The sequence below is a fragment of the Cryobacterium sp. TMT2-15-1 genome (assembly GCF_004402345.1).
In the GTDB taxonomy this organism is placed as follows: Bacteria; Actinomycetota; Actinomycetes; order Actinomycetales; family Microbacteriaceae; genus Cryobacterium; species Cryobacterium sandaracinum.
Map to the genome: position 1 here is coordinate 1 of NZ_SOGD01000012.1, position 56,788 is coordinate 56,788.

General features: G+C 69.0%; 53 protein-coding genes and 1 pseudogene (1 of these 54 cut by a window edge). 28 read left to right on the plus strand and 26 right to left on the minus strand.

The features are described 5' to 3' along the window. The coding region (locus E3O62_RS02830; protein WP_134397481.1) for a DEAD/DEAH box helicase at positions 1-1,347 on the minus strand (1,347 nt) is incomplete at its 3' end. A 286-nt stretch (positions 1,348-1,633) separates the two neighbouring features. Here E3O62_RS02830 and E3O62_RS02835 point away from each other — a divergent pair. After that, positions 1,634-2,263: a ferritin-like fold-containing protein gene (locus E3O62_RS02835; RefSeq protein ID WP_174720100.1), complete on the plus strand. Its 630-nt coding sequence runs from the start codon at positions 1,634-1,636 to the stop codon at positions 2,261-2,263. Positions 2,264-2,293: 30 nt separating this feature from the next. Here the strand turns inward: E3O62_RS02835 and E3O62_RS02840 are convergent, their stop codons facing one another. Then, positions 2,294-2,602, minus strand: coding sequence for a hypothetical protein (locus E3O62_RS02840; protein ID WP_134394772.1), 309 nt, complete (start codon positions 2,600-2,602; stop codon positions 2,294-2,296). 6 nt (positions 2,603-2,608) lie between these two features. Continuing rightward, a complete protein-coding gene (locus E3O62_RS02845; RefSeq protein WP_104101050.1) occupies positions 2,609-2,833 on the minus strand; it encodes a DUF3107 domain-containing protein in 225 nt (74 codons plus the stop codon). Positions 2,834-2,931: 98 nt separating this feature from the next. Between E3O62_RS02845 and E3O62_RS02850 the strand changes: the two genes are divergently transcribed. Further along, positions 2,932-6,246, plus strand: a complete 3,315-nt coding sequence (locus E3O62_RS02850) for an ATP-dependent DNA helicase (protein ID WP_134397482.1) — start codon at positions 2,932-2,934, stop codon at positions 6,244-6,246. Continuing rightward, a complete protein-coding gene (locus E3O62_RS02855) occupies positions 6,243-9,713 on the plus strand; it encodes an ATP-dependent DNA helicase (RefSeq protein WP_134397483.1) in 3,471 nt (1,156 codons plus the stop codon). The genes E3O62_RS02850 and E3O62_RS02855 overlap by 4 nt, the downstream gene beginning before the upstream one ends. A 290-nt stretch (positions 9,714-10,003) precedes the next feature. On the opposite strand, the pseudogene E3O62_RS16980 reads toward E3O62_RS02855, so the two are convergent. Beyond that, positions 10,004-10,759 (minus strand): annotated as a pseudogene (locus E3O62_RS16980) (phosphotransferase); the annotation flags it as partial. Between the two features lie 90 nt (positions 10,760-10,849). Between E3O62_RS16980 and nudC the strand changes: the two are divergent. The 3 genes from nudC to E3O62_RS02875 are packed head-to-tail and all read left to right on the plus strand — an operon-like array spanning position 10,850 to position 14,290. Continuing rightward, positions 10,850-11,818: an NAD(+) diphosphatase gene (gene nudC / locus E3O62_RS02865; RefSeq protein ID WP_134397485.1), complete on the plus strand. Its 969-nt coding sequence runs from the start codon at positions 10,850-10,852 to the stop codon at positions 11,816-11,818. Next, complete coding sequence (locus E3O62_RS02870; protein ID WP_134394767.1) at positions 11,809-13,524, plus strand: ATP-dependent helicase; 1,716 nt, start codon at positions 11,809-11,811, stop codon at positions 13,522-13,524. The genes nudC and E3O62_RS02870 overlap by 10 nt, the downstream gene beginning before the upstream one ends. Before the next feature lie 25 nt (positions 13,525-13,549). Next, positions 13,550-14,290 carry an SGNH/GDSL hydrolase family protein gene (locus E3O62_RS02875; protein ID WP_134397486.1) on the plus strand — a complete coding sequence of 247 codons (741 nt, stop codon included), beginning with the start codon at positions 13,550-13,552 and terminating at the stop codon, positions 14,288-14,290. 139 nt (positions 14,291-14,429) lie between these two features. Here E3O62_RS02875 and E3O62_RS02880 read toward each other — a convergent pair whose 3' ends face one another. Beyond that, the gene (locus E3O62_RS02880) at positions 14,430-15,290 is read right to left on the minus strand and encodes a hypothetical protein (RefSeq protein WP_134394765.1); all 861 of its coding nucleotides are present in this window, start codon (positions 15,288-15,290) and stop codon (positions 14,430-14,432) included. A gap of 134 nt (positions 15,291-15,424) precedes the next feature. On the opposite strand from E3O62_RS02880, the gene E3O62_RS02885 reads away from it, so the two are divergent. Then, positions 15,425-16,987: an SDR family oxidoreductase gene (locus tag E3O62_RS02885; RefSeq protein WP_134394764.1), complete on the plus strand. Its 1,563-nt coding sequence runs from the start codon at positions 15,425-15,427 to the stop codon at positions 16,985-16,987. Between the two features lie 624 nt (positions 16,988-17,611). On the opposite strand, the gene E3O62_RS16490 is transcribed toward E3O62_RS02885, so the two are convergent. Next, entirely contained in the window at positions 17,612-17,779 is a 168-nt protein-coding gene (locus tag E3O62_RS16490; protein WP_166784659.1) for a hypothetical protein, read from the minus strand. Between the two features lie 108 nt (positions 17,780-17,887). After that, positions 17,888-18,166, minus strand: coding sequence for a metal-sensitive transcriptional regulator (locus E3O62_RS02890; RefSeq protein ID WP_134394763.1), 279 nt, complete (start codon positions 18,164-18,166; stop codon positions 17,888-17,890). A 228-nt stretch (positions 18,167-18,394) separates the two neighbouring features. Here E3O62_RS02890 and E3O62_RS02895 point away from each other — a divergent pair, with 228 nt between their 5' ends. The 4 genes from E3O62_RS02895 (at position 18,395) to E3O62_RS02910 (ending at position 23,578) form a co-directional block, all read left to right on the plus strand. After that, positions 18,395-19,717 (plus strand): DUF2207 domain-containing protein, encoded by a 1,323-nt coding sequence (locus E3O62_RS02895; protein ID WP_166786401.1) that lies wholly within the window; start codon positions 18,395-18,397, stop codon positions 19,715-19,717. Continuing rightward, positions 19,717-20,052: a DUF6804 family protein gene (locus E3O62_RS02900; RefSeq protein ID WP_134394761.1), complete on the plus strand. Its 336-nt coding sequence runs from the start codon at positions 19,717-19,719 to the stop codon at positions 20,050-20,052. The genes E3O62_RS02895 and E3O62_RS02900 overlap by 1 nt, the downstream gene beginning before the upstream one ends. 204 nt (positions 20,053-20,256) lie before the next feature. Further along, positions 20,257-22,437, plus strand: coding sequence for a DEAD/DEAH box helicase (locus E3O62_RS02905; protein WP_134394760.1), 2,181 nt, complete (start codon positions 20,257-20,259; stop codon positions 22,435-22,437). 112 nt (positions 22,438-22,549) lie between these two features. After that, entirely contained in the window at positions 22,550-23,578 is a 1,029-nt protein-coding gene (locus E3O62_RS02910) for a 6-phosphofructokinase (RefSeq protein ID WP_134397488.1), read from the plus strand. A gap of 89 nt (positions 23,579-23,667) precedes the next feature. Here E3O62_RS02910 and E3O62_RS02915 read toward each other — a convergent pair whose 3' ends face one another. After that, the gene (locus E3O62_RS02915; RefSeq protein ID WP_104101065.1) at positions 23,668-23,922 is read right to left on the minus strand and encodes a mycoredoxin; all 255 of its coding nucleotides are present in this window, start codon (positions 23,920-23,922) and stop codon (positions 23,668-23,670) included. Between the two features lie 61 nt (positions 23,923-23,983). On the opposite strand from E3O62_RS02915, the gene E3O62_RS02920 reads away from it, so the two are divergent. From E3O62_RS02920 to E3O62_RS02930, 3 genes are all read left to right on the plus strand, one after another. After that, complete coding sequence (locus E3O62_RS02920) at positions 23,984-24,457, plus strand: 8-oxo-dGTP diphosphatase (RefSeq protein ID WP_134397489.1); 474 nt, start codon at positions 23,984-23,986, stop codon at positions 24,455-24,457. Positions 24,458-24,546: 89 nt separating this feature from the next. Then, positions 24,547-25,749 (plus strand): inorganic phosphate transporter, encoded by a 1,203-nt coding sequence (locus E3O62_RS02925; RefSeq protein WP_134394758.1) that lies wholly within the window; start codon positions 24,547-24,549, stop codon positions 25,747-25,749. Then, positions 25,746-26,075, plus strand: coding sequence for a peptidase (locus E3O62_RS02930; RefSeq protein WP_134394757.1), 330 nt, complete (start codon positions 25,746-25,748; stop codon positions 26,073-26,075). The genes E3O62_RS02925 and E3O62_RS02930 overlap by 4 nt, the downstream gene beginning before the upstream one ends. Positions 26,076-26,321: 246 nt before the next feature. On the opposite strand, the gene E3O62_RS02935 is transcribed toward E3O62_RS02930, so the two are convergent. Next, positions 26,322-27,602 (minus strand): uracil-xanthine permease family protein, encoded by a 1,281-nt coding sequence (locus E3O62_RS02935; RefSeq protein WP_134394756.1) that lies wholly within the window; start codon positions 27,600-27,602, stop codon positions 26,322-26,324. A 60-nt stretch (positions 27,603-27,662) separates the two neighbouring features. On the opposite strand from E3O62_RS02935, the gene E3O62_RS02940 reads away from it, so the two are divergent. The 3 genes from E3O62_RS02940 (at position 27,663) to E3O62_RS02950 (ending at position 31,302) form a co-directional block, all read left to right on the plus strand. Next, positions 27,663-29,234 (plus strand): carboxylesterase/lipase family protein, encoded by a 1,572-nt coding sequence (locus E3O62_RS02940; protein WP_134394755.1) that lies wholly within the window; start codon positions 27,663-27,665, stop codon positions 29,232-29,234. A gap of 138 nt (positions 29,235-29,372) precedes the next feature. Next, a complete protein-coding gene (locus E3O62_RS02945) occupies positions 29,373-30,878 on the plus strand; it encodes an NCS2 family permease (RefSeq protein ID WP_134397490.1) in 1,506 nt (501 codons plus the stop codon). 118 nt (positions 30,879-30,996) lie between these two features. Further along, positions 30,997-31,302 (plus strand): hypothetical protein, encoded by a 306-nt coding sequence (locus E3O62_RS02950; RefSeq protein ID WP_233194207.1) that lies wholly within the window; start codon positions 30,997-30,999, stop codon positions 31,300-31,302. A gap of 28 nt (positions 31,303-31,330) precedes the next feature. On the opposite strand, the gene E3O62_RS02955 is transcribed toward E3O62_RS02950, so the two are convergent. The 5 genes from E3O62_RS02955 to E3O62_RS02975 form a co-directional block, all read right to left on the minus strand. Further along, the gene (locus E3O62_RS02955; RefSeq protein WP_134397525.1) at positions 31,331-32,077 is read right to left on the minus strand and encodes a FadR/GntR family transcriptional regulator; all 747 of its coding nucleotides are present in this window, start codon (positions 32,075-32,077) and stop codon (positions 31,331-31,333) included. A gap of 67 nt (positions 32,078-32,144) precedes the next feature. Next, complete coding sequence (locus E3O62_RS02960) at positions 32,145-32,936, minus strand: 3-oxoacyl-ACP reductase (RefSeq protein WP_166784656.1); 792 nt, start codon at positions 32,934-32,936, stop codon at positions 32,145-32,147. Positions 32,937-32,971: 35 nt separating this feature from the next. Next, positions 32,972-34,333, minus strand: coding sequence for an aldehyde dehydrogenase (locus E3O62_RS02965; RefSeq protein WP_134397491.1), 1,362 nt, complete (start codon positions 34,331-34,333; stop codon positions 32,972-32,974). After that, positions 34,330-35,133 (minus strand): gamma-glutamyl-gamma-aminobutyrate hydrolase family protein, encoded by an 804-nt coding sequence (locus E3O62_RS02970; protein WP_241973276.1) that lies wholly within the window; start codon positions 35,131-35,133, stop codon positions 34,330-34,332. The genes E3O62_RS02965 and E3O62_RS02970 overlap by 4 nt, the downstream gene beginning before the upstream one ends. Then, a complete protein-coding gene (locus E3O62_RS02975; RefSeq protein WP_134394752.1) occupies positions 35,120-36,487 on the minus strand; it encodes a glutamine synthetase family protein in 1,368 nt (455 codons plus the stop codon). The genes E3O62_RS02970 and E3O62_RS02975 overlap by 14 nt, the downstream gene beginning before the upstream one ends. Before the next feature lie 219 nt (positions 36,488-36,706). Between E3O62_RS02975 and E3O62_RS02980 the strand changes: the two genes are divergently transcribed. From E3O62_RS02980 to E3O62_RS02985, 3 genes are all read left to right on the plus strand, one after another. Next, positions 36,707-38,254 (plus strand): amino acid permease, encoded by a 1,548-nt coding sequence (locus E3O62_RS02980; RefSeq protein ID WP_104101074.1) that lies wholly within the window; start codon positions 36,707-36,709, stop codon positions 38,252-38,254. Positions 38,255-38,475: 221 nt separating this feature from the next. Beyond that, positions 38,476-38,844 (plus strand): hypothetical protein, encoded by a 369-nt coding sequence (locus E3O62_RS16985; protein ID WP_241973277.1) that lies wholly within the window; start codon positions 38,476-38,478, stop codon positions 38,842-38,844. Positions 38,845-38,853: 9 nt separating this feature from the next. Beyond that, a complete protein-coding gene (locus tag E3O62_RS02985; RefSeq protein ID WP_241973278.1) occupies positions 38,854-39,414 on the plus strand; it encodes an alpha/beta fold hydrolase in 561 nt (186 codons plus the stop codon). 42 nt (positions 39,415-39,456) lie between these two features. Here E3O62_RS02985 and E3O62_RS02990 read toward each other — a convergent pair whose 3' ends face one another. The 3 genes from E3O62_RS02990 to E3O62_RS03000 form a co-directional block, all read right to left on the minus strand. Then, the gene (locus tag E3O62_RS02990) at positions 39,457-40,218 is read right to left on the minus strand and encodes a glycosyltransferase family A protein (protein ID WP_166786403.1); all 762 of its coding nucleotides are present in this window, start codon (positions 40,216-40,218) and stop codon (positions 39,457-39,459) included. A gap of 61 nt (positions 40,219-40,279) precedes the next feature. Then, positions 40,280-41,155, minus strand: coding sequence for a fumarylacetoacetate hydrolase family protein (locus E3O62_RS02995; protein ID WP_241973279.1), 876 nt, complete (start codon positions 41,153-41,155; stop codon positions 40,280-40,282). Then, a complete protein-coding gene (locus tag E3O62_RS03000; RefSeq protein WP_134397527.1) occupies positions 41,152-42,753 on the minus strand; it encodes a DNA-3-methyladenine glycosylase 2 family protein in 1,602 nt (533 codons plus the stop codon). Before E3O62_RS03000 ends, E3O62_RS02995 begins: the two co-directional genes overlap by 4 nt. Positions 42,754-42,942: 189 nt before the next feature. Between E3O62_RS03000 and E3O62_RS03005 the strand changes: the two genes are divergently transcribed. The 3 genes from E3O62_RS03005 (at position 42,943) to E3O62_RS03015 (ending at position 46,123) form a co-directional block, all read left to right on the plus strand. Continuing rightward, positions 42,943-44,334 carry an FAD-binding oxidoreductase gene (locus E3O62_RS03005; protein ID WP_134397493.1) on the plus strand — a complete coding sequence of 464 codons (1,392 nt, stop codon included), beginning with the start codon at positions 42,943-42,945 and terminating at the stop codon, positions 44,332-44,334. 22 nt (positions 44,335-44,356) lie between these two features. Beyond that, on the plus strand, positions 44,357-45,592 hold the full coding sequence (locus E3O62_RS03010) for a PrsW family intramembrane metalloprotease (RefSeq protein ID WP_134397494.1): 1,236 nt from the start codon (positions 44,357-44,359) through the stop codon (positions 45,590-45,592). 159 nt (positions 45,593-45,751) lie between these two features. Beyond that, positions 45,752-46,123: an FKBP-type peptidyl-prolyl cis-trans isomerase gene (locus E3O62_RS03015; RefSeq protein ID WP_134397495.1), complete on the plus strand. Its 372-nt coding sequence runs from the start codon at positions 45,752-45,754 to the stop codon at positions 46,121-46,123. Between the two features lie 39 nt (positions 46,124-46,162). Here the strand turns inward: E3O62_RS03015 and E3O62_RS03020 are convergent, their stop codons facing one another. Next, the gene (locus E3O62_RS03020) at positions 46,163-46,447 is read right to left on the minus strand and encodes a DUF167 domain-containing protein (protein ID WP_241973280.1); all 285 of its coding nucleotides are present in this window, start codon (positions 46,445-46,447) and stop codon (positions 46,163-46,165) included. Between the two features lie 56 nt (positions 46,448-46,503). Here E3O62_RS03020 and E3O62_RS03025 point away from each other — a divergent pair, with 56 nt between their 5' ends. Further along, positions 46,504-46,923 (plus strand): hypothetical protein, encoded by a 420-nt coding sequence (locus tag E3O62_RS03025; protein WP_134397496.1) that lies wholly within the window; start codon positions 46,504-46,506, stop codon positions 46,921-46,923. Positions 46,924-47,099: 176 nt separating this feature from the next. Here the strand turns inward: E3O62_RS03025 and E3O62_RS03030 are convergent, their stop codons facing one another. The 5 genes from E3O62_RS03030 to E3O62_RS16495 form a co-directional block, all read right to left on the minus strand. After that, positions 47,100-47,660, minus strand: coding sequence for an integrase core domain-containing protein (locus E3O62_RS03030; RefSeq protein WP_166786404.1), 561 nt, complete (start codon positions 47,658-47,660; stop codon positions 47,100-47,102). A gap of 8 nt (positions 47,661-47,668) precedes the next feature. Continuing rightward, a complete protein-coding gene (locus tag E3O62_RS03035) occupies positions 47,669-47,980 on the minus strand; it encodes a transposase (protein ID WP_134397498.1) in 312 nt (103 codons plus the stop codon). 1,062 nt (positions 47,981-49,042) lie between these two features. Continuing rightward, positions 49,043-49,861, minus strand: a complete 819-nt coding sequence (locus tag E3O62_RS03045) for an SDR family NAD(P)-dependent oxidoreductase (RefSeq protein ID WP_241973281.1) — start codon at positions 49,859-49,861, stop codon at positions 49,043-49,045. 34 nt (positions 49,862-49,895) lie between these two features. Further along, positions 49,896-50,321 (minus strand): pyridoxamine 5'-phosphate oxidase family protein, encoded by a 426-nt coding sequence (locus tag E3O62_RS03050; protein WP_134397500.1) that lies wholly within the window; start codon positions 50,319-50,321, stop codon positions 49,896-49,898. A 112-nt stretch (positions 50,322-50,433) separates the two neighbouring features. Then, positions 50,434-50,775, minus strand: a complete 342-nt coding sequence (locus tag E3O62_RS16495) for an LPXTG cell wall anchor domain-containing protein (protein ID WP_166786405.1) — start codon at positions 50,773-50,775, stop codon at positions 50,434-50,436. Here E3O62_RS16495 and E3O62_RS03060 point away from each other — a divergent pair. Further along, on the plus strand, positions 50,762-51,154 hold the full coding sequence (locus E3O62_RS03060; RefSeq protein WP_134397502.1) for a hypothetical protein: 393 nt from the start codon (positions 50,762-50,764) through the stop codon (positions 51,152-51,154). The two genes, E3O62_RS16495 and E3O62_RS03060, sit on opposite strands and share 14 nt — an antisense overlap. 293 nt (positions 51,155-51,447) lie before the next feature. Here the strand turns inward: E3O62_RS03060 and E3O62_RS03065 are convergent, their stop codons facing one another. Then, positions 51,448-51,717 carry a protealysin inhibitor emfourin gene (locus tag E3O62_RS03065; RefSeq protein WP_134394726.1) on the minus strand — a complete coding sequence of 90 codons (270 nt, stop codon included), beginning with the start codon at positions 51,715-51,717 and terminating at the stop codon, positions 51,448-51,450. A 10-nt stretch (positions 51,718-51,727) separates the two neighbouring features. Continuing rightward, positions 51,728-52,909: a M4 family metallopeptidase gene (locus E3O62_RS03070; RefSeq protein WP_134397503.1), complete on the minus strand. Its 1,182-nt coding sequence runs from the start codon at positions 52,907-52,909 to the stop codon at positions 51,728-51,730. Positions 52,910-53,162: 253 nt separating this feature from the next. Here E3O62_RS03070 and E3O62_RS03075 point away from each other — a divergent pair, with 253 nt between their 5' ends. Beyond that, positions 53,163-54,053, plus strand: a complete 891-nt coding sequence (locus E3O62_RS03075; RefSeq protein ID WP_134397504.1) for an LLM class flavin-dependent oxidoreductase — start codon at positions 53,163-53,165, stop codon at positions 54,051-54,053. Between the two features lie 209 nt (positions 54,054-54,262). Further along, positions 54,263-56,143 carry a BCCT family transporter gene (locus E3O62_RS03080; protein WP_134397505.1) on the plus strand — a complete coding sequence of 627 codons (1,881 nt, stop codon included), beginning with the start codon at positions 54,263-54,265 and terminating at the stop codon, positions 56,141-56,143. Between the two features lie 68 nt (positions 56,144-56,211). On the opposite strand, the gene E3O62_RS17480 is transcribed toward E3O62_RS03080, so the two are convergent. Continuing rightward, entirely contained in the window at positions 56,212-56,352 is a 141-nt protein-coding gene (locus E3O62_RS17480) for a hypothetical protein (protein WP_174720101.1), read from the minus strand. 149 nt (positions 56,353-56,501) lie between these two features. Between E3O62_RS17480 and E3O62_RS03090 the strand changes: the two genes are divergently transcribed. Further along, positions 56,502-56,788, plus strand: the beginning of a protein-coding gene (locus E3O62_RS03090) for an AI-2E family transporter (RefSeq protein WP_134397506.1). 841 nt of this gene lie beyond the right edge of the window; 287 of the gene's 1,128 nt are visible here — the first part of the coding sequence; the start codon lies at positions 56,502-56,504; the stop codon falls past the right edge of the window.

Sequence of the window (56,788 nt, forward strand, 5' to 3'; positions counted from 1 at the left end):
ACCGGCGCCGGAGCGACCGGCGCCCGAGCGACCGGAGTCGCCACCGGCGCGGCCCCCGCCGGAACGGCCGGAGTCAGAGCGGCCCGAGTCGGAGCGGCCGGCGCCGCCGGTGCGGCCTGCGCCACCCGTGCGTGCAGCCGAGGCGGCGGTCTCTCGGATGGGGGAGGCGCGGAGGCGCCCCTTCGACCCGACCGGGATGTTCAGGTCGGCGTAGAGGTGCGGCGACGACGAGTAGGTCTCCATCGGAACCGGCGTGCCGAAGTCGAGCGCGGTGTTGATCAGCGTCCACTTGTGCATGTCGTCCCAGTCGACGAACGTGACCGCAATGCCGGTCTTGCCCGCACGGCCGGTGCGTCCCACGCGGTGCAGGTAGGCCTTCTCGTCCTCGGGGATGGTGTGGTTGATCACGTGGGTGACGTCGTCTACGTCGATGCCGCGCGCGGCGACATCCGTGGCGATCAGGATGTCCTTCTTGCCGGCCTTGAAGGAGGCCATGGCGCGTTCACGCTGTTCCTGGTTGAGGTCACCGTGCACGGCCGTGGCGTTGAAGCCGCGATCGCCGAGCTCCTCGACCAGCTTGGCGGCGGCGCGCTTGGTGCGGGTGAAGATCACGGTCTTGCCGCGCCCTTCGGCCATCAGGATGCGGCCGATCACCTCGTCCTTGTCCATGTTGTGCGCGCGGTAGACAAGGTGCTCGATGCTGGCCTGCATCAGGCCCTCGTCGGGGTCGGACGCACGGATGTGGATCGGGCGGTTCATGAACCGGCGCGCGAGGGCCACGATCGGGCCCGGCATCGTGGCCGAGAACAGCATCGTGTGGCGGGTGGACGGCGTCTGCGAGAACAGCTTCTCGATGTCGGCGAGGAAGCCGAGGTCGAGCATCTTGTCGGCCTCGTCGAGCACCATCTCGCTCACGTTGGCGAGGCTGAGCAGGCGCTGGCTGGCGAGATCGAGGAGTCGGCCGGGGGTGCCGACGACGATCTGCGCGCCAGCCTTGAGAGCCTCGATCTGACCTTCGTACGCCTTGCCGCCGTAGATGGAGACAACCTTGGTGTTGCGGTTGCTGGATGCCATCTCGAGGTCTTCGGAGACCTGCACGCACAGCTCGCGGGTCGGGACGACGACGAGTACCTGCACGCCGGGGGCGGGGTCGAGCCCGAGTCGCTGGATGATCGGAAGGCCGAAGCCGAGGGTCTTGCCGGTGCCGGTCTTGGCCTGACCGATGATGTCCTGGCCGCTCAGGGCGAGGGGGATGGTCTGCACCTGGATGGGGAAGGGCTCGGTGATGCCTTTATCAGCGAGAGCCTGAACCATGTCCTGGTCGATGTTGAGTTCGGAGAAAGTCACGAAATATTGCCTTGTCATTAGCTGGAAGCGGGATGCGCCCGTCTTTTGCTTCGGGCACCTGGCCATCGATCCATGCCGATGGCGTGGTCCTAGCCTATCGGGCGGCCCTGTGAAGTCTCTTATACCGGACCCGGACGCGCCGATTCGCCCAGCGTGGGCCGGAACCCGCGGTGCCGGCGCGACACTGTCCTAAGCTGGGCCTGTGATCATGTGGACTGGTCGACGCGGGAAGCGCGTGGAGGCACCCCGGCAACCGGCGCGGCGGGCACGCCAGTCGACCACGAAAATGGACATCGCCGGTTTCACGCCGGAGTTGCTGCCCTACCTCGGCCAGGCGGCGTACTTCCAACTCGGCATGTTCGAGAACCTCGCCCTGGCCATCGCGATCGCTCCGGACCTCACCGCGAAGGAGGCGCTGAGCGTCGCCGCCGGCCGGGCCCTCGCCAAGCACCAGGGGCTCGTGGCCGAGATCCGTCGCCGCGGCGGTGAGCCGTCCGAGGTGATGGCCCCGTTCGCGCCCCACCTCGACGCGTTCCGCGGGCAGACGGCCGGCGCCGACTGGAACGAGCTGCTGCTCAGCTGCTATCTCGCCGGGGGACTGCTCGACGACTTCTTCATCCGGCTGTCCGACGGGCTGCCCGGCGACGTGGGCCCGCGGGTGGCGCACCTGCTCGGCCAGGATGCCGGCACGGAGGTTCTCGTCACCCATCTGAAGGCCGCCATCGGGGCCGCCCCGGCGCTTGGGTCGCACCTGGCCCTGTGGGGACGACGCTTGGTCGGGGACACCCTGCTGGTCGCACGCTCGGCTCTGCCGATGGAGGGCATCACCGCCGCCGAGTCCCGGATCGAACCCGTGTTCACCGAGCTCATCGCCGCGCACACGCGGCGAATGGACGGGCTCGGCCTGACCGCCTGACCGCCGGCCCCCGCCGCCCGGGAGTCGTCGTCACGCGCCGGCCGGGTGCCCGTCGCGCATCAGGGTGTGCAGCATCCGCTCATCCCCGGCGGTGCGCGTGCGCACCAGGGCCAGGTCGGCTGCGACGGATGCCAGTGCGGTCACCCCGAGGGTGACCCACCAGATCCAGCCACCGTCCCAGGGCACGCCGAGCCAGGTCAGCGCCACCCAGACGACGGACGCGACCATGGTGCCGATCGCCGGGACGAGGACAGCGCCGTGTGCGCGGCGCCCCGGAATGGCATACCGTGCGGCAATCCCCAGAACCGCACCGCCGAGGGCGATGAAGAGCAGTTCCACGGTTGGTCAGGCGACGAAGCCGACGCGGCGGGACTCCTCGGAGCCCAGCTCCACGTACGCGAGCCCGACGGTCGGAACGATGTAGACCTTGCCCTTGCTGTCGGAGAGCTTCAGGTACCCGGTCTGTCCGGCGAGGGCGGCAGCGACCGTTTCCTCGACCTCGTTCGCGGGCTGTGAGGTCTCGAAGCCAATCTCACGGGGAGAATTGAAGATGCCAATGCGGATATCCACCAGATGCGCCTTTCGTTGCCTAAGCGCCCAGATTACGACAGAACCGCGTACCGGGCCGACATCGTTCACTGTCGGCGCAACCCGTTACGTTTGAAAACGTGACAACCCTGGGATTCCCGCTTCGTACCGAGCAAGAACCGGTCGTTCTCGACGACTCGCAACGCGCCGTTCTGGCGCTGGTAGCGCAGCCTGCCCTGCCCGGTGGGCGACGCCACATCCCGGGAGTCGGCGCCGCCGTGATCGGCGCACCCGGCACCGGCAAGACCACCACGCTGGTCGAACTCGTCGCCGAGTGCGTGCGCGACCACGGGTATTCGCCCAGCGAGGTGCTTGTGCTGGTGCCCACTCGCACGGGGGCGACGGCCCTGCGCGACCGGCTCGCGCTGCGCCTCGGCGTGCCCACCAACGGCCCGCTGGCCCGCACCGCGAACTCGGTCGCGTTCCAGATCGTGCGGGATGCCGTGGCCCGGGCGGGAGGCGCGGCTCCCACCCTGCTCACCGGCGGCGAACAAGACCAGATCATCGCCGAGCTGCTCGAGGGGCACCGACAGGACCACGCCGAAGCGCAGCAGGCCGAAGCGCAGGGCGAGTCGCAGCACATCGAGTCGCACCCTGAGTCGCGGCACGCCGCACCGGACTGGCCCGACACCCTCGGCGCCGAGGTGCGCAGCCTGCGCGGGTTCCGCACGCAGCTGCGCGACCTGATGATGCGCGCCGTCGAATACGGCGTCACCCCGGAGGCGCTCGCGGCTCTCGGCCGCAGCGAGCAACGCCCGGAGTGGGTGGCCGCGGCCGAGTTCATCCGCGGCTACGACGACGTGAAAGACCAGTCCCGCCCCGGCCAGTACGACTCCACCGAACTGGCCCAGTTCGCCGCGGCCATCGTGGCCCGGGCCCCGGCCGGTTCCGCGGCGCTCGGCTCGCTCGGCGGCCTGCGCCTGATCCTGCTCGACGATGCGCAGGAACTTACCCAGGCCAACCTGACCCTGCTCGCGCAGTTCGCGGCGCGCGGCGTGGGCGTCATTGCGTTCGGCGACCCCGATATCAGCACCGGTTCCTTCCACGGCGCCCACCCGGATGCCCTCGGCCGGCTGGGCGCGTACCTGTCCGGCGCCGTACTGCCGACCCTGGTTCTCAGCACGGTGTACCGGCACGACGCGGCCATCCGCGGGGTGGTGCGGGAGATCACGCACCGCATCGGCGCGGCCTCGGCCGGCACTCAACGGTTCGCCGTCGGCGTGGCCGACCCGGCCGCGCAGGCAGTCCAGCCTGGAGGACAGGCGGACCAGGCCGAGCCTGCCGGGGAGCCGAACCCCGTGCAGACCATGCTCGCGGACAGCCCCGCCGACCAGCTCGCCGTGATCGCCCGCCGGCTGCGGGAGCGGCACGTGCTCGGCGGCATTCCGTGGGGTCAGATGGCGGTCGTCGTGCGCAGCGGCTCGCTCGTGCCCGCCCTGTCCAAGGGGCTCGCCGCGCTCGAGGTGCCCACCCAGGTGTCGTCGGCGCAGACCGCGCTCCGCGACGATTACGCCGTGCGGGCCTTCATCCTCGCGCTCGAACTGACCCTGGGCCGCACACCCCTGGGGCCCGAGGAGGCGACCCTGCTGCTCCGCGGCCCGCTCGGCGGCCTCGACCCGATCACCCTGCGGCGCCTGCGTGCCGCGCTGCGCCAACAGGAACTCAGCAGTGACCGGAATCGCTCCGCCGACGAGCTCCTGGTGGAGGCCCTCGGCGACCCCGGCCTGTTCGCCGCCATCGACAACCGCACGGCCCGCCGGGCGGCCAGCTGCGGGGAGAGCCTCCGGGCGGCCGCCGTGGAATACGCTGCCGGCGCCACGATCGAGGAACTGCTCTGGGGTCTTTGGCAACGAAGCGGCCTCGCCCGGGAGTGGAAGGACCAGTCCACCGGCACGGGCATTGTCGCCGACGAGGCCAACCACAACCTCGACGCCGTGGTGGAGCTCTTCTCCGCCGCGCAGCGCTACGTGGAGCGCACCCCGACCGCCCCGCCGGTTTTGTTCCTCGAACACCTTGTCGACACCGACGTGCCCGAAGACACCCTCGCCCCGCGCGCGCTGGGCGACGCGGTCGTGGTGTCGACCCCGAGCGGCCTGATCGGCCGTGAATTCGACGTCGTCGTCATCGCCGGGGTGCAGGAGAACGTCTGGCCCGACCTGCGCATCCGTGGTTCGCTGCTCGGAGCCGGCGACCTGGCCGCGCTCGCCGCCGGCCGGCGCCCGGAGGAGGCCGGCGCCCGCACCACCGTGCTGCACGACGAGCTGCGCATGTTCGCCCAGGCGGCCAGCCGCGCCCGCAGCGAACTGCTGGTGACTGCCATCGACAACGAGGAGAACCAGCCGTCGGTCTTTTTGCGGCTGCTGCCGAAGCCCGCACCGCACACGGCTCCGGAGCCCGGCGACATCAGCCGCTACCCGCTCTCCCTGCGCGGCCTGGTGGGCCGGCTCCGCCGGGATTTGACCCGGGGCACCGCGGCCCACGGCGACGAGGCCGCGAGCCGGGCCACGGATGCCGCAGCGACCCTGGCCCGGCTGGCCCGGGAGAACGTGGTCGGTGCCGCCCCCGACCAGTGGTACGGCCTGAACGAGCCCAGCACCGTGCGCCCGCTCAACGACCCGGAGGTCGGCGACGCCCCGGTGCGCGTCTCGCCGTCGCGGATGGCGGCCTTCGAGACCTGCCCGCTGCACTGGGTGATCGGGCAGGTCGGCGGCGGCACGTCCAACACCGCCGCGAACCTCGGCACGATCATCCACAAGGTGTTGGAGGACTCCACCACTCATAGCCCCGACGCGCTCTGGAAGGGCGTCGAGGCGCGCTGGGGTGAGCTTCAGTTCGACGCCGACTGGCAGTCCCGGGTGCAGAAGGTCGAGGCGCGCGCGTTGACCGACCGGCTGGCCTCCTACCTGCTCGACTTCGAACGCGGCGGTGGCAGCCTGCTCAGCGCGGAGGGCACCTTCCAGCTCGACGTCGACGGCGCCGTGCTGTCCGGCACGGTCGACCGGGTCGAGCGGCTCGGCGACGGGCGGGCGGTCATCGTCGACCTGAAGACGGGCCGCGGCGACCCGATCAGCGACGCCGGGGTGGCCCTGCATCCGCAGCTCGGCGCCTACCAGCTCGCGTTCAGCGAGGGTGCCATCGAGGGCATCCCCGCCGGAATGCCGCTCGCCGGCGCTCGCCTCCTGATCGTGTCCAGCGGCACGGTCAAGCAGAATTACCGAAATCCCACCCAGCCCACCTTCAGCCCTGAGGAGCTTGCGGCCTTCCGCAGCCGGGTCGGTTGGGACGCCGCCGGCATGGGCGCCGCCACCTTCCTCGCCGAAATCAGTTCCCACTGCCTCGACCCGCGCTCGCACGGGTCCTGCCGAATCCACGTCATCAAGCAGGTCAGCTCATGAACCAGTCCGTCACCCCGCCGCCCATCTCGGCCCGCCAGATCGCCGCGACGCTGGGCATGTTCCCCCCCACGGACGAACAGCAGGCCGTGATCGAGGCGCCGTTGGCGCCCACCCTCGTGGTGGCCGGGGCCGGCAGCGGCAAGACCGAGACCATGGCCAACCGGGTGCTCTGGCTGCTCGCCAACGGGCACGCCCGGCCCGACCAGATCCTCGGCCTCACCTTCACCCGCAAGGCCGCCGGCGAACTGTCCGAGCGCATCCGCGACCGCATCGACCAGCTCGACGCGCAGGGGCTGCTGCCCAAGCCGCCGGCGCCCGCGGCGGGGGCGGTCACGATCGATTCCTCCGACCTGTTCAACATGCCCACGGTGTCGACGTACAACTCGTTCGCCAGCCGCCTGTTCACCGACAACGCCCTGCTCCTCGGGCGTGAACCCGAGTCGGTGCTGCTCAGCGAGACCAGCGCCTGGCTGCTGGCCCGCCGGGTGGTGATCGAGCACGGCGACAGCCGGCTCGTACCCTTCGGCAAGAAGATCGACGCGGTGACGGATGCCGTGCTCGCCTTCAGCCGTTCCCTCGCCGAGAATCCCCCGCCCGTCGTTCCGGGCGTTCCGGCCGCGCCGCACGACCTGACCGGCCTCTCCGCCGGCTTCGGCTATCTGCGAGACCTGCCCTACGGCAACCCGCGCAAGAAGATCCCGTATGCCTCGGTCGCCGAGTCGCTCGCGGCGGTGGAGCCGCTGCCGGTTTTGTTCGAGCTCGCCGAACGTTTCGCAGTGGAGAAGCGCCGGCTCGGGCTGATCGAGTTCTCCGACCAGGTGGCTCTCGCACTGCAGGTCAGCCAGAAGGCCCTGCAGGTCGTCGCTCGCTACCGCGACCAGTACCGGGTGGTGCTGCTCGACGAATACCAGGACACGTCGGTGCTGCAGACCGAGCTGCTGCACACCCTCTTCAGCCGGCATCCGGTGATGGCCGTCGGTGACCCACATCAGTCCATTTACGGCTGGCGCGGGGCCAGTTCGGCGAACCTGCTGGGTTTCTCGCAGAGCTTCGCCGGACTCTCCAACCGCCAGTCGCCGTCGATGAGCCTCTCCGTCACCTGGCGCAACCCGGTCACGGTGCTCGACACCGCGAACGCGCTGGTGGCGCCGCTGAGCGAGGCGCTCCGGGCCCGGCCCGACGGCATCCAGGTCGGCACCCTCGCGGTGCCGGCCGGCAAGGCGAACGGGCGGGTCGAGGCGTCGATGCTGGAGACTATCGCCGACGAGGCCCGGGTCGTGGCGGACTGGTTCGCCCAGCGCCTCACCAGCGGCACCGACAAGACCGGCGCGATGCTCTTCCGGGCCCGGCGCGAGATGGAGTTCTTCGCCGAGGTGCTGCGGGAGCACGGCGTCCGCGCCCACGTGCTCGGCCTCGGCGGCCTGCTCTCCACCCCGGAGGTCACCGACGTCATCTGTGTGCTGCGGGTCGTGCACGATCCCGCCGCCGGCAGCGAACTGGTGCGACTGCTCGCCAGCGGTCGCTACCGGGTCGGCCCCCGCGACCTGCAGCACCTCGCGGCCGTGGCGCGCTGGCTGGCGGCACACGACTGGGCCCAGCAGGCGGTGACGCGGGAACTCAAAGACAAGATGCGGGCATCCGTCGCCGTCGACGAGGGCGCGTCGCTCGTCGACGCCCTCGACTTCGTGGCTGCCGCCCCCGAGACCCACGGGCAGCTCGCGGGCTTCAGCGACACCGGCCGGGCCCGGGTGCGGGCCGCCGGCCGCCAGCTGGCCTGGCTGCGCGCGCGGGCCGGCCTGCCGCTGCTGGACTTCGTGCGGCTGATCGAGCAGGAGCTCCTGCTCGACGTGGAACTCGTCGCCAACGAGGCCAACAGCCTGGGCCTCGCGAACCTCTACGCTTTCCACGACACGGTCACCGCCTTCCTTGCCAGCGACGAGGTCGGCAGCCTCGCCGGTTTCCTGCGCTGGCTGGGCAGGGCCGCCGCCTCCGACGACCTGGGCCCGCGGGTCGAGCCGGGCGAGAGCGGCACCGTGCAACTGCTCACCATCCACGGGGCCAAGGGGCTCGAGTGGGACTATGTGGCCATCCCCAACCTGACCGAGAAGAGCCTGCCGGCGCAGACCCGGGACGGGGCCGGCTGGCTGAAGTTCGGTGAGCTGCCCTACCCGTTCCGCGGCGACCGGGCCGAGCTGCCCGAGCTCGCCTGGCAGGAGCATGAGACCCAGCTGTCGTTCGACACCGAATTCCACGCCTATAAAGTGCAGCTCGCCGCCCGCCACGACGACGAGGAGCGGCGCCTGATCTATGTGGCCACGACCCGCGCCCAGCAGGAGCTGCTGCTCACCGGTTCATACTGGGGCGGCGGCAGCACCGTGCGCGCCCCCAGTCGGTACCTTGAAGAGCTCGCCGAGGCCGGGCTGATCGCCGCGCTGCCGGAGGGCAGCGAGTACGGTGAGAAACCCGACACCGGGGAGGGCGTCGACGAGCACTGGCCCTTCGACCCGCTCGGCACGCGGCGGCCCCTCGTCGAGGCCGCAGCCGCCCGGGTGCGCGCCGAAGCACAGACCGAGCGCGACACCCGGTGGTCCCACGCGGTCACCCTGCTGCTCGAGGAACGGATGCTTCGCCTTGCCGGCGCGGGCCCCGTCCCGCTGCCCACGCGCATTCCGGCTTCGCGGTTCAAGGACTACATCGACGACCCGGTGGGGGTGGCCGCCGCCCTGCGCCGCCCCATGCCCGAGCGACCGTACCGGGCCACCCGGCTGGGCACCCTGTTCCACTCCTGGGTGGAACAGCGCGCCGGCGGGGCGTCGGGCGGCGACCTGATCGACGCGGACGAGAGCGAACTGGATCTGGGTGACCAGGGCCCCAACGCCTTCGACCTCGACCTCGACCAGAACCAGCCGCTGGAGCAGGCCCAGCTCGAACGGCTGCAGCGCACCTTCGAGCAGTCGCCGTGGGCGTCGGTGCAGCCCGAAGAGGTCGAGATCGAGATCCACCACGTGCTGGCCGGGCAGGTCTTCGTGTGCAAGCTCGACGCGGTCTACCGCACCGTGACGGGCTACCAGGTCGTCGACTGGAAGACCGGACGGGCGCCTTCGAGCGCCGTGGACCTCGAGCTTAAGCAGACCCAGCTGGCCCTGTACCGGCTCGCCTATGCGCGCTGGAAAGGCATCGACCCGGAGATCGTCGACGCGGTGTTCTACTTCGTCGCGGACGACACGATCGTCGCCCCGGACCGGCTCTACTCCGAGGAGGACCTGGTGCGGGCCTGGTCGTCCGTTCGACTGAGGGCGGTGTCGCCCACGGTTTCGCCCACGGTGTCGATCGCGCCGGTGGTGGCATCGTCGGACGAGGACGAGGACGATGACGATGACGAGGCCGATGACGACGAGCCTGGACCCGAACCGGAGCCGGTCTCGTCGTCGTCCTCGAACTCGCCGCCGAACTCCGACAGGTTGTAGGCGTCGGTGTGCATGGAACCGCCCAGGTCGCGGCGGGGGATGCCGCGCGGTGTGGACTTGAGCATGCTCTCCACCCCGGCAACATCGAGGATCGGGCCGGTGTCCGGTGACAACGGATGCGACGTAGCCTGGTGCACGTTGTCCACCAGACCGTCGAGCATGGCCACGGCGTCGTCGACGATCCTCTGGCTGCGTGTGTCCGTGCCGTGCAGTAGCCAGCGGGCCAGCTCCAGCTCGGCGTAGAGCATCGCGCGCTGCGTGATCCTCGGGTCGTTGCCCTGGCGAGCCGACGCGTACGACGCGACGGCGGTCTCGCCGGACGTCCCGCGGGAGGCAAGCAGCCAGTGCAGGTCGCGGGCCGGGTCGCCCACGCTCAGGGCAGACCAGCCGAGAACCCCGGAGACGGAGTCGTCGGTGATCAGGAACGAGTCGGCCGACAACGACCCGTGCACCACGCAGGGCGCGAACTGCCAGAGCCCGTCGTCGTCGGTGGCCTGTTCCCAGCGGCGCAGAATCGCGGCGGGCAGGTAGCCGGTGGTGGCCGCCCGGTCGATCAAGGCGATGGTACCGGTACGGCATTCCTGAGCGCTCTGCTGCGGCAACCCGGCGGTGCCGACGAAGGCCGTCGGCAGTGAGTGCACCGCGGCGATGGCGCGGCCGATCGAACCGGACACGCCCGCGTGGCCGGTGAGGGCATCCGCGTCGAAGGAATCGCCCTCCAAAAACTCGTAGACGACGGCCCGGGTGCCGCTGAGCGGCGCCTGGCCCACGAATTGCGGCACGTCGAAGGGGAGCCGGCTGCGGTTGCCGACGGTGAGCGCGCGCAGGGCTACCAGATCGGCGGACTGCTCGGTTTCGGCGGCCTGTGAGGCGGGGACCCGGATGATGAGGGCACGGTCGTCGCGGTCGATCAGCAGTGCGGATTCGAACGCGCCGCTGGCTCCTCGAGAACGCGCGACGGTGCCGTGCAGACGGACCTGGACGACGTCGAGACCGGGGACGGCGGCAGTGGCCAGCGCGGCTAGAGTGAGAGGGGATCTGACCATACCTACTAGGTTAGGTCGACTTCCCCTCGGCGCGGTTGTTCGCCACGCCTCGACACAACTTCGGCAGTCTGTCCGAGACCGAGGAGCACCATGTCGTTTGCGTTCACCTCCCGTCTGCCGCTTTCCCGTCACGCGGTCGACCGTGACGGCGAGGCGCGCGCCACCCCCGGGTTGCTCAACACGCTGCAGACGGATGCCGGCACGCGCCTGCTCGTGCTGTGGCGTGGCTCCGCGCTGATGGAGGCCGCCGCCCCCGCCAGACTGCGCCTGCTGGCTCCCGACCGAGTTCCCGCCGGCGAGTTCCGGCTCTACCTCGGCCGTTCCCTGGCCGAAGATGCGCCGGAGCCCGTGGGCACCCCGCTGGTCGCGGCCGTGCTGACCGACGAGGAGGCCCTGGCGCTCGAACCCGACGAGTCCCTCTGGGTGTCCCTGCGCTCCGTGGCGACCGCCCTATCCGACCGCGACGCGGGACTGTTCACCGAGACGCTCGGCGTCGTGAACTGGCACGACTCCCACGCCCACTGCCCGCGCTGCGGCACGGCCACCCTGGTCGAGAACGCCGGTTGGACGAGGCGCTGCCCCGACTGCGGCGGCCAGGTGTTCCCGCGCACCGACCCGGCCGTGATCGTGCTGATCACCGACGCCGACGACCGCATCCTGCTCGGCTCGAACGCCCTCTGGGAGGGCAACCGCTACTCGCTCCTGGCCGGTTTCGTCGAACCGGGCGAGTCGCTCGAGGCGGCCGTCATCCGGGAGATGTTCGAGGAATCCGGCCTGCGCGTGGCCGACCCGGTCTACCTCGGCTCCCAGCCGTGGCCGTTCCCGGCCTCGGTCATGTTCGGCTTCACGGCCCGGCTCGCCGACGGCCAGGCCCCGGCGGCTCTGCGCCCCGACGGGGAGGAGATCCTTGACCTGCGCTGGTTCAGCCGCGACGAGCTACGGGCCTCCGGCGACGTCATCATCCTGCCCGGCCGTTCCTCGATCGCCCGGGCGATCATCGAGCACTGGCTCGGCGAACCCCTCGACTTCGGCCCCGACACGGTGCACGGATGGCGCTGACCGCCGGTTCCCTGCTGGCCGGCCTCGACGACCAGCAACGGGTGGCGGCCGAGGCGCTCGTGGGTCCGGTGTGCATGCTCGCCGGCGCCGGCACCGGCAAGACCCGGGCCATCACCCACCGCATCGCCTACGGAGTGATGACCGGCGCGTACTCGCCGAACCGGGTGATGGCCCTCACCTTCACGGCCCGCGCCGCCGCGGAGCTGCGCGGCCGGCTGCGCCAACTCGGCGCCGGGGGCGTCGCCGCCCGCACGTTCCACTCGGCGGCCCTGTCGCAGCTGAACTATTTCTGGCCGCACGTCGTCGGCGGCCAGGCTCCCCGCATCCTCGACGGCAAGGGTCGCCTGCTCGGGCACGCCGCCGAAACCCTGAAGCTCAAGCTGGACACGGCAACCCTGCGCGACCTGGCCGCGGAGATCGAGTGGCGAAAGACCTCCGGAATCGGCATTGAGGCGTATGGGGCCGGCATCGCCAAGCGCAGCCTGCCCGGCCGGCTCGACGTGGACCAGGTGCTGGCCATGATGGAGTCCTACGAGCGCCTCAAGGACGACCGCAAGCAGATCGACTTCGAGGATGTGCTCCTGGCGATGGCCGGGATGATCGAGGCCGAGCCATCCGTCGCCCTGCAGGTGCGCGAGCAGTACCGGTTCTTCGTCGTCGACGAATACCAGGACGTCTCCCCGCTTCAGCACGACCTGCTCTCGCTCTGGCTGGGCCAGCGCCGTGACCTCTGCGTCGTCGGGGACGCCAGCCAGACCATCTACTCCTTCGCGGGCGCCCGCAGCGACTACCTGCTCGACTTCCCCAAGCGGTGGGAGGACGCCACCGTCGTGCGCCTCGAGCAGAACTACCGGTCGACGGGGTCGATCGTCGCCACCGCCAACCAGCTCATGCGCGGGCGGACCGGCGCCCTCACCCTGCGCGCCCACGCCAGCGAAATCGGCACCGAGCCGGGCGTGCGCGAGTACCCGAACGACATGGCCGAGGCCCGCGGCGTCGCCCAGAACATCGTCGAGCTGATCGAGGGCGGCACCCGCCCGGAGGACATCGCCGTGCTGTTCCGGGTGAACGTGCAGGCCGCCTTCCTCGAAACGGCCCTCGGCGACGTCGGGGTGAGCTATCAGATCCGCGGGTCGAAGCGCTTCTTCGACCTGGCCGAGGTCAAGCAGGCGGTGATGCAGCTGCGCGCGGCATCCGTCTCGATCATCGGCGAACCGCTGTTCAAATCCGTCAGCGACGTGCTGCGCTCCCTTGGTTGGAGCCAGAGTGCGCCGGAGGCCCAGGGCGCGGTGCGCGACCGGTGGGAGTCGCTGAACGCGATCATGGGCCTCGTCGACCAGGCAGCCCCGGAGACCACATTCCGCCAGTTCACCGACGAGCTGATGGAGCGCCAGGCCGGCCAGCACGAACCCACGGTGTCCGCGGTGACCCTGGCGACGCTGCACTCGGCGAAGGGCCTCGAATGGGACGCCGTCTTCCTGATCGGTCTGTCCGAGGGACTCGTGCCGATCAGCTACGCAGGCACCTTCGAGCAGATCGACGAGGAACGCCGGCTGCTCTACGTGGGCATCACCCGGGCACGCAAACGGCTGTCCCTGAGCTGGTCTGCCGCGGGCCACCAGCAGCGCAGCCCCCGGGAGCGTTCCCGGTTCCTGTCCGAGATCGGCGCCCGCGGCGTGCGTGCGCCCACCGTCCGCGGTACCTGAGACCGGCGCGGGGTAGCCTCGGGGCGTGCCTACTTTTCCGTTCACCCGCCTGGCTGCGGTGCCCTACGCGCCGTTGCTGGTGACGCAGGCACGCCGACTGCGCCGCGACACGCCCCGGCTGCCCGACGCCGCCCTCCCGTGGACCGGTTTCCGGCCCGGCCCCGACCCGCTGCGCATCCTCGTGCTCGGCGACTCGACCGCTGCCGGCGTGGGCGCCGAGACCCAAAGCGAGGCCCTGCCGGGCTGGATCGCCCACGAGGTTGCCGAGCGCTGGGGCCGCGGCAGCACCTGGCGGGCGATCGGTGAGAACGGCGCCACGGCCCGGGACGTGCGCGCGCGCTTTGTGACGGACGCCGCCGCCGTGCCCTTCGACCTGGCCCTGCTGACCATCGGTGCGAACGATGCGCTGGGGCTGCGCTCCCGAAACGCCTTTACGAACGATGTGCGCCGAATCGTGCTCGCCCTGCGGGCCGCGGCGCCGCAGGCGGCCGTGCTCGTGTCGCTGATGCCGCGCTTCGACCGCTTCGCGCTGTTGCCCGAACCCCTGCGCGCCACCCTCGCGCGGCACGCCGCGAGCCTCGACACCGGCGCCCGCCTGGCCGTCGACGGCCTCGACGGGGTCGTCGCGATCCCGACCCCGCCGCCCTACGTCGAGGGCTTCTTCGCCAGCGACGAGTTCCACCCGAGCGCGCTCGGCTACCGCCTCTGGGCCCGGTTCGTCTTCGACTCAGCGCCCGGCCTCCGACTCGACGAACCGGTCGGCTGAGAGCACCTGATGGCCCTGCTCCGTTCCCTGGATGGCCTGAGCGGTGCCCCGGGATCGGGAAAGTCGACCATGAGATCCGGCTCGCCCGAGCCTGATCTGGGCCCCGGTCTGCGACCGGGTCTGACCTGGACCTGTCCGGTCAGTCCCGGGCGGGGCGCCCGGCCCCGGGCAGCGCGGTCACGTTCCCGGGAACGGTGCGGCAGCCGCACCGCTCATGCGGCCGGTAGCCACGACGTTTGAGCGAGCCGGACGCCGCGTCGAAGACGAGCGCGGTCTCCGTGAGGGTGGACCGCCCGAGGACCAGCCGGTCGTGGCCGATCCCGGCGACGAGGGCGGCCACATCGATGCCGGCCCGGGGGGTTTCCGTGGGTGCCCGGCGGCTGAGCAGCTGGCAGGCCAGGGCGGCCCACGACGGGTCGGAATCCATGTGCGCCAGCTCGAGGCAGTACAGGCAGGGGCCGACCCCCGGCTCGACCAGCGGTCCGATCCGCACCTCGCTGTCGCTGAAGACCACGGGCAGGTGCGGGATGTCCCGGCGCAGCCAGCGCCCGTGCCGCTCCGGTTCTAGGGCGTAGTGACCCAGTACCACGGCCAGCCCGGTGCCGGGGTCGTCGGCCTTGGCCAGGGTCAGACCCAGGGTGCCGATCAGGGTGCGGATCAGGTCCGCCGTGAGCCCGCGCCCGTCGACGCAGATTCTGGGCGGCGGTGTCACGGCGACCGGTTCGGGAATCCGGGCCGGGCCCGGACCAGTCTCCGCGGTGACCAGAAGAGCCGGCCGCAGGGCGCGGAGCATCGCCAGGACGGCCTCGTCGGAGGCCCCGCCCTCACGCCCGATCATCAGGGCTCCGGAGCGGGGAACCCCCACGAACAGGGCCGCGAGCACCCGTTCGAGTCCCGGGCTCAGGGCGGTGATCAGGACCAACGGGCGGTCGACGCCGACCTGGATAATGTCGGGCGTGCGCCAGACGACCGGATACCGAGGGTCGAGTCGAAGTGTCATTCGGCGATGATGCCGCACTCGGCACGGGCCCGCGCGAGTCATCCACAGCCTCGTCCCACAGCCGCCGTTCAGCACGGCGCGGCCGTTTGCCCGATCCTCGGCGTCAGTCCAGCATTCGCCCCTAGGCTTTCGCCATGACGACGCAACGACGTGTACTTGTGACCGGCGCTACCGGGTATATCGGCGGCCGGCTCGTTCCCCTGCTGCTGGAAGCCGGCTACGACGTGCGCGTGCTCGTGCGCACACCCCAGAAGCTGAAGGATGTCCCGTGGGTCGAACAGGTGGAGGTCGCCGAGGGTGACCTCGGGGACCTGGCCAGTGTGCGGTCTGCCGTCGCCGGGGTCGATGTGCTCTACTACCTGGTGCACTCGATGGGCACCCGCGGCGACTTCGAGAGCACGGAACGCCTCGCGGCCACGAACGTGGCTACGGCCGCCGCCGCGGCCGGCGTCTCCCGCATCGTCTACCTGGGCGGGTTGCACCCGGACACCGAGGAGCTGTCCCAGCACCTGCGCTCCCGGGCAGAGGTCGGCCGCATCCTGGTGGAGTCCGGTGTGCCGACAGCAGCCCTCCAGGCCGGGGTGGTCATCGGCTCCGGCTCCACGTCCTTCGAGATGATCCGGCACCTGACCGACGTTTTGCCGTACATGCCGGCGCCGCAGTGGGTGCGCAACAAGATCCAACCGATCGCCGTGCGTGACGTGCTCTACTACCTCGTCGCGTCGGCGGAGCTTCCCGCCGACGTCAACCGAACCTTCGACATCGGCGGCCCCGACGTGCTGCGTTACGGCCAGATGATGAACGGCTACGCCCTCGAGGCCGGCCTGCGCCAGCGCCCCATCGCGTCCCTGCCCGTGTTCACGCCCTGGCTCGCATCGCAGTGGGTCAATTTGGTCACGCCCATCCCGCGCAGCCTGGCCGTGCCGATCATCGCCAGTCTGCAGAACGACTGTGTGGTGCACGAGCGCGACATCGATCAGTACATTCCCCAGCCGAAAGAGGGCCTCACCGGTTATCGCACCGCCGTGCGCCTGGCCCTCGGCCGCATGCGCGACGGCGACGTCGAGACCAGCTGGCGGAACGCGTCGATCGCGGGCGCGTCGAGCAACCCGCTGCCCAGCGACCCCGAATGGGCCGGGCACCTCGTCTACACCGACCTCAAGGAAAAGCACACCGCCGCGAAGCCGGAAGACCTGTGGCGCGTGATCGAGAGCATCGGCGGTGACAACGGCTGGTACTCATTCCCGCTGGCCTGGGCTATCCGCGGCTGGATGGACAAGCTCGTCGGCGGGGTCGGCCTGCGCCGCGGCCGTCGCAACCCCGACCACCTGCATACGGGCGACGTACTGGATTTCTGGCGGGTCGAACGCATCGACACCGGCCGGTTCCTGCGTCTCCGTGCCGAGATGCGCGTTCCCGGCCGGGCGTGGCTGGAGATGACGGCGGATCCGGCGCCCGGCGGCGGCTCCGTGTACCGTCAGCGCGCCGTCTTCTTCCCACGGGGACTGGGCGGTCGGCTGTACTGGTTCGCGATCCTGCCCTTCCACGGCGTCATCTTCACCGGCATGGCCAACCGGATCACGGCGGCCGCCGTCGGGGAGGCGGCCGTCGGGGAGGCGGCCGTGACGAACGCGAACGCCACGACTGCCCCGAATGCCCCCGGATCGGGCCGGCCGGTCGCCGAGGGCGCCGCCTGAACGGTGAGTCGACCGAGGCTGACTCGACCGGGCCTGACTCGACCGGGCCTGACTCGACCGGGCCTGACCTGATCGGGCCTGACCTGATCGGGCCTGACCTGATCGGGCCTGACCTGATCGGGCCCGACCTGATCGGGCCCTGACCGCACCGGTGAAGACCGGGACCGCGACGCGGGATGAATCCGCGTTCAACCGCCCAGGCTTTCCGAGTCCGACACCCTGCAGCCACTCAGCCCGGAACGAAGTCCACGGCGATTCTGGCGCCCCGGACACGTACGTCGGTCAGGCCCGGCTGAGCCCGCGCGTGTGGCCAACTCAGGACATCCGCCGCCTGGGTCCGCCAGCCGCCGCAGACCAGTGCGGAACCTGCGCGGATGCCCGGCATGCCCCGAGCGGATCTCCTGAGTTGGCCACAACATCTGCCGGATATCTAACGGTAATTGCCCGAGGCGCCGCGTGTCTTGTGCGGCTCGGGCCCTGGCCGGGGCACCCGCCGCCCCGCCGGTGCTGACCCGCGTGCACTCGGTGCCCTCGGACCTGCTCGTGCGCGATGGCTCGTGCGCAGTGACGCGTGCGCAGTGACGCGTGCGCAGTGACTCGTGCGCAGTGACTCGTGCGCAGTGGCTAGTGCGTGGGAAGGTGCGCAGAGATCTGCTCGTCGGGCTCGAGTTCCGGCTGGCGCTCACGGAAGAGATTGAGCTGGCGCTGGCGGTATTCGCCGACCAGGCTCGTGATGTCGTGGTGTTCGGTGTGGCCGGGGAGGTTCGGGAGGGATGCAGATTCTGAAGTCAATGGGAAAACCAATTCGTCTCGGGGGGAACGACCGATGCCCGGATTTGGAGCATTCAGAGACGCTAATTGATTCCACCGGTGATGTCAACGCGGCGGGTGCCGCAGGCGTCAGCCTCGGTTGTTGTTGAGTTCGAAGACCTTGAGCAGCTCCGCGATGGCGGTCTCCCGAGCCTCGCCCCCGGCCTCGAACATCTCCGTCACGTGTGTTTGCAGGTGATTGTCCACCAGGAGCTTGTTGAGCGAGCCGAGCGACTTCTGGATCGACAAGGACTGCGTGAGGATGTCGATGCAGTAATCCTCGTTCTCGATCATCTTCTCCAAACCGCGCATCTGACCCTGGAGGATGCGGGCACGGTGCAGGGCACGCCGTTTGATGTCGTCAATCATGGGTTTACAGTACCGCAATTTCGAATACCCCGGAGGGGTACTCTGCCTTCTGTCGGTGACGTCACTATCGTGTGCGACCACCTCGGCACCATGCCCGACGTCGTCCGGCTGTCCCGACGTTGAGTAGAGTGAACGCATGCGTCGTGCGCTCATCCTCATGCTCACAGCCACACTCGGAGCATTCGCGCTGCTCGGCCTGTCCGGCCCGCCTTCGCGGTAGCCGGCCCGGTGCGGGCGTCGTCCGCAGTGTCGGCGGGCGTCGAGGACTTCACCTTCGACTCGTGGCACTCGGACTTCCGGCTGTTGCTCACCGGCGACGGGCACTCGCGCCTCACCACCACCGAGACGATCGTGGCCCGGTTCCCGGAGACCGACCAGAACCGCGGCATCCTGCGTGCCATCCCCACCCATTACGACGGACATCCGACCGACCTGGAACTGGTCAGCGTCACCGACGAGAACGGGCGGCAGCGCGACGTCGAGACCGAAACCACCAGCGAAGACGGCGGAGACCAGTTCCTGGCGGTGACGATCGCCACCGATGGCTTCGTGCATGGCGCGCAGACCTATGTCATCACCTACGAACAGGTCGACGTCACGCTCGACCCGGAGGATGCCTCGATCCAGGAGTTCTACCGCGAGGTCAACGGCACCGGCTGGGCCCAGTCGTTCGGCGCTGTGTCCGCCACCCTCACCGTCGACTCGGTGGTTGCGCCTCGGCTCACCGGGGCTGCCGCCTGCCATCAGGGCACCGGCGATTCGTCGGAACCCTACGCCTCGCTGACGACGGATGCCGTGGGCGAGGCCGTCACGATCGACGTCACCGCCGGGGCACTCGGCCCGGCCGAGGGGCTCACTCTGGCCGTCGGGTTCGAGCCCGGTACCTTCGTGCCCCGCGACCAGTCGTTCACGGCGAACCCGTTCCCGGGTATCGGCCTCGCAGCGGCCCTGATCGGCCTGCTCGGCGCCGGTCTCGCCGTCGTCTCCCGGGCCACCCGCTGGCGGAACGCACCGGGTCGGCCGACTGTCGTCGCCGAGTATCTGCGGCCGCGGGGTGTCAACCTGCTCGTGGCGGGAAACGTGATGCGCACGAGCGCCAGGGCCATGACCGCCCAGTTGCTCAGCTTCGCTGTGCGTGGCAATGTGCGGGTCCTGGAGGGGGAGGGCACAAAGCACTACCTGCTTGAGCTGCTGCACACTCGAGACCTCGACCCGGCCGAAGAGGCGGTGCTCCGGCTGCTGTTCCCGGGGCAGCCGGGGCAGGTGCTGAAGCTGTATGAGGACCTGCTGCCGTTCGCGGTGCTGTTCGGTCAGGAGAAGGAGTGGGCCCAGGTTCTCGGTGACTACTACGCCCGGAGTGACGCGCAGCCTGACTGGTACGCTGAGTCCGCTCCGTTCAACCCGGTCTGGTTCGCCGCCGGGCTGAGCTCGTTCACGAGCTCCACCTCGGCCTCCTGGTCGGGAAGCGCGTCGAGTTCCTCCAGTTCCGGTTCGGGTGGAGGTGGCTCGGTCGGCGGCGGTGGCGGCGGCGGCGGAGGAGGAGGAGTCTGATGGGCACCCCGGTCGAACCCACAGTCACACGTTCCGCTCTGGCCCCCGGTCTGCTCGGGGCGGTTATCCTACTCGGCGGGCTCGCGCTGCTGGACTCCGAAAGCTTCATCATCATCCGTTACGCGGTCAGTATCCTCGCGATGATCCTCTGCGTCTTCGCCATCCAGGCGAGAGCCTGGCTGTGGCTGATCGGTCTCGTGCCGATCGCGGTGCTGTGGAACCCGATCGTGGTCATCGACCTGTCCGGCCAGGGCTGGGTGTCCGCCCAGTTCATCGCTGCGCTGGTCTTCATCCTCGTCGGGGTCGTCACCAAGGTGCCGGTGCATCGGGATTGACCAGCGGGCGTAGACTAAATTCGCGCCGAAAAAGCCCGATTACCGTCTTGACCGTGCCGCTGCATCCCAAATGCCGGTGGCGCAAATAGGGTTGGCACGTTGCTCGATTCAGGCTTCGACGTATCGATCGCACCGGTGTCCACGGATGCCGCACCACGTCGAGCACGGCCTTTGTCTGCTGTGCTGCTGTGAAGTTGGAGAAGAATGGCTTACACCCGCCACCAGGCCGCTGGTTCGAACAACCGTGTTGCCGCCGGAGGTCGCGCTCGGCAGCGACCTCGTTCCCGCGACGATGACGCCCCCATCATTCCCATCCTCGCCCGCAAGGTGCGCGAGGTGGAGGCGAAGGCGCAGATCGGCGCCAAGCTGGGCCCGACCAACCGCACCAAGTACCAGGTCATCGCGCTGCTCATGCGTGAGGAACGCGCCCGGGTCAAGGGCGACAAGGACCTCACCGACGCGAACCGCGCGGAGCTGCTGAAACGCCTCGACGGCATCGCCCAGATCCTGGCGAAGACCGCGGCCCGCGACACCAGCCTGATCACCCTGCTGGAACCGGATGCCGGCGTGTCCACGGTCGCGCAGCGGTTCCGCCGCGACTGGCTGCTTGAGTCCGGTGCCGAACTCACCCCCGACGAACTGATCATCACCCGCGAGCCCGAGGCCAAACCGGAAATTCCGGTCAATCAGGTCATCCCTCAGTCGGTCAAGGCCCGCCAGCTCGCCAACCCGTTCCTCGCGCCCGATTTCAGCGCCGCGACGGCCCAGCCGGTCGTCTCCGGCCGTCGCCTGGCCAACTGGGAACTCATCGGCCCGCTGTTCAAATCCTTCGAGTATGGTTCCGGTGGTCAGGCCGCCAGCATGGACCTGCCCGAGGCACCCCGCGTCGACCGGCTCTCGCCTCGCGGCATGGAGCTGATGCGCCACCAGGCCCGGTTCGTCGAAAGCGCGCGCCTGGGCCACCGCAGCTACCTGCTCGCCGACGAGCCGGGGCTCGGGAAGACGGCGCAGAGCCTGCTCGCGGCATCCGTCAGCGGGGCCTACCCGCTGCTGGCCATCGTTCCCAACGTCGTCAAGATGAACTGGGTGCGCGAGGTCGAACTGTGGACGCCGAACCGCCGAGCCACCGTCATCCACGGCGACGGCGACACGCTCGACGCCTTCGCCGATGTGGTCATCGTCAACTACGACGTGCTCGACCGGCACCGCACCTGGCTGGGCACCCTGGGCTTCAAGGGCATGGTCGTCGACGAGGCGCACTTCATCAAGAACCTGCAGTCGCAGCGCTCCAAGCACGTGCTGGCCCTGGCTGAGCAGATCCGGCGCCGCACGCCCGGCGGCAACCCGCTGCTGATGGCTCTGACCGGAACTCCGCTGATCAACGACGTCGACGACTTCCGTGCGATCTGGCAGTTCCTCGGTTGGCTCGACGGCGACAAGCCAGCCCCCAGACTCATGCAGAAGCTCGAAGCGATCGGGCTGACCCCGGCCGACTCCGGGTTCTACAGCGCCGCGCGAGCCGCGGTGATCGACCTCGGCATCGTGCGCCGTCGCAAGGTCGACGTCGCCGCCGACCTGCCGGCCAAGCGCATCGCCGACATCCCGGTCGAGCTGGATGACGACCTCGGTCGCTCCATCCGCCAGGCCGAGCGGGAGCTCGCCGCCCGCCTGGTCACCCGGTACCACTCCCTCGTCGCCGCCCGCCATCAGGGCCAGACGCCGCCCGTCCTCGACGGCGAGCAGCGGGCCGCCTTCATCCGCGCGGTTGCCCACGCCGAACTCGAGGAGTCGAAGGGGCAGACGACCGGTGAGAACGTCTTCACCATGGTGCGCAAGATCGGCCAGGCCAAGGCCGCCCTCGCGGCGGACTACGCCGTGCAGCTGGCGCACTCGGTGGGCAAGGTCGTGTTCTTCGCCAAGCACATCGACGTGATGGATGCCGCCGAAGACATCTTCGCCAAGCGCGGCCTGCGCACGGTCTCCCTACGCGGCGACCAAAGCGCACTGGCCCGCCAGGCCGCCATCGACTCCTTCAACGATGACCAGGGGGTGGCCGTGGTGGTCTGTTCCCTCTCTGCCGCCGGAGTCGGCGTCAACCTCCAGGCCGCCTCCAACGTCGTGCTCGCCGAGCTCAGCTGGACTGCCGCCGAGCAGACACAGGCCATCGACCGGGTGCACCGCATCGGCCAGGACGAGCCGGTCACCGCGTGGCGGATCATCGCCGCCCACACCATTGACGCGCGCATCGCCGAACTCATCGGCAGCAAGCAGGGCCTCGCGGCCCGCGCCCTGGACGGCGCCGTCGACGAGATCTCGTCCGCAGATTCCGTGCAGGCCAGCGCCCTGATCTACCTGCTGACCCTGGCGCTCGACGGGGAGTTGTAGAACGCGCCCCTCACCGGCGTGGATTTGAACCGGGCCTCGTTTGGGGTCCATCATTGAGTGGCGGCGGTGTGGGCGCCAATCTGATCACTTGTGCAACAAGGAGCAACGACAAATGAAAATTGGTATCCTCACCAGCGGCGGAGACTGCCCCGGCCTGAACGCGGTTATTCGCGGTTCCGTCCTTAAAGGCATCCGCGTCCTCGATGCCGAATTCGTCGGCATTCGCAACGGCTGGAAAGGCCTGGTCGAGGGCGACTTTATGACTCTGGACCGGCACAGTGTGCGCGGTCTCTCGCGTCAGGGTGGCACCATCCTCGGCAGCTCCCGCACGAACCCGTTCGAGGGTGAAAACGGCGGCCCCATTAACATTCAGAAGACGATGGACGCGGAAGGAATCGACGCGATCATCGCCATTGGCGGCGAAGGCACCCTCACCGCGGCACGCCGACTGACGGATGCCGGACTCCAGATCGTCGGCGTTCCCAAGACCATTGACAACGACCTCGAAGCCACCGACTACTCATTCGGCTTCAACACCGCCGTCGAGATCGCCACCGAGGCCATCGACCGACTGCGCACCACGGCCGAATCCCACGGCCGCTGCATGATCGTCGAGGTCATGGGTCGCCACGTGGGCTGGATTGCCCTGCACTCCGGCATGGCCGGCGGCGCCCACGCCATCCTGATCCCGGAGCAGCCCCAGACCATCGAGCAGATCTGCGACTGGGTCATGCACGTGCGCGACCGCGGCCGCGCACCCGTGCTCGTCGTCTCCGAGGGCTTCAAGCTCGCCGGCATGGAGGAGGCGCTCTCGACCAAGGGCCTCGACGCGTTCAACCGCCCCCGCCTCGGCGGCATCAGCGAGATGATCGCTCCGATGATCGAGGAGCGAACGGGCATCGAGTCCCGCGCCACCGTCCTCGGCCACACCCAGCGCGGCGGCGCTCCGTCGGCCTACGACCGGGTGCTCGCCACCCGCCTCGGCATGGCGGCCGTCGACGCCGTCTACGCCGGCCAGTGGGGCTCCATGGTTTCCCTGCGTGGCACCGACATGGAAATCGTCAGCATCGCGGACGCGACCATTGGTCTGAAGACCGTGCCGCAGGCGCGCTACGACGAGGCCGCGGTGCTGTTCGGCTAAACCCGCACCAAGAGCGGAGGGGTTCCGGATCGATTTCCGCCGATGGGCGGAGGTTGAACCGGAACCCCTCCGCTCGTTCCCGGACCGACTCAGGCGAGTTTGGCCTGAACCTGCGCCAGCGACGGGTTCGTAGCGCTGGAGCCGTCCGGGAAAAGGACTGTCGGAACCGTGCGGTTGCCGTTGTTCAGGCTCATCACTAGCTCGGACGTGCCGTCGACCTCCTCCACGTTGATCTCGGTGTAGGCGATGCCGGCCTTGACCAGCTGGGTCTTCAGGCGGGTGCAATAGCCGCACCAGGTCGTCGTGAACATGGTTATGGTTCCGGATTCCGGCACAAAGTTCATAACTGGAGCCTAACAAACCGGCCTGGACGGGAGCCGGACCGTACCTCGTTACCATTGGTGCATGTCTCTTCCCCAGGTCTGCGTGGGCTACCTCACCCGCCGTTCTCCATCGGGGGACCTGCAAGTGCTGCTCGGCCGCAAGAAGAAAGGACTGGGTCGGGGCAACATCGTCGGCCTGGGCGGCAAGCTCGAGCCGGGGGAGTCCGCCGTGGAAGCGATGGTGCGGGAGATCGAGGAGGAGTCCGGCCTGGTCGTGGCGGCATCCGCCCTGACGCCGTTGGGTCTGCTGACGTACCTGTTTCCGCACCGGGAGGCCTGGAGCCAGGAATCGAGCGTGTTCGTCTGCACGCAGTGGAGCGGTACCCTGCGCGAGTCCGACGAGCTGAACCCGGTCTGGTTCGACGTGGCCGCACTACCGGTGGACGAGATGTGGGACGACGCCCGGCACTGGCTACCGGGGGTGCTCGCCGGCATTCCGGTGCGGGCCACCTACACCTTCGGCCCCGACTTGGCCACGGTGGTCGACCCGGTTTGAATTGACCTGCTTCCCCAAGAGTGTCAGGCTTATCACCGCGGTGCAGCTTGAGATAACCCCGGCTGTCGTACACCCAGAGGAAGACCCCGGTGGATTTCACCCTGATCGTAGCGCTTGTGATTGCGCTCGCACTGATTTTCGACTTCACCAACGGCTTCCACGACACCGCGAACGCGATGGCAACCCCCATTGCGACCGGCGCCATGCGCCCGAAGGTCGCGGTGGGACTCGCCGCCATCCTGAACCTGGTCGGGGCTTTCCTCTCCACTGAGGTCGCCAGGACCATTTCCGGCGGCATTATCAACACGGATGACGCCGGAGTTCAGATCACTCCCGAGATCATCTTCGCGGGCCTGATCGGCGCCATCGTCTGGAACCTCATCACCTGGCTGCGTGGCCTGCCGTCCAGCTCGAGCCACGCCCTGTTCGGCGGACTCATCGGCGCGACGATCATCGGCGTCGGCTCGCAGGCGGTCGCCTACGACGTCGTGCTGGCCAAGGTCATCCTGCCGGCCCTGATCGCCCCGCTCACGGTGGGTATCGTCGCCTACCTCGCCACCCGGCTCGCCTACTTCATCACCCGCCGGGACTCCGGCAAGGCGGATGGCCGGGGCGGCTTCCGCTACGCGCAGATCGTCTCCTCGTCGCTCGTTGCCCTCGCACACGGCACCAATGACGCCCAGAAGACCATGGGCGTCATCACCCTCACCCTGATCGCCGGCGGGATGCAGGCCGTGGGCACCGGCCCGCAGCTGTGGGTCATCACCACCTGCGCGATCGCGATCGCGATCGGCACGTACACCGGCGGCTGGCGAATCATCCGGACCATGGGTCGCGGCCTCACCGACATCAAGCCGGCCCAGGGCTTTGCTGCGGAGACCAGCACCGCGGCCACCATCCTCGCGTCCAGCCAACTCGGCTTCGCGCTCTCCACCACGCAGGTCGCGTCCGGGTCGGTGATCGGCTCGGGTCTGGGCCGCCGCGGCTCGACCGTGCGCTGGGGCATGGCCGGCCAGATCGCGCTCGGCTGGGTGCTCACCCTGCCGGCGGCGGCCATCATGGGTGCCTTCGCGGCCGGACTCGCCCTGATCGGACCGATGGGCATCGTGCTCGACCTGGTGATCGGTTCCCTCGTCGTCGCCGTGCTGTTTCGCCGGTCCCGCCAGAGCCGGGTCACGCACGACAACCTGCATGACATCGACGACGCCGGGCGGGTCGTGAAGATCCGGAAGACCCCCCGCAAGGCCGCCCGCACGGCCTCTCACAAGGATCGGAAGAAGGTCGCGCTGTGATCGATTGGTCTGCGTTCCTGGTCGTCGCGCTCGCTTCGCTCGTCTCGTCCGCGGTCGTGGTGAGCCTGTATTCGCTTGGCCTGCGGTTGCTCACCACCGCAGGCCGCGTTCCCGTGGTCGAACCGGCCGAATTCACGGGAGCCATCACCGTGCTCACCCCCAAGCGCGCGGCCAAGGAGGCCAAGCGCGCGCGCAAGGCCGCCGCCGGTCCACTGAGCCCCCTGCAGAAGCAGATCGCCCTGGTGGGTGCCTACGCCTGTTTCGGGCTCTGCAGTGCGGCCGTGCTCTCAGGTGTCTACCTGATTGTGCCGGCCCTGCACCGCTGACCGGCAGCGCCCCTGTTCCGCTTCCCTCGCAGCGTTCCGAGCCGTAACGTGCGCTCTCGGTCGCCGCGCGGTAGCCGCGCCGCTGCGCTGGTGGCGCTGCACGCGCGCAACGCCGGATGCCTGCGCGACCCAGTCCGTCAGGTTGGCGGCGCACCCTGTGGAGCGGGGCGCACGGTGGAACGTGCGCCGCGAGCCACTACGTGCTTTGCGAGCCAGAACGTGCGCCGTCGCGGAGGGCTGCGGATGCTACCGTGCGGTGCCGCGCACCCGGGCCACCCACGTCATCAGGTGGTAGATCACAATGGCGGCGACCGTGCCGAGCGCGATGCCGTTGAAGCTGAGGGTGCCGGCCGAGAAGGTGTAGTCGGCGATGCCGATGATCAGCGCGGTGGCCGCGGTGAACTGGTTGACCGGCTTGCTGAAGTCGACCTTGTTGTCGAGCCAGATCTTCACGCCGATGATGCCGATCAGGCCGTAGAGGGCCGTGGTGACACCGCCGAGCACGCCCGCCGGGATCGTGTTGATGACCGCACCGATCTTGGGGGAGAGCCCGAGCAGCACGGCGGTGATGCCCGCGACCCAGTAGGCGGCCGTGGAGTAGATGCGGGTGGCCGCCATGACGCCGATGTTCTCGCCGTAGGTGGTGGTGCCCGATCCGCCGCTGAAGCCGGCGAGCATCGTGGCCAGGCCGTCGGCCATCAGGGCGCGACCCGTGAAGCGGTTCACCTTCACATCCGTCATCTGGGCAACGCCCTTGATGTGGCCCACATTCTCGGCCACCAGCACGAGCACGACCGGTAGGAAAGCCGGCAGCACGCCCAGAGCGGCGGACGGATCCGCGAACGGGTTCATCGCCGCGGTGAACGGGGGCAGGCCGATCCAGGCCGCCCCGCCCACCTCGCTGAAGTCGACCTCGCCGGCCACCACGGCAGCCACATAGCCCACGATCACGCCGATGAAGATGGACAGCCGGCCCAGGATGCCGCGGAACACCACGGTCGAGAGGATCACGGCAAGCAGGGTGATCATCGCGGTGAGCGGGGCCAGCTCGAAGTTCGACTTGGCGACGGGTGCAAGGTTGAGGCCGATCAGGGCGACGATGGCCCCGGAGACGACGGGTGGCATCAAAGCGTCGATCCAGCCGGTGCCGGTGAGCTGCACGATCAAACCGATCAGGGCCAGGAGTAGGCCGACGATGATGATGCCGAACAGGGCGCTGCCCATGCCCGCGCTCGCGGTCGCGGCGGTGATCGGCGCGATGAACGCGAACGAGGAGCCGAGGTAGCTGGGCAGCTTGTTGCGCGTGATGACCAGGAAAAGCAGGGTGCCGATGCCCGAGAAGAGCAGCGTCGTGCTGGGCGGGAATCCCGTGAGCAGCGGTACCAGGAAGGTGGCACCGAACATGGCGACGACGTGCTGGGTGCCGATCCCGATGGTCAGCGGCCAGTTCAGGCGCTCGCCGGGGCCGACGACATCCGTGGCTCCGACCGTTTTTCCGTCACCGTGCAGGGTCCAGGGCAGAGCCATGTGTATCTCGTTTCCGTGTCGTACGTAATCCCGATGGTAGTGAACAATTAAGATCGGACGGTGAGACCATCCGTTCAGCCTGCCCAAGCAGAGCCACTCTCGGTGCGGATTGAGACCGGCTTGCTGCACGGAATCCGGGTGCGCGGGGTGCGCCAGTGGCGCGGGATTCCTTACGCGGCCGCCCCCGTGGACGAGCTCCGATTCCGTGCCCCGCAGCCGGCCGCGCCTTGGCCGGGCGAACGGGATGCAAGCACTTTCGGCCCGGTCGCCACTCAGAGCCACCGCGGCCAGTTCATCGGCGCGAAACCGACGATCCCGCAGGGTGAGGACTGCCTCAACCTCAACGTGATCGCTCCCGACGAACCGGTCGACCCGCGGATGCTGCGGCCCGTCATGGTCTTCATCCACGGCGGCGCCTACAGTGTCGGGTCCTCGCGGGAGGTGCCCCGGCAGGGTGAGGGGCTCGTGCGGCGCGGCGGCATCGTCTACGTCAGCTTCAACTACCGGCTGGGGGCGCTCGGCTACCTCGACTTCAGCCGGTACTCGACCGCGGAGCATGCGTTCGAGAGCAACCTCGGGCTGCGCGACCAGGTGGCTGCGCTCGGCTGGGTGCGGCGCAACATCCGCGCGTTCGGCGGCAACCCGGATGCCGTCACACTCTTCGGCGAATCGGCCGGAGGCAACGCCGTGACCACCCTGATGACCGTCCCGGCCGCCACCGGACTCTTCCAGCGCGCGATAGCGCAGAGCGCCCCGCCGAACGCCGTCTATGCCCCCGATGTCACCACCGAGTGGGCAGCGGACTTCGTGCGGCTCCTCGCCCGGCGCACCGGGCAGGCCGACCCGACGAACTCGACCAACACGGCGGCGGATGCCGCTGCCCTGCTTCTGCAGGCCGACCCGGCACATCTGGCCGAGGCCACGAGCGACCTGACCCGGCGCGCCCCGGACCGGTACCCCGGGACGATCCCGCTCTCGCCTGTGATCGACGGCGACTTCCTGCCCGAACGACCTCTCGACGCCTTCCGCGACGGCCGCGCCCACCGGATTCCGCTGATCATCGGCACCAACTCGCGGGAAGGGTCGCTGTTCAGCGGGCGCATCGACATCCTCGCCACGACGCCCGGGCGCATCCGCGCCGTGTTCGCGAACACCAAAAAGAAAGCTCGAACGCGCCTGCGGGCGCAGTACCCCGGGATACCCGCGCTGCGGCCCGCACTCGATTTCGGTGGTGATTTTTCGTTCTGGTACCCGAGCGTGCGCGTGGGCGAACGGCACTCCCGGTATGCCCCGGTGCGCTTCTACCGCTTCGATGCCGCGCCGCGCCTGGTGCGCTTGATGGGGCTCGACGCCACGCACGGCCTCGAGCTGTTCCCGCTGTTCGACCGGCTCGACGGCTGGTTCGGCCGCGGCATGACCGCGCTCGGCGGTCGCCGCGACTTCCAGAGGATCGGTGTCCGGATGCAGGGTTGGTGGCTCAGTTTCGCCGCCTCCGGGGTGCCGGATGCGGCCTGGCCGCTCTACGACGAGGCCGAGCGCCTGACCCTGGTCATCGACGCCGTCGACCGTGTCGAGTCCGACCCGCGTGGGGACCGCCGCCGGGCCTGGGACGCCTTCGTGCCGCACATCTGAGCCCGGCGTGCCACAGCCCGGCAGCCCGCCGGTTGCCTCCGCCGGCCGTCCCCGCGCAGCCCCGCGGAATCGGCGCGCGCTCCGGGGCCGTAAACTGAGGAACTGAGAATCAGCTGAGTCGGACACCAGGAGCACCCCATTTCTGAAACAGAGACCCACACGTCATCCACGCCTGCCCCGAAGCCGGACACCCCGGCGGGCACGAACCCAGGGGTCAAAGCCCGGATCGATCGGTACTTCGAAATCACCCGGCGCGGCTCCACCTACGGCCGGGAGGTCCGCGGCGGTCTGGTGACGTTCGTCACGATGGCCTACATCGTGATCCTCAACCCGCTCATCCTCGGCGGCTTCAGCGCCGACCAGGCCGCGGTCGACGTGGCCGGCGGATGGCTGCCCAACGGCCAGGTTGCCGCGGTCACCGCCCTCACCGCCGGCGTCATGACCATCCTGTTCGGCGCGGTCGCCCGGCTTCCATTCGGTTTCGCCGCTGGCCTGGGCATCAACTCCTTCCTGGCCGTGAGCGTCGTCGGCCAGGTGACCTGGCCGGAGGCCATGGGCCTCGTGGTCATCAACGGGCTCATCATCGTGCTGCTCGCCTCCACCGGCCTACGCGAGCTCATTTTCAACGCCGTGCCGCGCCAGTTGAAGATCGCCATCACGGTCGGCATCGGCCTGTTCATCGCCTTCATCGGCCTGGTCGACTCCGGCTTCGTTCGCGCGAGCGGCGCCGCGTCGCCGCCCGTGCAGCTCGGCGACAACGGCTCCGTCGTGAGCCTGCCGACCGCCGTGTTCGTGCTCGGCCTGATCATTCTCGGCATTCTGGTCGCCCGAAAGGTGAAGGCGGCCCTCCTGATCGGAATCGTCGCCACCACGCTGATCGCGGTGGTCCTCGAGGCGATTTTCAAGGTCGGGCCGTCATTCGGGCAGAACCCCGACGGTTGGAACCTGAACGCGCCGGTACTGCCGACCTCCATCGTCTCGCTGCCCGACCTGAGCCTCGTCGGACAGGTCAGCTTCGGCGCCTTCGACCGGATCGGCATGCTGGCCGCGTCGATGCTCGTTTTCACGCTCGTCTTCACGAACTTCTTCGACGCCATGGGCACCATGACCGGCCTGGCCAGCGAGGCCGATCTGGCCGACGCGAAGGGCAACTTCCCGCGCCTGAAATCCGCCCTGATCGTCGAGGGCGTCGGCGCCGTCGTCGGCGGGGCCACCTCTGCCTCATCGAACACGGTGTTCATCGAGTCCGGTGCCGGCATCGGCGAGGGTGCTCGCACGGGACTGGCCAACATCGTCACGGGACTGCTGTTCCTCGCGGCCATGTTCTTCACCCCGCTCACCCAGATCGTGCCGCTCGAGGCGGCCGCGGCCGCCCTCGTGATCGTCGGCGCGATGATGGTGTCCCAGATCCGGTTCATCGACTTCACGGAGTTCTCCATCGTGCTACCGGTGTTCCTCACGATCATCGTGATGCCGCTGACCTACTCGATCGCCAACGGAATCGGGGCCGGCTTCATCACCTGGGTGCTGGTGCGTTCGTTCTCGGGGAAGGCGCGCGAGATCAGCCCGTTGCTCTGGGTGGTCGCGGCCGGCTTCCTGGTCTTCTTCGTGCGCGGCCCGATCGAGGTTCTGTTCGGCGCGTGAGCGCGTGACCGCCCCCGGCCCGATTCGGGGGCTAACCCCATGGGTGCCAGAACGGATGCTCCGTAGTGTCGTGGGGAGAGCGGCATCCGTCGCTCCCCATCGAAACGGAGAACCACCCATGTCAACCATCGCTCCCGACCAGGCCACGGTCTACACTGCCGAGCCCGTACCCCCGCGGAGCAGCACCCTGGCCGTGTCGAGCCTCGTGCTCGGCCTCGTGTCGATCGTCGCCGGCTGGACCTTTCTCGTGCCCATTGCCGGCCTGGTCGTCGGCATCCTCGCCCTTGGACGGGAACCGCAGGCGCGCACCCTGGCGATCTGGGGCATCGTGCTCAACGCCGTGCTGCTGGCCGGCTCGCTGCTGCTCGTGCTGCTGGCGCTGGCCCTCGGCCTGCTGGCGCTGCCGTTCGCGTTCTTGATCTGACCTCGATCTGGCCCGGCGTGGCCTCGCGCTACTCCAGGAAGCCGCGCAGGAGCAGGGCGGTGCCGGCCAGGTGCTCGGCCATCGCCTGCGCGGCGGCGTCGGGCCGACCGGTCAGGATCGCGGTCACGATCTGCTCGTGCTGCCGGTCCGAGTGTGCGATGTTCGGGCCGAGTGACGGGATGTTGTCGAGCAGTTCGTTGACCCGCATCCGCACTTCAGCCAGCAGCGGCACGAGCGACGGTGAGCCGGCCAGCTCGCCGATGGTGAGGTGCAGCCTGGAGTCCAGCCGGCGGTAGTCCTCGCCGGTGGCGCCGATCGAGTCGGCAAGGCTGTTCCACAGCACTTCCCGTTCGCCGGGCGACAGAGTGCGCGCGGCGGCATGCCGGGCGGCGCCCTCCTCCAGGATTTCCCGGAGCGCGAGCGCGTCCTCGATCTCTGCCACGGAGATGTCCCGGCGCGCCGGTAGTCCACGCTCGTGGCCTCGGCCGGGCGTCTGCTGGGGCAACGAATCGTTGACGAAGGTGCCGCCGTAGCGGCCGCGTCGGGAGACCAGATAGCCGGCCTCGGCCAGGGACGCGATCGCATCCCGCAGCGTGTCCCGACTCACGGCGAGCATGGCGGCAAGTTCACGTTCGGCCGGCAGTCGTGCGCCGGGCGCGATCAGCCCCAGCCGCACGGTCTGCAGCAGCCGCTGCACGGTTTCCTCGAAGGCGTTGCCACTGTGCACGGGGCGCAGCAGCAGGCCACTGTCGAGCCCGGGCTGTTCGTCGTCGATCACTGTTCTGGTCCTGGCTCCTGGTCGGACTTCCAGTCCATCACGGTTTCCGCACCCTCCCGCACCGCTACATCGGCGTCACGTAGGCCGAGCTGATGCCGCCGTCGACCAGGAACGTGGAGCCCGTGATGAACGAGGAGTCATCGCTGGCCAGGAACGCGACAGCGGCCGCGAGCTCCTCGGGTTCCGCGAACCGGCCGACTGGGATGTGCACCAGCCGCCGGGCCGCGCGCTCCGGGTCCTTCGCGAATAGCTCTTGCAGGAGCGGGGTGTTCACCGGGCCGGGGCACAGTGCGTTGACCCGGATGCCCTGGCGCGCGAACTGCACGCCCAGCTCGCGGCTGAGAGCGAGCACGCCGCCTTTCGAGGCGGTGTAGGAGATCTGACTGGTCGCGGAGCCGAGCACGGCCACGAACGAGGCCGTGTTGATGATCGACCCGCGGCCCTGCTTCACCATGTAGCGCAGGGCGGACCGGCAGCACAGGTACACCGACTTCAGGTTGACGTCCTGCACCCGTTGCCAGGCCGGCAGCTCGGTCGTCTCGATCGAATCGTCGTCGGGCGGGGAGATCCCGGCATTGTTGAACGCGATGTCGACGGAGCCGTAGGTGAGATAGGCGGTGTCGAAGAGGGCGTTGACCTCGTCCTCGTCGGTGACATCAACCTTGACGTAGAGGCAATCGAGCTGGTCGGCGGCCGCGAGTCCCGCCGCTTCGTCGAGGTCGCCGATCACGACCGTTGCTCCTTCCGCGGCGAACCGTTTCGCCGTGGCCAGGCCGATGCCGCTGGCGCCGCCGGTGATCACGGCGACCCGGCCCGCGAGCCGCTGGGTGAGGTCGATGGGGGTGAGGGTGCTCATGCTGGCTCCTTGGGGTTCGTCGGGGGGTGTGGCGTCTAGTCGACTGCGATGAAGACGTTCTTGGTCTCGGTGAATGACAATGGGGCGTCCGGGCCCAGTTCCCGGCCAAGGCCCGACTGCTTGAAGCCGCCGAACGGAGTCGAGTAGCGCACGGAGGAGTGCGAGTTGACGGACAGATTGCCGGATTCCACGGCCCGCGCCACTCGGATCGCCCGGCCCACGTCGCGGGTCCAGATCGATCCGGAGAGGCCGTAGTCGGTGTCGTTGGCGAGGTTCACGGCGTCGTCCTCACCGTCGAACGGCAGCACGGTGACGACGGGTCCGAAGATCTCGTCGGTGACAGAGCGGTCCGTGCGGGAGTCCGGGGTGAGCACGGTCGGCGGGAACCAGAAACCCGGTCCGGTCGGAGCGCTGCCCCGAAAGGCCACGGGGGAGCCCTCCGGCACATAGGCCGAGACCGCGGCGTGGTGCGCGGCCGAGACGAGCGGGCCCATCTCGGTGCTCTCGTCGGCGGGATCGCCCACCCGCACACCGGCGACGGCCGGCTCGAGCAGCTCGAGAAACCGGTCGTAGACGCTCCGCTCCACCAGGATGCGGCTGCGGGCGCAGCAGTCCTGACCGGCGTTCTCGAACACCCCGGAGGGTGCGGTGGCGGCGGCCTTCTCCAGGTTGGAGTCGGCGAACACGATGTTGGCGCTCTTGCCGCCGAGTTCCAGGGTGACCCGTTTGACCTGGGCGGCGCAGCCGGCCATGATCCGCTTGCCGACATCCGTCGACCCGGTGAAGACGACCTTCCGCACCTGGGGGTGCGTCACGAACCGCTCGCCGACCACCGATCCGCGGCCGGGCAGCACCTGGAACAGCCCCTCGGGCAGGCCGGCCTCCCGGGCGAGTACGCCCAGTTGGATGCTGGAGAGTGGCGTCCACTCCGCCGGTTTCAGCAACACCGCGTTGCCAGCCGCTAGGGCGGGAGCGAAACCCCAGGCCGCGATCGTCATCGGGAAGTTCCACGGGGTGATGATGCCGACCACACCCAGCGGTTCCTGGAAGGTCACGTCGAGACCGCCGGATACCGGGATCTGCCGCCCGAAGAGTCGCTCGGGGGCGGCCGAGTAGTAGGTCAACACGTCGCGCACATGGCCGGCCTCCCAGCGCGCCTGCATGATCGGATGCCCCGAGTTGGCCGTCTCGATGCGGGCCAGGTTCTCCCGGTCCCCGTCCACGGCCTCCGCGAAGCGGCGCAGAACGGCAGCCTTGTCGGCCGGCGCCACCCGGGACCAGAGCCGCTGCGCGGCCACCGCCCGGGAGACGGCCTCATCGGTCGCATCCGTGTCGAGGTGTTCGACCACGGATACTGTGGTCTCGTCGGCCGGGTTGATCACGGTGTAGCTGCTCACAGGGAGGCCCTTTCCTGGTCGTGGTCGTGGTCATGGGTCGCCCGGTAGCGGGCGGCCGCGTCGACCAGGCCCGCGAAGAGACGTAGGTCGTCGTGCTGTTCTGGATGCCACTGCACGGCCAGCCCGAACGGGACGTCGGTGAGTTCCACGGCCTGCACGACCCCGTCGTGAGTGCGTGCGGACACGGTGAGTCCGGCGCCGATCCGGTCGATGGACTGGTGGTGGTAGACGGGAACGGGAAGCGGCACGTCCAGGGCGTCGAGCAGCCCGTGCAGCCGCGACTCGGGTTCCACGTGCACGTCCACGATCGTGAAGACGCCGCCGCCGGCCTGGTAACCGCCGTGGCCCACGACGTCGGGCAGGTGCTGGTGCAGGGTGCCGCCCTGTGCGATGTTGAGCATCTGGGCGCCGCGGCAGATGCCGAGCAGCGGCAGCTCCCGGTCGATGGCCCGGTGGATCAGCTCATGCTCCCAGGCGTCGCGGTCCCGCCGAGGCTCGTCGGTTTTCGTGTGGGCGGCCTGACCGTAACGCGCGGGATCGACGTCCTTGCCGCCGGTGATGACCAGGCCGTCGAGGCCGTCGAGCACCCGGTCGGCAATGGCCGCGTCCACGGGCTGCGGCGGCAGCAGCACGGCGATGCCGCCCGCGCGGATGACCGAGTCGAAATAGGCCTGGGGCAGGAAGGCGGCCGGCACGTCCCAGACACCGGTCTGGGACTGCTCGAGATAGGTGGTCAGGCCGATCACGGGGCGCAGGTCGGCACCGGGGCGCGGTGAGGTTCCGGGGTCAGAGGCGCTCAAAGCCGCGCACCCGCTCCCAGTCGGTCACCGCCGCGTCATAGGCTTCCAGCTCGATCCGCGCGTTGTTGAGGTAGTGATCGACGACCTCGTCGCCGAACGCCTCCCGGGCGACCGTGGATGTCGCGAACAGCGCGGTGGCCTCCCGCAGCGAGGCCGGAACCCGCTCGGCGCCGCTCTCGTAGGCGTTGCCGACGAAGACATCGTCCAGTTCGAGTTCGTTCTCGATGCCGTAGAGGCCGGCCGCGATCAGCGCGGCCACGGCCAGGTACTGGTTCACGTCGCCGCCGGGCACTCGGTTCTCCACCCGCAGGCCGAGGCCGGCCCCCACCACGCGCAGGGCGCACGTGCGGTTATCGAGCCCCCAGGCGATCGCTGTCGGCGCGAAACTGCCGCTGACATAGCGCTTATAGGAGTTGATGTTCGGCGCCGAGAACAGGGTCAGCTCGCGCATCACCGCGAGCTGGCCGGCGAGGAAGTGACGGAACAGCGTCGACATACCGTAATCGGCGTCCTTGTCGGCGAAGACCGCGGATCCGTCGGTGTCGCGCAGGCTGATATGGATGTGGCAGCTGTTGCCCTCCCGCTCGTTGAACTTGGCCATGAAGGTCAGGCTCTTGCCGTGGGCATCCGCGATCTCCTTGGCGCCGTTCTTGTAGATGGAGTGGTTGTCGCAGGTGGCCAGGGCGTCGGTGTAGCGGAACGCGATCTCCTGCTGGCCCAGGTTGCACTCGCCCTTGACGCCCTCGCAGTACATTCCGGCGCCGTCCATGGCGTTACGGATGTCCCGCAGTAACGGTTCCATCCGGGTGGAGGCGAGCAGCGCATAGTCGATGTTGTAGTCGCTGGCGGGGGTCAGGTCGCGGTAGCCCTTCTTCCACGCCTCCCGATAGCCGTCGTCGAAGACGATGAACTCCAGCTCGGTGCCGACATAGGGCACCAGCCCGCGGTCGGCCAGCCGGGCCAGCTGGGTTTTCAGGATCTGGCGCGGCGACGCCACGACGGGTGTCTTGTCGAGCCACTGCAGGTCCGCGGTGACGAGGGCGGCCCCGGGCAGCCAGGGCGCGCGTCGCAGCGTGGCAAGGTCGGGGATCATGGCCATGTCGCCGTAGCCGCGTCGCCAGCTCGACATCTCATAGCCGTCCACCGTGTTCATCTCCACGTCGACGGCCAGCAGATAGTTGCAGCACTCCGCGCCGTGGCCGGCCACGTCTTCCAGGAAGAGCCGCGCGGAGACCCGCTTGCCCACCAGTCGCCCCTGCATATCGGTGAATGCGACGACGACCGTGTCGATGTCGCCGCCGCGAACCAGGGAGGTGAGGTCCTCGAGCGAGAGATTTCCGGAGCGGGGTGTCATCAACTTCTCCTCATCGAGCCGGTCAAAGGGTGAACATTCGACCATTAGACCACAGATCGAGCGCGGTGTAACGGCCAATTTTTGTTCCGCTCGACTCAGTAATCGGGACGTAAAGGTATGTACAAGCCACCATTGGAGCCCTATAGTCATGCCAACGTAAACTCCCGGAGTTGCCGCTCGTTCGCTGAGGTGTGCAACCAGAGCGCAAAGGAATCCAGGATGTCCAAAGACACCTTGAACGTCTCGGGCGTGACCTACACGACGGCAGAGGCAGGGTACTTCGAGAAACGCAAGCTCCGCCGCAGCGCCGGGATCTGGGGGCTGTGGGGCCTCGCCGTCGCCGCGGTCATCTCCGGCGATTTCTCGGGCTGGAATTTCGGCATCGATTTCGCCGGGTTCGGCGGAATGCTGATCGCCTTCGCCCTCTTGATCGTCATGTACTACGGCATGATCTTCGCGATCGGGGAGATGGCGTCGGCCATGCCGCACACGGGCGGCGCCTATTCGTTCGCCCGGGCGGCGCTCGGGCCCTGGGGCGGTTTCGTCACCGGCCTGGCCGAGACCATCGAGTATGTCGCGACCACCGCGGTGATCGTGTACTTCTCGGCGTCCTACGCCGACGGCATCACGAGTGAACTGCTCGGAGTCTCACTGCCCGCCTGGGCATGGTGGGCCATCCTCTACGCCGTATTCATCGGCCTGAACTCGGCCGGCGCCGCGATCTCATTCAAATTCGCGATCGTGGTCTCGATCATCTCCATCGGCATCCTGCTGGTGTTCTCGGCCATGGCGGCCTTCTCCGGGCTCTTCAGTGTGGACAACCTCTTCGATATCGCCCCGGAGGCCGGCCAGTCCGAGTTCCTGCCCTTCGGCGTGGTGCCGATCCTGTTCGCCCTGCCCTACGCCATGTGGTTCTTCCTCGGAATTGAGGAGCTGCCGCTGGCCGCGGAGGAATCTCACGACCCGGTGCGGGACATCCCGCGAGCGGGTCTGATCGCCCGCACGACCCTGATCGTGACCGGGCTCCTGGTGCTGGTGCTCAACACCGGGATAGTCGGGGCCTCGAACATCGCCACCGCCGGGGAGCCTCTGCTCGACGGCTTTCGGGCGATGGTCGGCGACGAGGCGGCCGCTGTGCTGGCCCTGTTCGCCCTGGTCGGGCTGCTGGCCTCCCTGCAGGGAATCATGTTCGCGTACGGGCGCAACATGTACTCCCTGTCGCGGGCCGGCTATTACCCGAAATTCCTCTCCCTGACCGGCCGCCGCCAGACTCCGGCTGTGGCGCTGCTGGTGGGGGCCCTGATCGGCTTCGTGGCCCTGATCCTCGTCGACTCGCTCGGCGGCGCCGGCGGCGTGGCCGGGGCGATTGTGCTCAACATCGCCGTATGGGGAGCCGTGATCGCCTACATCCTGCAGATGATCTCGTTCGTCGTGTTGCGCCGAAAGTACCCGAACGCGAACCGGCCCTACCGCAGCCCGTGGGGCGTACCCGGTGCGGTGATCGCGGGCATCCTCTCGCTGGCGATCTTCTTCGGGTTTTTCATCAACGAGCCGGCCCGCCCGGCGATCGCGGCCATCGCCGTGGTCTACGTGGTCATGCTGCTGATCTTCGCGCTCTACGGGCGCAAGCGCCTCGTGCTCTCCCCGGAGGAAGAATACGCGGTGTCCGGCGGCCTGCACGGCGACCCGCAGAAGGAGGGCTACGGCGGCGCCGTGGAGGAGCAACTGCTCGCTCTCGACGGCCGGGACGACCAGCGCGCACCGTAGCCGAGCGATTTTCGATCGCTTGGTTGGGTCGCCCTCCGCCGGTCAGAGCTGACGCACCCGCGTGGACGCTGTTCAGCACCGGCCGAGCGACCGGCCGGTGTTGAACCAATTCGACGGAGATTCTCGAGGAAAACGCTCAGTTCGCCGTGGTGAGGTCCGTTTTCGGCGAAATCTCCGTCGAATTCGCTCGGGCTGCGGGGCGGGAGCGTTACTGTGACGCCATGTGCGTCTGGGAGCGGCGTTCCCGCGGCCGACCGGGTTCCGCGCCGGCCGCTCGGCCGGCAGGGAACCCGGCCGATGTGATGGTGCTGCGCGACCACACCCTCCCCGACCGGGACTGGACGGTGCTGCCCGCAGGCAGCCGCGCCTTCTGGTTCCCGGTGCCGAGCGGGAACATCGCCGCCTTCGAGCTGGGCGACCCGGCCGCTCCGAGAATCGTGCTGCTGCCCGGCGCGACCGGCTCCAAGGAAGACTGCGTGCTGTTGGCCCCGCTGCTGGCCGACGCCGGCTACTTCGTGCAGAGCCACGACCTGGCCGGGAACTACGAGTCGTGCGCGGCAGGGCCCGGCGGCACCGAGCCCTGGGACTAGGCCCTGTTCGTGGCCGATCTGATCGCGTTCCTCGACGCAGGGTCCACCCCGGTGCACGTGCTCGGCTACTCGTTCGCTGGGATCGTCGCCGAGCTGGCCCTCGCCGAACGCCCCGAGCTGTTCGCGAGCCTGGTGCTGCTGGGTGTGCCGCCACAGCCCGGCCAGGCGTTCCGGCGGGTGCGCTGGATTGGCCCGCTGAGCCGGGTGCTCCCGCCGAGGCAGATCGCGGGACTGACCATCTGGGCCATCGTCTCCAACGTGAACCGGGTGCCCCTGGGCCGACTCGCTTTCGTGCGGCGCCGGTTCGGCGTCACGAACCGGCACAGCGTCGACGAGATCGTCGGGCTGATGAAACGGATGCCCGACCAACGTGCCCTGCTTCGGCGCGCGCCGATCCCGTGTCTCGTTGCAGTCGGCGACCGAGACGTCTGGCCCACGGCACTCCACCGGGAGTTCGCCCGTCAGATTGGGGCCGAAATCCGGGTGTACCGCACCGGCCACAGCCCGTGCGAGACCACCCCGAACCAGCTGGCGCGCGATATGCCCGCGCTTTACCGCGCGGCCGGCTGAACCGGAGACCGCCGGGCTGATCCGACGCCTCCGCGAGACAGGTCAGCACCCGATCGTGGGACGCCCGGCCCGGCGCCGCCGCACCGCGTACCGGGCGGCATGCCGGCGCCACGGGTTGTTCTCCGGCCAGCCCTGCAGCAGGGTGCGCCCGCCCCACCGCGCCCGGCGGGCGATGGCGCTCCAGGAATCGAAGGGCCGGCCGGAGATGGCCACCCGCAGGGTCGGGTCGTAGCGCACGCGCACCGCGGGGCTCAGGTTCATACTCAGGTCGAGGTCGTCGTGGATGTCGTCGCGGTCGCGGTGCACCCGGAGGCGGGCCTCCAGCCAGACCGCCCGGTGCATGGCGAAATTCGAGCCGAAGACCGGGCGGTGCCCCAACCAGAACGGCATCCAGAAGAAATAACCGCCGATGTAGAAGGTCCCGCCCAACCAGGCCACGAGGGGGCTGCAGCCGTAGAAATCGCCGGGGCCGGTGACCATGTCGCTCCCGGGGGACTCCGCCAGCGCGGACTCGATCCGCGCCAGCCAGTCGGCCGGCGGCACGGAGTCGGCGTCGAGTCGGGCGATCACGTCACCGGATGCCGCGTCGTAGCCGGCCGCAGCCGCCGGCCAGATGCCCCGCTGGGTCGCCCGCACGACCCGCGCACCCCCGGAGAGAGCGACCTCTGCCGAAGCATCCGTGCTCGCGTTGTCGACGACGATCACCTCGTCGGGCACCCGCTGCTGCCGGGCCAGAGCCGCGAGGCAGGCTTGGAGAAAGGCGGCGTCGTTGTAGCAGGGGATCACGACCGAGATCGTCATCATCGCTGCGTCCTTTCCCGCGCGCAGTGAGCTGTCGCGTTGATCCTCCATCTGGCGGTCACGGTCAGATCGCGCGGCAGTGCGTGGTGAGGAACCCGATCTTGTCGATGGTGATCGTGACCGTCGAACCGTCGCGCAGGAATACCGGCGGTTTGCGGCTGTAGCCGGCGCCGCCCGGGCTGCCGGTGGAGATGAGCGTGCCCGGCATCAGGGTCGAGGTTCTGGAGAGGTAGGAGATGATCTCGGCGACCGAGCGCACCATGTCGCCGCTCGAGGCATCCTGCAGGATGCGGCCGTCGACGTGGGTGGTCAGCCACAGGTCCTGCGGGTCGGCGATCTGGTCTGCCGTGATGACGACCGGCCCGGTGGGCGTGAAACCGTCGAAGGACTTGCAGCGCGACCACTGCGCCTCGGAGAATTGCAGGTCGCGCGCCGTGATGTCGTTGACGACCGTGTAGCCGAAGACATGGTCGAGAGCGTCCGCCACCGACACGTGGTGTGCGGCCGTGCCGATGATCACGCCGAGCTCCGCCTCGTAGTCGACCTGGCTGGTCAGATCGGTCGGCCAGGTGATCGTGGACTCGTGCCCGGTGAGCGAGTTGGGCCAGAGCGAGAACACGGTCGCGGCCGTTTCGACGCGCAGTTCGAGCTCGGAGGAGTGGGCGGCGTAGTTGGCGCCGATCGCGATGATCTGAGGCGGACGCAGCACGGCCGACGAGTAGCGCAGCTCGCCCAGCGGGGTGAGCGTTGCTCCCTGCGCGGCGGCGTTCTGGCTCAGGGCGCGCACCCGGTCGTACTCGTCAGAGTCCTTCTCGATCAGGTCCTGCAGATCGCGGGGGGCGTCGTCCATGATCTCGTCGAGGAACAGCGCTGCGTCGTCGAAGACGGCGGCGAGCCGCGGAGTGGTTTGACCTTCAACTCTCAGGTGGGCGAATTTCACCTGTTTAGGCTATCTGGCCCGGGAGCGGTCGCGGTGCGCGGGGCAGCCGCGGCGCCTGCCGCGCGCCACAGGTGCATGCCGGCGTAGCTGCGCCACGGCGCCCAGGCGGCACCGTGGCGGGCGAGTTGCCGGGCCTCCGCGGGCAGGCCGAGCCGCCCGGCGCCCTGCAACAGGGCCAGGTCGCTGGTCAGCAGGATGTCCGGGCTGCCCAGCACGCGCAGAGCCACGTATCCGGCCGTCCACGGTCCGATCCCGGCCAGGGCGGTCAGACGGGACTCGAGATCCTCCCGGGTCTGCCCGTAAGAGAGCACCAGATCGCCGGAGCAGAGCGCCTCCGCCACGCCGATGATCGCGTTGATGCGTGCGGCCGGGCCGCGAAGCACGCCGCGGCCCTCGGTCGCGATCCGCTGGGCGGTGGGGAACAGCCGGGTCAGGGGAGCGGTGGTGGGGTCGTGGATGAAGGGGCTGGTGCCGGTGGTGCCGGTGGTGGCGCTGGCGCTTTCGCTGTCGCCCGCACCCGGGTACACGTCGTCGCCGAGCGCAGCGGCCAGCCGGGTGAGTGCTGTTCGGGCGGAGGCCACCGAGACCTGCTGGCCGATGAGCGCGCGGAACAGGGTCTCCTCGGGGTCCACGCTGCCCGGCACGCGTATGCCGGGGGTGGCCGCGATTCCGGCCGCGAGTTGCGGGTCCCGCCCGAGCGCCAGGTCGATCGCCCGGGAGTCCGCGTCCAGGTCAAGCAGGCGCCGCACCCGGCTGACGAGCGGCGCGAGGTCGGCGAGGCTGGCCAGGCGGGCGCGGCAGGCGACGCCTGGCGCGGCCGCCGTTCCCGACAGGGTCAGTTCCACCGTCGCGGGTCCGTGTGGCAGGCGCAGCGTGCGCGCGTAACGAGCATCCGTCGCCTGCTCCACCCCCGCGAGGCCTCGCGCGGCGAGGAACCGCAGTACCCCCACCCCGTCGAACGGCGCGCGCGCCGGCAGCAGCAGGTCGATGCCCGTCCCGTCGACGAGCCCGAAGACGGCCTCCCCGATCCCGCCGACGCTGAGGGGCTGGGCGCGGGGCTGGGCGCGGGCGGGACGGGCGCGGCGCAGCTCGGTGGGGGTGCGCTCGTAGACGGCGGCGATGGTGTCGTTGAACTGGCGCACGCTGCCGAAACCGGCGGCGAATGCGACCTCGGTGATCGGGACATCCGTGCTCGCCAGCAGCACGCGGGCGGTCTGCGCTCGATGCGCCCGGGCGAGCGCGAGCGGGCCGGCGCCCAGCTCGGTCACGAGCACGCGGGTCAGGTGCCGTTCGCTGTAGCCGAGGCGGCGGGCGAGGCCGGGCACGCCCTCCCGCTCAACCGTGCCGTCGCTGATCAGGCGCATGGCGCGGGCGGCGAGGTCGTCACGGATGTTCCAGTCCGGCGACCCGGGGACGGCATCAGGAAGGCAGCGTTTGCACGCCCGCAGGCCGGCCTCGTGCGCGGCCGCGCTGGTGAGATAGAACGACACATTGGCCGGCTTCGGTGTGGCCGCCGGGCAGCTGGGGCGGCAGTAGATTCCGGTGGAGTGCACGCCCGTGATGAACTGACCGTCGAAGCGGGAGTCTCGGGAGGACATGGCCCGGTAGCGCTCGAAGAAGACCGGATCGAGCCCGGCAGGAGGGATGGTCACCCGGCCAGCCTGCCACCGCTAGCTCGGGCGCACCAGCGGGAATCGGCCATCGCCGGTGCCGGCCGAAGCGGCCGCGGGCCATGCCGGCCTGCGTTCGGGCCTGCCCTCCGGCACCCGGCCCGGTACTCTGGGCGTATGACCGCACTGGAGCGTCTGCAGGCCGAACTCGGCACCCACGTCAGCGTCGATCCGCGCCGGCTCGCGGCCGTTCGGGGCGACAAATCGGGCTGGGTTGCCCCAGGGATGCCGCTGGCGGTCGTCTACGCCGCATCCGTCGATCAGGTGCAGGCCACGCTGCGCATCGCGACCGAGTTTCGCGTGCCGGTGATCACCCGCGGAGCCGGAACGGGCCTTGCCGGGGGAGCGTGCGGCACGGACGGCGCCATTGTGCTGAGCCTGGAACGGATGAACCGTATCCTCGAGATCCGCCCGGAGGATGAACTGGCCGTGGTCGAGCCGGGCGTGCTCAACGGCGACCTCAACACGGCCCTCTCCGCGCACGGGCTGTGGTTCACGCCGGACCCGGCAAGCCGGGCGATCTCCTCGGTCGGCGGCAACATCGCCACCAACGCGGGTGGGCTGCTCTGCGCGAAGTACGGCGTCACCCGGGAGGCGGTGCTGGCGTTGACGGTGGTGCTCGCCGACGGGAGCCTGCTGGAGATCGGGCACCGCACCGTCAAGGGCGTCACCGGCTACGATTTGACCGCGCTGCTCACCGGCTCGGAGGGCACCCTCGGCGTGATCGTCGAGGCCACCGTGCGGGCGCGCGCCATCACCCTGGGCGAGACCGTCACGATCGGCGCGACGTTCCCCGACGTGGCCCAGGCGGCCGCGGCATCCGGTCTCGTCACGGCGGCCCGGCTGCGCCCGGCCGTGATGGAACTCATCGACCCGGTGGCTCTGGCCCTGATCGTGGCGTACCTCGGGCCGAACCTGTTCGAGGGAGTTCCGGCCGGGAGAGCGTTCCTTCTGGTGCAGACGGATGGGCCGGGGAGCCAGGCGGAGGCGGACCAGGTGGTGGCCGTGCTGCTGGCTGCGGGCGGGGAGGTGCGCGTCTCCACCGACGCCGAATCCGCCGATCGACTGCTGGCCGTGCGGCGGGCCGCGCACCCGGCGCTGGCCGCCCACGGCGAGGTTCTGATCGAGGATGTCTGCGTGCCCCGCTCCCGGCTGGCCGAGATGTTCGCCCGGATTGCTGAGATCAGCGCCCGCACGGGCCTGCCCATCCCCACGGTGGCCCACGCCGGAGACGGCAATCTGCACCCCAATTTCCTGATCCCGTTCGATCCGGCCCGGGGCGGCGCGGAGCCGGTCGTGCCGGAGGCGGTCTGGCTGGCGGCCGACGAGCTCTTCCGTGCCGCGCTCGAACTCGGCGGCACGCTCACCGGCGAGCACGGGGTCGGCGTGCTCAAGCGGCGCTGGCTGGCCGAGGAGCTCGGCGACACGGGCTTCGCCTTGCAGCGTCGGATCAAGGCGGCGTTCGACCCGTTGGGCATCCTCAACCCGGGCACCATGTTCGAGGCGTGAGCGCGCCGCTAGTCTGTTGGGCATGACCCACGAGCCGACCCCGGAGCACTCCGCCGCCGCCCCCCATTCTCATCCGGCCGGAACCCAGCCCGCGGCCCAGCCTGCCCAGGTGCAGCCCGCGGCCCAGCCCGTGCAGCCCGTCTGGACCGCCCCCGTTCGTCGCACCCGGGCGGGCATCGTCACGCTCACGGTCGCCGGCCTCGTCATCGGGGGCGCCGCGCTGCTGCTGGTGTTCGTCTACCTGGCCACCTTCCTCGGTGCCGGCACGCTGCTGGTCGGCCTTATCCTGGCGCTCATCCCGCTGATCGGGATTTTGCTCGCCGTGGGCTGGATCGATCGGTGGGAGCCCGAACCCCGCCCGGCCCTCTGGTTCGCGTTTCTCTGGGGCGCCGGCGTCTCCATCGTGACCGCGCTGCTCTTCGACCTCGGCGTGCAGCTGGCCCGGGCCGGCGCCGGAGCCATCGAAACGGATGACGGTTTCGCCGCCGCCGTCTTCCAGGCGCCCCTCGTCGAGGAGGCTGCCAAGGGCGCGGGGGTGCTGCTGCTCTTCTGGGTGCTGCGTCGCAGATTCGACGGCCCGGTCGATGGCGTGGTCTATGCCGCGACGATCGCCGCCGGATTCGCTTTCACCGAGAATATCCAATATTTCGGTGTGGCGATGATGGAGGGCGGCGCCGAGAACCTGGGCTTCACGTTCCTGGTGCGGGGGGTGTTGTCGCCCTTCGCCCATGTCATGTTCACCGCCTGCATCGGCTTGGCGTGTGGGCTGGCGGTCCGGTACCGGCCGTTCCTGGCCTTTGCCACGATTCTGCTCGGATTCTTCTCGGCGATCTTTCTGCACTTCGTCTGGAACGGGGCGTTCTACCTGGTCGAGAGTGGCTCGCTGGTGGCGTACTACCTCGCCGTGCAGGTGCCTTTGTTCCTCGGCGCGATCATGGTTGTCGTGCTGCTGCGGCGTCAGGAAGAACGCGTCACCGTGCTCCGGCTGAGCGAGTATGCCGCGGCCGGCTGGTTCAGCCCGGCCGAGGTGGGCATGCTCGCCACCCGCGATGGCCGTCGGCAGGCTCGATCCTGGGCCGCGCGGCAGCCCCACACCCGGAAACGGGCCATGCACCACTTCATCCACAACTCCACCCGCCTCGCGTTCGCCCGACAACGCATGGTGAACGGCACGGCCGCGAACGTCGACCGGGCCGACGAAACGGAGCTGCTGGGGCTGATCCAGCGCGACCGTGCCGGCGTGATCACCGGACGCTGATGCCCTGACGCACAGGGACTCGCCGCCCCGGTGGTGTGGCAGTGCCGACGACTCTCCCGGAGCGGCGAGTTCTGTTCCCATGGTGCGCCCGACGGCCGCGTTCGCGCAAGGGGGAATTTTCGGTGTGCGGGCGAGCGCACAATCCGATTGGATAGAGGAATGACTGATCAAAACATCAAGCCCGAACTCGACGCTCCTGAGGGCCCCGCGCCTACCGAACTGACCATCACCGACATCGTGGTGGGCGAGGGAGCCGAAGCAACCCCCGGCGCCACCGTCAACGTGCACTACCTCGGCGTCGCCTACGACACCGGAGACGAATTTGACTCCTCCTGGAGCCGCGGGCAGTCGATCAACTTCCCGCTTGCTCAGCTCATCGCGGGCTGGCAGCAGGGCATCCCCGGCATGAAGGTCGGCGGACGCCGCAAGCTGGTCGTCCCTCCGCACCTGGCCTACGGACCGGCCGGCGGAGGACACCAGCTCTCCGGCCAGACCCTGATCTTCGTGATCGACCTGCTCGGAACCCGCTAGAAATCCGCAGTGCCGGAAGCACGTGCGAGTCGCGCATCGCTACGAATCGTGTTCGATTCGCACGTGCTTGATCCGGGAGGTGTGGCCGCGCACGATGGTCACCGCGCTCTTGGACACGCCGAAGTGCTTGGCCAGCAGCTTCACCAGCGCATCGTTGGCGGCCCCCTCAACAGCCCGCTGCTGCAAGAACACGGTGAGCGCGGCATCCGTCGGAGCACGGGGCGCGTCGTCGCCCGGCTCCCGACTCGGCCCTCCCCCGGAGACCAGCGGTCCCTTCCGGCTACCGGGCTTCACATGCACCGTCAAATTCACCGTTCGCGTCACGCCGGTCCTCCGGGAATATAGTTCTCTTCACAACGCTAGTGGGCGGAGTCGTCTTCATGATCTCAATCGATAGTGCGCGGGCCCTGGCCGAAGCCGGGCTGCAGTGGCGTCCTGTTTCCGGTGACGCCTTCCGCATCGAGCGCTCCGGCTTCGAAAGCGACGTGTTCACGGTCAGTGACATGACGATCGAGCCGCACGAGTTCGACACGGGAACGATCCTCGGGTTCAACGGCACCACCGAGTGGGCCCTCGATTCACTGGCCCTCGAGGATGCCCTGTGGATGCCGCGTGAGGACCAGCTGCGCGATCTGTTGCGGAGCACGTTCCGTTCGCTCACCCATCAGGGCGAGGACAGCTACCGGGTGACGGTGGAGCTGAACCGGGCGCCGGAATTCTTCGACGCCGCCGACCCCGCGGATGCCTACGGCAACGCGCTCCTGCGTCTGATCAGCCTGTCCGCCGACTCCCTCGCCTGAACACCCACTCTCTCGCCGGCTCCGCCGGTGGCCGAGCCTGCCGAGACCCGGTGACCGGGCCCTCGAATCCGCCCACCGGCATCCGTCACCGTCGCTAGCTCCGAAGTTTTTCGGAACACGCCGGGCAACCGGCCTGGGGTGACCCGGTCTTTTCGGACGGGTTCCTTGGTTTCATTTTAGGCGGCGAGTGTGAGTTTGATGAGGCGTTCGGTGGGTGTTGAGTAGCCGAGAGTTTGGTGCAGGCGAACGTTGTTGAAGTGGTGAATGTAGTTGATGACTTCGGTGCGGGCCTTGCGCCGTGTCGTGAAGGTTTGCCAGTTGAGGCTTTCGCTCGTGAGTTTGGAGAAGAACGTTTCGGCGGCGGCGTTGTCCCAACACTGCATCTTCGCGCCCATGGAGCGGGAGGCTAGGTCGATGACGGTGGCGAGATAGAGCCAGCCTTCCTGGGTGTGGATGTAGGTGATATCACCGACGAGGATCGTGCCGACGCTCAGCGAGGTGAAGTCCCGCAGGAGCAGATCGACCGGGTCGGCCAGTCGGGAGGCCCGCTGGTAGCGGATTGTGAAGGCGCGTTCTGCCGCGCCCTTGGACTCGGCGAACGTGATCACCACCTGCGCGGTGAGGTCTTCATGCCGCCTCTGCGCGGGCGCGGTGACGTGGTGCGACCAGTCGGAGAACCCTGATGTTGATACTCTGAGCCGGCGGCAGAGGTAGGCGATGGGGAAGTCGGCCTTCATCCGGGAGATCATTTCGAACCGTTGTCGTTTTGATCGAGTTCCAGGAAGAAGGCCTTCGCTTTTTTCTCGAAGTCGAGATCCCTCCGCAGCAGGGCGTTTTCCTTCTCCAGGTCCCGGATCCGTTTCCGGGCTTGCGGCGTGAGCTCACCAGCAGGATCGATGGTCTTCAGCCTCGCGGCGTTGACCCAAGTCCACAGAGTCCGGTGGTTGATCCCGAGCGCTGCGGCGACTTTCACGATCGATTTGTCGCCCTCCGCGACGCGGGCCACCGCGGCAGCCCGAAACTCCGGGCTGAAGTGTTGGTGATTCTCGTGTTCCATTTGTCTATCCAATCCCGAATTCAGGAGGACTGTCCGGAAACACTGGGTCACCCCAGGCGCCGTGGGCGGCGTGTTGCGAAAAACTCCATAGTTACGTGACACGGATGCGTGCTGATGGGTGCCGATCTGGAGCACGGAATGTCAGTGGTCAGCCGTAACGTGAGTCTCATGAAGCCCTCCTACAGTGAGCACACCCTGCGGTTGCCCGTGCGTTCGGCCGACCCCCCTTGCCGAGAGCCGCACCCTGATGAATGAACTAACCGGCACCCGGGCGACCCTGCAGGATGGGTCGATCACCTACCGCCAGGCGCAGGCGATCACGGCCCGGCACCAGAAGTCGGTGGGGACCGCACGGTGATCTTCGAGCCGGAGACCGACGGAACGGCGTCGCTCCACTGATACGCCACGGCGGAGAAAATGAAGGCCGGGTACGACCGCCTCACCGTGATGGGAATGAGCCTGCAGGGCCCGAACGAGACCCGTACGCTGACCCAACTGCGGGCGGACGTGTTCGAAGACCTCATCCTCAATGGGGTCACCGCGAATGGCGTCGGCCAGGGCATCCGCGGCTCGGTGCACGTCACCGTCCCGGTGATGACGCTCCTCGGCCACATCGAGGAACCCGGCCACTTCGAGGAACCCGGCCACCTCGAGGAACCCGGCCACCTCGAGGGGTACGGGCCGATCGACCCCGACACCGCCCGCGAGATCGCCGCTCGGGCACCCGGCTTCATCCGAATCCTGACCCATCCGGAGTCCGGGGTGGTGCTCTCGGTCGGGCGCACCCGGTACACGGTGCCGAAAGGACCGCCACGATACCTCCGGGTCCGGGACGAGGCGTGCCGGTGGCGGGGATGCCGCCGAGCCGCCGCGCATGCCGACCTCGAGCACACCCGCGACTGGCAGTTCGACGGGATCACCGCGCACGACAACCTCGCGCATCTGTGCCCGGCCGACCATGCGCTCAAGTCCGGGACCCGGTGGAGTTACGTGCACCTGCCGTACGGCACGCTGACGTGGACCTCGCCGACCGGGCGCACGTTCATCAGCCGGGGACCGACGTCAGGCCAGCCAGGTCGCCGTCATCCGCTGCACGACTCCGCCGTCGAGGTCGGCGAGCTTGGCCCCCACGAACTGGCGCGCCGCCTCCGAGGTCTGCACCCGAAACGGGGGGCGGTCGCCGTCGAGCAGGGCGGCGACGATCTCGCCGACGCTCCGGGCCGACTGGGCCGAGCCGAAGGATGACGCTGCGCGGGCCAGGTACGCCTCCAGTGCCGCGGCGTACGGGTCGTTGGCCAGGCCGGATTGGTTGAGGTCGCGGCCGACGTTGGCGACGAACGAGGATGCCACGGCGCCGGGTTCGACCACCGTCACCCACACACCGGCCGTGGCGGCAACCGGGGCCAGGCTCTCCATGAATCCCTCCACCGCGAACTTCGCCGCACAATACGCCTCGTTGAAGGGCTGCCCGATGGCTCCACCCACGCTCGAGACGGTGATCAGCCGGCCCCTGCTGCCCCGAAGAAGGGGGAGCGCGGCCCGTGTGAGGGCAACCACCCCGAAGAAGTTCACCTCCATCACGGCGCGAACGTCGTCGACCGTTTCGTTCTCGATGGTGCCGAGCCTCCCCGACCCGGCGTTGTTGATGAGCGCGTCGAGCCGGCCGTGCCGGTCGATGGTCCCGGCCACGGCATCCATGGCCGCCTGCGGTTCAGTCACGTCCAGGCGACGGATGTCGAGACTCACCTCCGCGTCGGCGGCCGCGTCCCGCAGAGCGCGGGTGCCCTCGAGGTTGCGCATGGTGGCTACCACCGTGTGGCCGGCGCGGGCCGCGGCGATGGCGGCGTGGAGTCCGATACCGGAGGAGGTCCCCGTGATCAAAACGACGCTGGAGTCCGGTGCGTGAGTCAGGCTTCTAGTACCGGTCGGGTTCCGGGCCGAGCTGGAACCGGCGGCCTGTGATCCTGGTCGGCGTTATCTCGACGTAAATGTACTTCAGGGTCGGGATGAGCGGGCGCAGCGGCAGTTGATCCGCGGCCTCGATCTCGGCCTGCTTGTCGAGAACTCGGGCCCCGCCTCGCACCACGACGCTCCACGCCTCGCTACGGCCGATGCCGTCGATCTCGAAGGCGACCCGGTTGTTCACCGTGAGCTCGAGGAGCTTCGTGCCCTCGGCCGTGCGGAAAACGAGCCGCCGGTCTGCGGAGACGAAGTTCACCGGGTAGATGTCCGGCTCACCGGAAATGCTCATCGCGAGTCTTCCGAAACTGGACGAGATCAGGAGATCCCAGCAGTCGTCCTCGCTGAGGTTCTGAACCGCATACAGGTCGTTGGTTTCCATGACTCATAGTCCCACGCGGTCCGGTCCGGCGCGAGCAGGTGCCGGAAACGAAAAACGCGCCCACCGTTCCCCGAGGGGCGGTGGGCGCGTTTCGGCCTGACAGCGAGTCGGATCAGTCCCGACGGACGCGTTCGACGGTGCGTCGCAGAGCGAGGAGCGCGCCGAGTCCGAGGAGCAGAGTGCCGACGGCCACGGAGATCAGCAAGGGAGCCGAGTCGACGCCGGTCGCGGCCAGCTCGGGAGCGGCCGTGATCGTGTCGGCGGCGATCGGGAGGGCCGTCTCGGTCGGGGTCGGGGTCGGGGTCGGGGTCGGGGTCTCGGTCGGTGTCTGCGTCGGCGTGACCTCGGCCAGGAGCGCGATCGTGTTGAGTTCGGTCGCGCACTCCACGGTCGAGCCGCCACCGTTGCTGGAATAGTTGCACTGGTTGATGGTGACGGGAATGTCTGTCGTCACCGTTGCCGAGGGATTCACCCGGCAGTGCACATCGGCGCCGCCGCCGTTCCCGGCGTTGTTGCACTGCGTGACGGTCGCGCCGGTGGTGTTCTCAAGGGGCACGCAGTCGAGTTCCGTGCTGGCTCCGGAGCCGACGCACTGGTTGACCGTGGCTGGGGTTGCCGTGGTCGCACCGGTGATGCGGTTGTTCACGGTCACCGTGCAGATAGTGTTACCGCCGCCGACGTTGATCGAGCCGTTGCACTGGGTGATTGTGTGGATCAGCTTGGAAGAGTTCACGACCGTCGCTGCGGGGGGCAGCACGTCGGTGTTTGCCGCGTGGATGCTGACGACGGTGCTGGTGGTCGACCTTGTCGCGCCGGTGGCCAGATTGAGATAATTGTCGACCGTGACGCTGCATTCGACGGCGCCGGTGCCGCCGCCGACTCCGGCGACATCGTTGCACTGTTCGACGGTGCCGTCGACCGCAGCAGCCGAGGCGGGAACCGCCGGCGAAGCGGTCAGGACGAAGGCCGAGAGGAGGAGGCCGAGGGCCAGAACAATCGAACGGTTCAGTGCCGTCGAGCGAAAGAATGTACGTGAAGTTGTAACAGCCGGCAGATTTGCGATGGAGGCCCCCTTATTAGGGCAACTCTAACAGGGCATTCTCAGGTGCGAACGACGAGGAACGGGTCAACGCCCTTCGTTCACGCCTCTGACCCGGTCAATAAGATCTTTCCACGGCCCAGAGACCTGCTGCTCGCCGAGCACGACCTCGTGGGGTGCGCAACGGATGCGGTAAACGTAGCGGTCCGGCTGCGGAGCCGTCGCGGACACCTCGTCCCAGGGCAGCCCACGGAGAAGTTCCGTCCAGGCGGACCGATCGGGTTGTTCCTCCACCTGGACCTCCCAGGTGGTGCGGATGCCGGCGAAGCCACCGCTGCGCGAAACGACGACCTTCATGGGGCCGACATTACTCCGGCCGAGGGGCAGGAACGACGGTGGCGCGACGGACGCCGGTTCCTGGTCTCGTGCCGGACCGGGGCCGGGATCCGGTGCCGAGCCCGCCGCCGAGGCCGACGGCGGTCCAGCCGGCGATCACGGCCTCGTGTTCTCGGGACCCGGCGCCGTGGCGCGTGACCGCCGCCCGCGAGGTCGCCCGCGCGAACCCGGCGAAGTCCACGGTGCGGCCCAGCGTGCCAGAGGTGAGGGTGTCGAACCAGATCTGGCCGGCCGTCTCCCAGGCGTTTCCGCCGAGAGCTGTGGCCACGAGGTAGAACGCCCGGTTCGGAATGCCCGAATTCAGGTGCACCCCGCCGTTGTCGTCCTCGGTTTCGATGTAGCCGGTCATGTCCGCGGGCTGGGGGTCCTTGCCGAGTACATCGTCGTTGTAGGCGGTGCCGGGAGCCTTCAGCGAGCGCAGCGCGACCCCCTGCACCTGGTCGGTGAAGAGACCTTCGCCGATCAGCCAGCCGGCCTCGGCAGCTGACTGGCCCAGGGAGTGCTGCTCCACCAGTGAGCCGAACACGTCCGACAGGGACTCGTTGATCGCACCTGATTGCCCCTCGTAGGTGAGGTTGGCCGTGAATTGGGTCACTCCGTGCGTGAGCTCATGCCCGATCACCGTCAGCGACGAGGTGAAACGGTTGAAGACCAGGCCGTCGCCATCGCCGAACACCATACGCTCGCCGTCCCAGAACGCGTTGTCGTAGTTGCGGCCGTAGTGCACGGTCGCCTCCAGCGACACACCGCGGTCATCGATCGAGTCGCGCTCGAACACGTTCCAGAACAGGGAATGCGTGTCTCCGAGCCCCGCCCAGGCCTCATTGACCGCGAGATCGGCCCCGGCGGGCTGGCCCTCGCGGCGGACCAGCCGGCCCGGCAGCCGTTCCAGGCCGCCGGCATCCGACACGGCCCGGTCCACGTGCCCGCGAACCCGAGCGGCCGCACCGCCGCGCACACCGGAGTGGACCGACGACGAGGGCGTCGGATGCGCCGCCGCGCGCAATTCCCGGATCGGCACGTCCCGCATCAGAGACCGTCTGGCTGCCTCGGCCGCGGTCGCGAGCCGGGGATCGTCGACCCGCGCCAGCCGCACCAGCAGATACGGCGGCACGATAGTGCACCGGGAGAAGCCGTGCGATGAGCCTGTCATGGGTCGAGTGTGGCACTCGGCGGTGACGCGCACCACAGAAATTCTTGATCAGCCCGTGTGCCGCGACCCTGAGACCCGAGCGAAGGCCCGCGGCGGCATCCGGAACGTGGGCCGGGTGCCGCCGCGGGGGTCTGGTGTCATCAGCGGCCGACCCGCTGCCTGACAATTGAGGAACGCTGGTCGAGCACCATTAATAGCACCGTGCGCGCCGAGCGAGAAGGTGCCGGTGAGAGGGCTTCCGTAGACTCTCAGCATGCGCTTCGGAATCGTCATACTCCCGCAGGATTCGTGGCCGGAGGCCCGCCGTCGCTGGCTGGGCGCTGAGCAGCTCGGCTTCGACCACGCCTGGACCTACGACCACCTGTCCTGGCGGTCGTTGGCCGACCAGCCCTGGCATGCGACCGTCCCGACGCTGACTGCCGCGGCGGTCGTCACCTCGCGGATCCGGCTGGGTACCTTCGTCTCGTCACCGAACTTCCGGCATCCGGTGACCTTCGCCAAGGAGATCGCCACCCTCGACGACATTGCCGGCGGGCGATTCCTGCTCGGGGTGGGCTCCGGCGGAACCGGGTTCGACGCCACCGTGCTCGGGCAGCCCGAGTACACCCCGAAGCAGCGGTCCGAGCGCTTCGCCGCGTTCGTCACGGCCCTCGACCGGCTGCTGCGCTATGAGGAACCGGGCAGCGGCGGCATCAGCTTCGAGGGGGAGTGGGCGAGGGCGGTCGGCGCGCGAATGGTCGGTGTGCCTGCCCAGGAGCCGCGGGTTCCGTTCGTCATCGCCGCGAACGGGCCCAAAGGGCTGCGCCTCGTCACGACGTTCGGTTCCGGCTGGGTGACGACGGGAGCGGACGGCGTCGTGGGCGAGGACTGGTGGGCGGCGGTAGCCGGCCTGACGCACCGGCTGGAGGACACGGCAGTCGTCGCGGGCAGGGACCCGGCCACCATCGACCGGTACCTGTCCCTCGACAGCGGCGGCAGCTACTCCCTGCAGAGCATCGGAGCGTTCGAGGATGCCGTAGGTCGGGCCGGCGAACTCGGCTTCACCGACGTGATCAGCCACTGGCCGCGAGCGGCCGGCATCTACGCCGGAACGGAAGCCGTTCTGCACCGGGCCGCGGCCGTGATCAGCCGGCAGCGCGCCTGATTCGGAAACTAGTCTGAGAAGAACCGACCCCGCAGAGCCGGCCCAAATGAGCTAAAATAGACGATCCGCACCGGGCATCCCCCTTCCATTCTGGAACCGGGTCCCGGTTTCGCTTCAGGCCTCGTCGACGAGGTGCTGACACAATCTCCGTTCCGCGCCTGCCCAATCACGATGGCGGCGGTCCATGCTCCCGATTCAGAAGGAACGACGTGACCGCACCATTCTCCCCACCGGGCCGCCCCGACGCTCGAGTTACGGACCATTCCCGCCACCGCATCGGCGGCAAGATCGTTCCGGCCCCCCGGGTCTTCTTCCCGGCCCTGATCATCATCCTGGCCATCGTCGTGATCGCCATTGCCTTCCCCACCCGCACGGGCGACACCCTCGCCCTGCTGCAGGGCTGGGTCGTGGCCGGCCTGGGCCCGTATTACATCATCATCGTCGCCGCGTTCGTGGTTTTCGCCACATGGATGGGCATGAGCCGGTTCGGTGACATCAAGCTCGGCCAGGACGACGACGTGCCCGAGTTCGGGCTGATGTCCTGGTTCTCGATGCTCTTCGCCGCCGGCATGGGCATCGGCCTCGTATTCTGGGGCACTGCCGAGCCGCTCACCCACTTCACCAGCCCGAAGCCCGGCGTCACGGGCAGCAGCCAGGACCTGGCCGCGGCGGCCATGTCGCAGACGTTCCTGCACTGGGGCTTTCACGCCTGGGCCATCTACGCCGTGGTCGGGCTGTCGCTGGCCTACGCCATCCACCGCAAGGGACGCCCCGTCTCGATCCGCTGGGCCCTGGAACCGCTCCTGGGCGACCGGGTGCGCGGTCGCCTCGGCGACGCCATCGACGTGATCGCGATCGTCGGTACCCTCTTCGGTGTCGCCACCTCCCTCGGGCTGGGCGTCAAGCAGATCGCCGCCGGCCTCCGCCACCTGGGCGTTGTAAAAGAGGTCGACAACACCTTGCTCGTGGTGCTTATCGTCCTGATCACCCTGATCGCAACGGCCTCCGTCGTCAGCGGAGTGGGCAAGGGCATCAAGTGGCTGTCGAATATCAACCTCGGCATGGCCGGGCTGTTGCTCGTGGCCGTGCTGCTTCTCGGCCCCACGCTCTACCTGCTGCGCGTCTTCGTCGAATCGATCGGGGGCTACCTGCAGGGCGTCGTCGGGCTCACGTTCGATGCGGGTTCCTTCACCGGCCAGGCCGGCCTCGACTGGCAGGGTGCGTGGACCGTCTTCTACTGGGGCTGGTGGATCTCGTGGGCGCCGTTCGTCGGCGTCTTCATCGCCCGGATCTCCCGCGGCCGCACGGTGCGCGAGTTCGTGGCGGGCGTCCTGCTGGTGCCGACCCTGGTGACCTTCGCCTGGTTCGCGGTCATGGGCGGTAGCGCCATCAAGCAGGCCTTCGGCGGCGATGGTGGCGGACTGTTCGACCCGGAGGTCGGCATCATCCCCGAGAATGTGCTCTTCGACTTCCTCTCCGGCCTGCCGTTCGGCGGCATTCTGTCGGTGATCGCCGTGATCGTGGTGGCCATCTTCTTTATCACCTCGGCGGACTCCGGTTCGCTTGTCATCGACATGCTCGCCTCCGGCGGAGACACCAACCCGCCCAAGTGGAGCCGCATCCTCTGGGCCGGTCTCGGCGGACTCGTCGCGATCGCACTCCTGCTGGCCGGTGGGCTCGCGGCCCTGCAGACCGGAGCCATCCTGACTGCCATCCCGGTCAGCGTGGTCATGATCGGCATGTGTGTGGCCACCTACAAGGCGTTCCAGGAGGAGCATCAGGTGCTGGTGCGCCTCGAACGCCGCCAGCGCCGGGAAGAGCTGTCCCGGCGGATCAAGAAGAATGTCACCGAGCACCTGGAAGAGAACTTCGACGATCACTTCGGCGACCAGATGGACGAGCGGATCACCGCCGCCCTCTCCGAGGGAGAGCAGCGCCGGTGGAAGCTGTGGCGTCGCAAGCATCCGGTGGAGCACGCCCGCGCGGAGTCGGACGACGCCGCGCAGGCGGAGCGGCCCGAGCCGACGCCGGTCGTGCTGGTCGATCCGGCGGCTGCCGACCCGATCGGTACCGACCCGACGGCGCCATAGACCCTGGACGTCGATGCGGAAGCCGTGCTTGATAACGGTATCGATCATGCCCAGAGTGCGCAGGGAGATCACCGTGCCGACCCCGAGCATGGCCGCTCCGTGAAGATGGTGACGCGGGACGGCATCCTCAACGGGTTGGTCAGCGTCGGGATGCCGCGCACGGCCGCCGAGCTGACCCTGCTCGACCAGCGCGGCAGCGAACTGCGCATGGACCGCTCTCTGCTGCTGCGCTGCGACAAACCCGACTTTGAACCGGCTGCGGCGGATGAAAGGGCCGGAGTACCGGCCGAATCGGTTGAGAGGCACTCGGCCTGGACGGCCCGTATACCGATGCTGCACAGGTGCCTATGGTGTCAGCATGCGCGCCGACGACCCCTCATCCCCGTCCCTGCAAACCTTACTGACCAGTCGGCTCGGCCGGTGGGCCATCCGCTCCACCCAGATCATCGTCGTGGTCGTGCTGGCCGCCGGCGCCGTCTCCGCTCTGGTGCAGGTGAAACTCGTGGTCATCCCCGTTCTCGTGGCGCTCATCCTGGCATCGGCGCTGGCACCGCTGGTCGGCTGGCTGCGCACGCGGGGCCTCCCGGTCATTCTCGCGACCTGGATCACCCTGCTGGCAGGGGCACTCATCCTCGGCGGCATCGT

Coding starts and splice junctions, on each gene's coding strand:
- E3O62_RS02835 (WP_174720100.1), top strand. CDS start 1,634: ATGGACATCGCCGGTTTCACGCCGGAGTTGCTGCCCTACCTCGGCCAG.
- E3O62_RS02855 (WP_134397483.1), top strand. CDS start 6,243: ATGAACCAGTCCGTCACCCCGCCGCCCATCTCGGCCCGCCAGATCGCC.
- nudC (WP_134397485.1), top strand. CDS start 10,850: ATGTCGTTTGCGTTCACCTCCCGTCTGCCGCTTTCCCGTCACGCGGTC.
- E3O62_RS02870 (WP_134394767.1), top strand. CDS start 11,809: ATGGCGCTGACCGCCGGTTCCCTGCTGGCCGGCCTCGACGACCAGCAA.
- E3O62_RS02880 (WP_134394765.1), bottom strand. CDS start 15,290: ATGACACTTCGACTCGACCCTCGGTATCCGGTCGTCTGGCGCACGCCC.
- E3O62_RS02885 (WP_134394764.1), top strand. CDS start 15,425: ATGACGACGCAACGACGTGTACTTGTGACCGGCGCTACCGGGTATATC.
- E3O62_RS02890 (WP_134394763.1), bottom strand. CDS start 18,166: ATGATTGACGACATCAAACGGCGTGCCCTGCACCGTGCCCGCATCCTC.
- E3O62_RS02900 (WP_134394761.1), top strand. CDS start 19,717: ATGGGCACCCCGGTCGAACCCACAGTCACACGTTCCGCTCTGGCCCCC.
- E3O62_RS02905 (WP_134394760.1), top strand. CDS start 20,257: ATGGCTTACACCCGCCACCAGGCCGCTGGTTCGAACAACCGTGTTGCC.
- E3O62_RS02910 (WP_134397488.1), top strand. CDS start 22,550: ATGAAAATTGGTATCCTCACCAGCGGCGGAGACTGCCCCGGCCTGAAC.
- E3O62_RS02915 (WP_104101065.1), bottom strand. CDS start 23,922: ATGAACTTTGTGCCGGAATCCGGAACCATAACCATGTTCACGACGACC.
- E3O62_RS02920 (WP_134397489.1), top strand. CDS start 23,984: ATGTCTCTTCCCCAGGTCTGCGTGGGCTACCTCACCCGCCGTTCTCCA.
- E3O62_RS02935 (WP_134394756.1), bottom strand. CDS start 27,602: ATGGCTCTGCCCTGGACCCTGCACGGTGACGGAAAAACGGTCGGAGCC.
- E3O62_RS02950 (WP_233194207.1), top strand. CDS start 30,997: ATGTCAACCATCGCTCCCGACCAGGCCACGGTCTACACTGCCGAGCCC.
- E3O62_RS02960 (WP_166784656.1), bottom strand. CDS start 32,936: ATGAGCACCCTCACCCCCATCGACCTCACCCAGCGGCTCGCGGGCCGG.
- E3O62_RS02975 (WP_134394752.1), bottom strand. CDS start 36,487: ATGACACCCCGCTCCGGAAATCTCTCGCTCGAGGACCTCACCTCCCTG.
- E3O62_RS02980 (WP_104101074.1), top strand. CDS start 36,707: ATGTCCAAAGACACCTTGAACGTCTCGGGCGTGACCTACACGACGGCA.
- E3O62_RS16985 (WP_241973277.1), top strand. CDS start 38,476: ATGTGCGTCTGGGAGCGGCGTTCCCGCGGCCGACCGGGTTCCGCGCCG.
- E3O62_RS02990 (WP_166786403.1), bottom strand. CDS start 40,218: ATGATGACGATCTCGGTCGTGATCCCCTGCTACAACGACGCCGCCTTT.
- E3O62_RS03000 (WP_134397527.1), bottom strand. CDS start 42,753: ATGTCCTCCCGAGACTCCCGCTTCGACGGTCAGTTCATCACGGGCGTG.
- E3O62_RS03005 (WP_134397493.1), top strand. CDS start 42,943: ATGACCGCACTGGAGCGTCTGCAGGCCGAACTCGGCACCCACGTCAGC.
- E3O62_RS03010 (WP_134397494.1), top strand. CDS start 44,357: ATGACCCACGAGCCGACCCCGGAGCACTCCGCCGCCGCCCCCCATTCT.
- E3O62_RS03015 (WP_134397495.1), top strand. CDS start 45,752: ATGACTGATCAAAACATCAAGCCCGAACTCGACGCTCCTGAGGGCCCC.
- E3O62_RS03025 (WP_134397496.1), top strand. CDS start 46,504: ATGATCTCAATCGATAGTGCGCGGGCCCTGGCCGAAGCCGGGCTGCAG.
- E3O62_RS03030 (WP_166786404.1), bottom strand. CDS start 47,660: ATGAAGGCCGACTTCCCCATCGCCTACCTCTGCCGCCGGCTCAGAGTA.
- E3O62_RS03035 (WP_134397498.1), bottom strand. CDS start 47,980: ATGGAACACGAGAATCACCAACACTTCAGCCCGGAGTTTCGGGCTGCC.
- E3O62_RS03050 (WP_134397500.1), bottom strand. CDS start 50,321: ATGGAAACCAACGACCTGTATGCGGTTCAGAACCTCAGCGAGGACGAC.
- E3O62_RS03060 (WP_134397502.1), top strand. CDS start 50,762: ATGTCTGTCGTCACCGTTGCCGAGGGATTCACCCGGCAGTGCACATCG.
- E3O62_RS03065 (WP_134394726.1), bottom strand. CDS start 51,717: ATGAAGGTCGTCGTTTCGCGCAGCGGTGGCTTCGCCGGCATCCGCACC.
- E3O62_RS03070 (WP_134397503.1), bottom strand. CDS start 52,909: ATGACAGGCTCATCGCACGGCTTCTCCCGGTGCACTATCGTGCCGCCG.
- E3O62_RS03075 (WP_134397504.1), top strand. CDS start 53,163: ATGCGCTTCGGAATCGTCATACTCCCGCAGGATTCGTGGCCGGAGGCC.
- E3O62_RS17480 (WP_174720101.1), bottom strand. CDS start 56,352: ATGCGCAGTTCGCTGCCGCGCTGGTCGAGCAGGGTCAGCTCGGCGGCC.